This is a genomic window from Nonomuraea sp. JJY05 (genome assembly GCF_043496855.1).
Lineage (GTDB): Bacteria > Actinomycetota > Actinomycetes > Streptosporangiales > Streptosporangiaceae > Nonomuraea.
In genome coordinates this window covers 115,344-169,391 of the sequence record NZ_JBIEIS010000006.1, presented here as the reverse complement: position 1 = coordinate 169,391, position 54,048 = coordinate 115,344, and the positions used below count along the sequence as shown (strand labels likewise).

57 protein-coding genes (2 of these 57 running past the window's edge) are annotated in these 54,048 nt (G+C 71.9%); 25 read left to right on the top strand and 32 right to left on the bottom strand.

The genetic code is table 11. From position 1 onward, the window contains the following. The 4 genes in view from ACFKCF_RS10345 to ACFKCF_RS10330 are tightly spaced (at most 56 nt apart) and all read left to right on the top strand, a layout consistent with a single transcriptional unit that may run on beyond the window. Window positions 1–445: the 3' end of a cytochrome P450 gene (locus ACFKCF_RS10345; RefSeq protein WP_394492755.1), read on the top strand. It extends 746 nt beyond the left edge of the window; 445 of the gene's 1,191 nt are visible here — the last part of the coding sequence; its start codon lies beyond the left edge, outside the window; its stop codon occupies window positions 443–445. 56 nt (window positions 446–501) lie between these two features. Continuing rightward, window positions 502–984: an SDR family NAD(P)-dependent oxidoreductase gene (locus ACFKCF_RS10340; RefSeq protein WP_394492754.1), complete on the top strand. Its 483-nt coding sequence runs from the start codon at window positions 502–504 to the stop codon at window positions 982–984. Beyond that, entirely contained in the window at window positions 981–1,874 is an 894-nt protein-coding gene (locus ACFKCF_RS10335; protein ID WP_394492753.1) for an ATP-binding cassette domain-containing protein, read from the top strand. The genes ACFKCF_RS10340 and ACFKCF_RS10335 overlap by 4 nt, the downstream gene beginning before the upstream one ends. Beyond that, complete coding sequence (locus ACFKCF_RS10330) at window positions 1,871–3,493, top strand: ABC transporter permease (RefSeq protein WP_394492752.1); 1,623 nt, start codon at window positions 1,871–1,873, stop codon at window positions 3,491–3,493. Before ACFKCF_RS10335 ends, ACFKCF_RS10330 begins: the two co-directional genes overlap by 4 nt. A 55-nt stretch (window positions 3,494–3,548) precedes the next feature. On the opposite strand, the gene ACFKCF_RS10325 is transcribed toward ACFKCF_RS10330, so the two are convergent. Continuing rightward, the gene (locus ACFKCF_RS10325) at window positions 3,549–4,508 is read right to left on the bottom strand and encodes a zinc-binding alcohol dehydrogenase family protein (protein WP_394492751.1); all 960 of its coding nucleotides are present in this window, start codon (window positions 4,506–4,508) and stop codon (window positions 3,549–3,551) included. Window positions 4,509–4,604: 96 nt separating this feature from the next. Here ACFKCF_RS10325 and ACFKCF_RS10320 point away from each other — a divergent pair, with 96 nt between their 5' ends. Continuing rightward, window positions 4,605–5,477, top strand: coding sequence for a LysR family transcriptional regulator (locus tag ACFKCF_RS10320; RefSeq protein WP_394492750.1), 873 nt, complete (start codon window positions 4,605–4,607; stop codon window positions 5,475–5,477). A 104-nt stretch (window positions 5,478–5,581) separates the two neighbouring features. Beyond that, window positions 5,582–6,865 (top strand): ferritin-like protein, encoded by a 1,284-nt coding sequence (locus ACFKCF_RS10315; protein ID WP_394492749.1) that lies wholly within the window; start codon window positions 5,582–5,584, stop codon window positions 6,863–6,865. On the opposite strand, the gene ACFKCF_RS10310 is transcribed toward ACFKCF_RS10315, so the two are convergent. The 4 genes from ACFKCF_RS10310 to ACFKCF_RS10295 form a co-directional block, all read right to left on the bottom strand. Next, a complete protein-coding gene (locus ACFKCF_RS10310) occupies window positions 6,840–8,225 on the bottom strand; it encodes an MFS transporter (protein WP_394492748.1) in 1,386 nt (461 codons plus the stop codon). The genes ACFKCF_RS10315 and ACFKCF_RS10310 overlap by 26 nt on opposite strands. A 73-nt stretch (window positions 8,226–8,298) precedes the next feature. After that, a complete protein-coding gene (locus tag ACFKCF_RS10305; RefSeq protein WP_394492747.1) occupies window positions 8,299–8,421 on the bottom strand; it encodes a hypothetical protein in 123 nt (40 codons plus the stop codon). Window positions 8,422–8,497: 76 nt separating this feature from the next. Continuing rightward, the gene (locus tag ACFKCF_RS10300; protein ID WP_394492746.1) at window positions 8,498–9,508 is read right to left on the bottom strand and encodes a LacI family DNA-binding transcriptional regulator; all 1,011 of its coding nucleotides are present in this window, start codon (window positions 9,506–9,508) and stop codon (window positions 8,498–8,500) included. A 118-nt stretch (window positions 9,509–9,626) separates the two neighbouring features. Then, the gene (locus tag ACFKCF_RS10295) at window positions 9,627–10,115 is read right to left on the bottom strand and encodes a zinc ribbon domain-containing protein (RefSeq protein WP_394492745.1); all 489 of its coding nucleotides are present in this window, start codon (window positions 10,113–10,115) and stop codon (window positions 9,627–9,629) included. Between the two features lie 192 nt (window positions 10,116–10,307). On the opposite strand from ACFKCF_RS10295, the gene ACFKCF_RS10290 reads away from it, so the two are divergent. Both ACFKCF_RS10290 and ACFKCF_RS10285 read left to right on the top strand, forming a co-directional pair. Further along, complete coding sequence (locus ACFKCF_RS10290) at window positions 10,308–11,087, top strand: ThuA domain-containing protein (RefSeq protein ID WP_394492744.1); 780 nt, start codon at window positions 10,308–10,310, stop codon at window positions 11,085–11,087. After that, entirely contained in the window at window positions 11,084–12,190 is a 1,107-nt protein-coding gene (locus tag ACFKCF_RS10285; RefSeq protein ID WP_394492743.1) for a Gfo/Idh/MocA family protein, read from the top strand. The genes ACFKCF_RS10290 and ACFKCF_RS10285 overlap by 4 nt, the downstream gene beginning before the upstream one ends. On the opposite strand, the gene ACFKCF_RS10280 is transcribed toward ACFKCF_RS10285, so the two are convergent. Beyond that, complete coding sequence (locus ACFKCF_RS10280) at window positions 12,180–12,950, bottom strand: IclR family transcriptional regulator C-terminal domain-containing protein (RefSeq protein WP_394492742.1); 771 nt, start codon at window positions 12,948–12,950, stop codon at window positions 12,180–12,182. The genes ACFKCF_RS10285 and ACFKCF_RS10280 overlap by 11 nt on opposite strands. 152 nt (window positions 12,951–13,102) lie before the next feature. Between ACFKCF_RS10280 and ACFKCF_RS10275 the strand changes: the two genes are divergently transcribed. Further along, the gene (locus ACFKCF_RS10275; RefSeq protein ID WP_394492741.1) at window positions 13,103–14,179 is read left to right on the top strand and encodes a homoserine dehydrogenase; all 1,077 of its coding nucleotides are present in this window, start codon (window positions 13,103–13,105) and stop codon (window positions 14,177–14,179) included. Further along, complete coding sequence (locus ACFKCF_RS10270; protein ID WP_394492740.1) at window positions 14,172–15,584, top strand: aldehyde dehydrogenase family protein; 1,413 nt, start codon at window positions 14,172–14,174, stop codon at window positions 15,582–15,584. The genes ACFKCF_RS10275 and ACFKCF_RS10270 overlap by 8 nt, the downstream gene beginning before the upstream one ends. On the opposite strand, the gene ACFKCF_RS10265 is transcribed toward ACFKCF_RS10270, so the two are convergent. The 4 genes from ACFKCF_RS10265 to ACFKCF_RS10250 form a co-directional block, all read right to left on the bottom strand. Then, a complete protein-coding gene (locus ACFKCF_RS10265) occupies window positions 15,571–16,020 on the bottom strand; it encodes an Lrp/AsnC family transcriptional regulator (RefSeq protein ID WP_394492739.1) in 450 nt (149 codons plus the stop codon). The genes ACFKCF_RS10270 and ACFKCF_RS10265 overlap by 14 nt on opposite strands. A gap of 70 nt (window positions 16,021–16,090) precedes the next feature. Beyond that, window positions 16,091–16,840: a cyclase family protein gene (locus tag ACFKCF_RS10260; protein ID WP_394492738.1), complete on the bottom strand. Its 750-nt coding sequence runs from the start codon at window positions 16,838–16,840 to the stop codon at window positions 16,091–16,093. Window positions 16,841–16,844: 4 nt separating this feature from the next. Continuing rightward, window positions 16,845–18,290, bottom strand: a complete 1,446-nt coding sequence (locus tag ACFKCF_RS10255; RefSeq protein WP_394492737.1) for an amino acid permease — start codon at window positions 18,288–18,290, stop codon at window positions 16,845–16,847. A 45-nt stretch (window positions 18,291–18,335) separates the two neighbouring features. After that, on the bottom strand, window positions 18,336–18,794 hold the full coding sequence (locus ACFKCF_RS10250; RefSeq protein WP_394492736.1) for a hypothetical protein: 459 nt from the start codon (window positions 18,792–18,794) through the stop codon (window positions 18,336–18,338). Between the two features lie 146 nt (window positions 18,795–18,940). On the opposite strand from ACFKCF_RS10250, the gene ACFKCF_RS10245 reads away from it, so the two are divergent. Continuing rightward, the gene (locus tag ACFKCF_RS10245; protein WP_394492735.1) at window positions 18,941–19,708 is read left to right on the top strand and encodes an IclR family transcriptional regulator; all 768 of its coding nucleotides are present in this window, start codon (window positions 18,941–18,943) and stop codon (window positions 19,706–19,708) included. A 61-nt stretch (window positions 19,709–19,769) separates the two neighbouring features. On the opposite strand, the gene ACFKCF_RS10240 is transcribed toward ACFKCF_RS10245, so the two are convergent. After that, window positions 19,770–20,330, bottom strand: a complete 561-nt coding sequence (locus tag ACFKCF_RS10240) for a hypothetical protein (RefSeq protein WP_394492734.1) — start codon at window positions 20,328–20,330, stop codon at window positions 19,770–19,772. A gap of 75 nt (window positions 20,331–20,405) precedes the next feature. Here ACFKCF_RS10240 and ACFKCF_RS10235 point away from each other — a divergent pair, with 75 nt between their 5' ends. Then, window positions 20,406–21,161 carry a ZIP family metal transporter gene (locus tag ACFKCF_RS10235; RefSeq protein WP_394492733.1) on the top strand — a complete coding sequence of 252 codons (756 nt, stop codon included), beginning with the start codon at window positions 20,406–20,408 and terminating at the stop codon, window positions 21,159–21,161. A gap of 178 nt (window positions 21,162–21,339) precedes the next feature. Here the strand turns inward: ACFKCF_RS10235 and ACFKCF_RS10230 are convergent, their stop codons facing one another. The 5 genes from ACFKCF_RS10230 to ACFKCF_RS10210 all read right to left on the bottom strand — a co-directional run bounded on the left by ACFKCF_RS10230 (window position 21,340) and on the right by ACFKCF_RS10210 (window position 24,185). Beyond that, complete coding sequence (locus ACFKCF_RS10230) at window positions 21,340–21,858, bottom strand: EXLDI protein (RefSeq protein ID WP_394492732.1); 519 nt, start codon at window positions 21,856–21,858, stop codon at window positions 21,340–21,342. A 66-nt stretch (window positions 21,859–21,924) separates the two neighbouring features. After that, a complete protein-coding gene (locus ACFKCF_RS10225) occupies window positions 21,925–22,593 on the bottom strand; it encodes a PolC-type DNA polymerase III (RefSeq protein WP_394492731.1) in 669 nt (222 codons plus the stop codon). Further along, on the bottom strand, window positions 22,593–22,769 hold the full coding sequence (locus ACFKCF_RS10220) for a hypothetical protein (protein WP_394492730.1): 177 nt from the start codon (window positions 22,767–22,769) through the stop codon (window positions 22,593–22,595). Before ACFKCF_RS10220 ends, ACFKCF_RS10225 begins: the two co-directional genes overlap by 1 nt. 97 nt (window positions 22,770–22,866) lie before the next feature. Further along, entirely contained in the window at window positions 22,867–23,814 is a 948-nt protein-coding gene (locus tag ACFKCF_RS10215; protein ID WP_394492729.1) for a M56 family metallopeptidase, read from the bottom strand. Continuing rightward, window positions 23,811–24,185 (bottom strand): BlaI/MecI/CopY family transcriptional regulator, encoded by a 375-nt coding sequence (locus tag ACFKCF_RS10210; protein WP_387559214.1) that lies wholly within the window; start codon window positions 24,183–24,185, stop codon window positions 23,811–23,813. The genes ACFKCF_RS10215 and ACFKCF_RS10210 overlap by 4 nt, the downstream gene beginning before the upstream one ends. Window positions 24,186–24,294: 109 nt before the next feature. Here ACFKCF_RS10210 and ACFKCF_RS10205 point away from each other — a divergent pair, with 109 nt between their 5' ends. From ACFKCF_RS10205 to ACFKCF_RS10185, 5 genes are all read left to right on the top strand, one after another. Beyond that, entirely contained in the window at window positions 24,295–24,780 is a 486-nt protein-coding gene (locus ACFKCF_RS10205) for a 2Fe-2S iron-sulfur cluster-binding protein (RefSeq protein WP_394492728.1), read from the top strand. After that, the gene (locus ACFKCF_RS10200; RefSeq protein WP_394492727.1) at window positions 24,777–25,739 is read left to right on the top strand and encodes an FAD binding domain-containing protein; all 963 of its coding nucleotides are present in this window, start codon (window positions 24,777–24,779) and stop codon (window positions 25,737–25,739) included. The genes ACFKCF_RS10205 and ACFKCF_RS10200 overlap by 4 nt, the downstream gene beginning before the upstream one ends. Next, on the top strand, window positions 25,736–28,018 hold the full coding sequence (locus tag ACFKCF_RS10195) for a xanthine dehydrogenase family protein molybdopterin-binding subunit (RefSeq protein ID WP_394492726.1): 2,283 nt from the start codon (window positions 25,736–25,738) through the stop codon (window positions 28,016–28,018). Before ACFKCF_RS10200 ends, ACFKCF_RS10195 begins: the two co-directional genes overlap by 4 nt. Window positions 28,019–28,088: 70 nt before the next feature. Then, window positions 28,089–28,301, top strand: a complete 213-nt coding sequence (locus tag ACFKCF_RS10190; RefSeq protein ID WP_394492725.1) for a heavy-metal-associated domain-containing protein — start codon at window positions 28,089–28,091, stop codon at window positions 28,299–28,301. Window positions 28,302–28,347: 46 nt separating this feature from the next. Then, a complete protein-coding gene (locus ACFKCF_RS10185) occupies window positions 28,348–28,875 on the top strand; it encodes a carboxymuconolactone decarboxylase family protein (protein WP_394492724.1) in 528 nt (175 codons plus the stop codon). Here the strand turns inward: ACFKCF_RS10185 and ACFKCF_RS10180 are convergent. The 6 genes from ACFKCF_RS10180 to ACFKCF_RS10155 form a co-directional block, all read right to left on the bottom strand. Further along, complete coding sequence (locus ACFKCF_RS10180; RefSeq protein WP_394492723.1) at window positions 28,868–29,959, bottom strand: serine hydrolase domain-containing protein; 1,092 nt, start codon at window positions 29,957–29,959, stop codon at window positions 28,868–28,870. The two genes, ACFKCF_RS10185 and ACFKCF_RS10180, sit on opposite strands and share 8 nt — an antisense overlap. 126 nt (window positions 29,960–30,085) lie before the next feature. Further along, on the bottom strand, window positions 30,086–31,969 hold the full coding sequence (locus ACFKCF_RS10175; protein WP_394492722.1) for a glycoside hydrolase family 76 protein: 1,884 nt from the start codon (window positions 31,967–31,969) through the stop codon (window positions 30,086–30,088). Further along, window positions 31,966–33,237, bottom strand: a complete 1,272-nt coding sequence (locus tag ACFKCF_RS10170) for an ABC transporter substrate-binding protein (protein WP_394492721.1) — start codon at window positions 33,235–33,237, stop codon at window positions 31,966–31,968. Before ACFKCF_RS10170 ends, ACFKCF_RS10175 begins: the two co-directional genes overlap by 4 nt. A gap of 31 nt (window positions 33,238–33,268) precedes the next feature. Then, window positions 33,269–34,135 (bottom strand): carbohydrate ABC transporter permease, encoded by an 867-nt coding sequence (locus ACFKCF_RS10165; RefSeq protein WP_394492720.1) that lies wholly within the window; start codon window positions 34,133–34,135, stop codon window positions 33,269–33,271. Next, window positions 34,132–35,070, bottom strand: a complete 939-nt coding sequence (locus ACFKCF_RS10160; protein WP_394492719.1) for a carbohydrate ABC transporter permease — start codon at window positions 35,068–35,070, stop codon at window positions 34,132–34,134. The genes ACFKCF_RS10165 and ACFKCF_RS10160 overlap by 4 nt, the downstream gene beginning before the upstream one ends. Continuing rightward, on the bottom strand, window positions 35,067–36,329 hold the full coding sequence (locus ACFKCF_RS10155) for a glycoside hydrolase family 125 protein (protein WP_394492718.1): 1,263 nt from the start codon (window positions 36,327–36,329) through the stop codon (window positions 35,067–35,069). The genes ACFKCF_RS10160 and ACFKCF_RS10155 overlap by 4 nt, the downstream gene beginning before the upstream one ends. A 133-nt stretch (window positions 36,330–36,462) precedes the next feature. Between ACFKCF_RS10155 and ACFKCF_RS10150 the strand changes: the two genes are divergently transcribed. Together ACFKCF_RS10150 and ACFKCF_RS10145 are read left to right on the top strand one after the other, a co-directional pair. Next, on the top strand, window positions 36,463–37,563 hold the full coding sequence (locus tag ACFKCF_RS10150) for a GntR family transcriptional regulator (protein ID WP_394492717.1): 1,101 nt from the start codon (window positions 36,463–36,465) through the stop codon (window positions 37,561–37,563). Between the two features lie 23 nt (window positions 37,564–37,586). Next, a complete protein-coding gene (locus ACFKCF_RS10145) occupies window positions 37,587–38,672 on the top strand; it encodes a glycoside hydrolase family 76 protein (RefSeq protein WP_394492971.1) in 1,086 nt (361 codons plus the stop codon). A 142-nt stretch (window positions 38,673–38,814) separates the two neighbouring features. Here ACFKCF_RS10145 and ACFKCF_RS10140 read toward each other — a convergent pair whose 3' ends face one another. The 3 genes from ACFKCF_RS10140 to ACFKCF_RS10130 form a co-directional block, all read right to left on the bottom strand. After that, on the bottom strand, window positions 38,815–39,171 hold the full coding sequence (locus ACFKCF_RS10140; protein ID WP_394492716.1) for a DoxX family protein: 357 nt from the start codon (window positions 39,169–39,171) through the stop codon (window positions 38,815–38,817). A 93-nt stretch (window positions 39,172–39,264) separates the two neighbouring features. Beyond that, window positions 39,265–40,125 carry an RNA polymerase sigma-70 factor gene (locus ACFKCF_RS10135; protein ID WP_394492715.1) on the bottom strand — a complete coding sequence of 287 codons (861 nt, stop codon included), beginning with the start codon at window positions 40,123–40,125 and terminating at the stop codon, window positions 39,265–39,267. Between the two features lie 28 nt (window positions 40,126–40,153). After that, window positions 40,154–40,294 carry a hypothetical protein gene (locus ACFKCF_RS10130; protein ID WP_394492714.1) on the bottom strand — a complete coding sequence of 47 codons (141 nt, stop codon included), beginning with the start codon at window positions 40,292–40,294 and terminating at the stop codon, window positions 40,154–40,156. Between the two features lie 205 nt (window positions 40,295–40,499). On the opposite strand from ACFKCF_RS10130, the gene ACFKCF_RS10125 reads away from it, so the two are divergent. The 3 genes from ACFKCF_RS10125 (at window position 40,500) to ACFKCF_RS10115 (ending at window position 43,815) form a co-directional block, all read left to right on the top strand. After that, window positions 40,500–41,723, top strand: coding sequence for an alginate lyase family protein (locus ACFKCF_RS10125; RefSeq protein ID WP_394492713.1), 1,224 nt, complete (start codon window positions 40,500–40,502; stop codon window positions 41,721–41,723). A 141-nt stretch (window positions 41,724–41,864) separates the two neighbouring features. After that, window positions 41,865–42,722, top strand: coding sequence for a 3-hydroxyacyl-CoA dehydrogenase family protein (locus tag ACFKCF_RS10120; RefSeq protein ID WP_394492712.1), 858 nt, complete (start codon window positions 41,865–41,867; stop codon window positions 42,720–42,722). A gap of 79 nt (window positions 42,723–42,801) precedes the next feature. Next, a complete protein-coding gene (locus ACFKCF_RS10115) occupies window positions 42,802–43,815 on the top strand; it encodes a hypothetical protein (RefSeq protein ID WP_394492711.1) in 1,014 nt (337 codons plus the stop codon). Here ACFKCF_RS10115 and ACFKCF_RS10110 read toward each other — a convergent pair. Continuing rightward, complete coding sequence (locus ACFKCF_RS10110) at window positions 43,812–44,660, bottom strand: PaaX family transcriptional regulator C-terminal domain-containing protein (protein WP_394492710.1); 849 nt, start codon at window positions 44,658–44,660, stop codon at window positions 43,812–43,814. The genes ACFKCF_RS10115 and ACFKCF_RS10110 overlap by 4 nt on opposite strands. Before the next feature lie 159 nt (window positions 44,661–44,819). Here ACFKCF_RS10110 and boxC point away from each other — a divergent pair, with 159 nt between their 5' ends. Continuing rightward, the gene (gene boxC / locus ACFKCF_RS10105; protein WP_394492709.1) at window positions 44,820–46,469 is read left to right on the top strand and encodes a 2,3-epoxybenzoyl-CoA dihydrolase; all 1,650 of its coding nucleotides are present in this window, start codon (window positions 44,820–44,822) and stop codon (window positions 46,467–46,469) included. Window positions 46,470–46,840: 371 nt separating this feature from the next. Here boxC and ACFKCF_RS10100 read toward each other — a convergent pair whose 3' ends face one another. From ACFKCF_RS10100 to ACFKCF_RS10090, 3 genes are all read right to left on the bottom strand, one after another. Next, entirely contained in the window at window positions 46,841–47,242 is a 402-nt protein-coding gene (locus ACFKCF_RS10100) for an enoyl-CoA hydratase/isomerase family protein (RefSeq protein WP_394492708.1), read from the bottom strand. A 22-nt stretch (window positions 47,243–47,264) separates the two neighbouring features. Then, window positions 47,265–49,007 carry a CocE/NonD family hydrolase gene (locus ACFKCF_RS10095; RefSeq protein WP_394492707.1) on the bottom strand — a complete coding sequence of 581 codons (1,743 nt, stop codon included), beginning with the start codon at window positions 49,005–49,007 and terminating at the stop codon, window positions 47,265–47,267. Window positions 49,008–49,121: 114 nt separating this feature from the next. Next, window positions 49,122–49,469 carry a hypothetical protein gene (locus ACFKCF_RS10090; RefSeq protein ID WP_394492706.1) on the bottom strand — a complete coding sequence of 116 codons (348 nt, stop codon included), beginning with the start codon at window positions 49,467–49,469 and terminating at the stop codon, window positions 49,122–49,124. 297 nt (window positions 49,470–49,766) lie between these two features. Between ACFKCF_RS10090 and ACFKCF_RS10085 the strand changes: the two genes are divergently transcribed. Continuing rightward, complete coding sequence (locus tag ACFKCF_RS10085) at window positions 49,767–50,672, top strand: helix-turn-helix domain-containing protein (protein WP_394492970.1); 906 nt, start codon at window positions 49,767–49,769, stop codon at window positions 50,670–50,672. 4 nt (window positions 50,673–50,676) lie between these two features. Here the strand turns inward: ACFKCF_RS10085 and ACFKCF_RS10080 are convergent, their stop codons facing one another. From ACFKCF_RS10080 to ACFKCF_RS10070, 3 genes are read right to left on the bottom strand one after another with little or no spacing between them, the layout of a single operon-like run. Next, a complete protein-coding gene (locus ACFKCF_RS10080; protein ID WP_394492705.1) occupies window positions 50,677–51,462 on the bottom strand; it encodes an ABC transporter permease in 786 nt (261 codons plus the stop codon). Further along, window positions 51,459–52,208, bottom strand: coding sequence for an ABC transporter ATP-binding protein (locus tag ACFKCF_RS10075; protein WP_394492704.1), 750 nt, complete (start codon window positions 52,206–52,208; stop codon window positions 51,459–51,461). The genes ACFKCF_RS10080 and ACFKCF_RS10075 overlap by 4 nt, the downstream gene beginning before the upstream one ends. A 48-nt stretch (window positions 52,209–52,256) precedes the next feature. Beyond that, the gene (locus ACFKCF_RS10070) at window positions 52,257–53,456 is read right to left on the bottom strand and encodes a nitrate ABC transporter substrate-binding protein (RefSeq protein ID WP_394492703.1); all 1,200 of its coding nucleotides are present in this window, start codon (window positions 53,454–53,456) and stop codon (window positions 52,257–52,259) included. A 304-nt stretch (window positions 53,457–53,760) separates the two neighbouring features. Between ACFKCF_RS10070 and ACFKCF_RS10065 the strand changes: the two genes are divergently transcribed. Next, a protein-coding gene (locus ACFKCF_RS10065; protein ID WP_394492702.1) for an SAM-dependent methyltransferase crosses the window boundary here: on the top strand, window positions 53,761–54,048 show its beginning. It continues 519 nt past the right edge of the window; only the first 288 of its 807 coding nucleotides appear in the window; its start codon is at window positions 53,761–53,763; its stop codon lies beyond the right edge, outside the window.

Sequence of the window (54,048 nt, the reverse complement as noted above, 5' to 3'; positions counted from 1 at the left end):
GCTGCGGCACCCCGGCCAGCCGGCCGCCCTGCGGGCCGATCCCGGGATCGCCGAGCGCGCCGTCGAAGAGCTGCTGCGCTATCTGAGCATCGCCCCGTTCACCCTCCGAACGGCTCTGGAGGACGTGGAGCTGGCGGGCCGGCTGATCAGGGCGGGCGAGACGGTGACCGTCTCCCTCGCGGCGGCCAACCGCGATCCGCTGCACTTCGACGACCCCGACACGCTCGACGTGCTCCGCTCGGCCGGCGGGCACCTCACCTTCGGCCACGGCATCCACCAGTGTCTCGGCCAGCAACTGGCCCGCGTCGAGCTGCAGGTCGCGCTCCCCGCGCTGGTCCGGCGATTTCCGACCCTCCGCCTGGCCGTCCCGCTGGAGGACCTGGCGCTGCGCACCGACATGAGCGTTTACGGCGTCCACCGGCTCCCGGTCGCCTGGGACGCCTGAACGACGTCTCCATCGAATCCGAGGGGGACCCTGGCATGGTTGCCAAAGTATGCCTCGTGACCGGCGCCTCGTCCGGCATCGGCCACGCCACCGCGCTCGAGCTCCCGCACTCCGGCCACTTCGTGTACGGCGCGGCGCGGCGGGTGGGCAGGATGGCGGCGCTGCGCGACGCGGGAGGCCGCACGCTGCCGATGGACGTGACCGAGGAAGAAGACCTCAAACGGGTCGTCGACACCGTCCTGGACGAACACCGGCGGATCGACGTCCTGGTCAACAACGCGGGAACCGTCGTCCACGGCGCCGCCGAGGCCCCGGCGGGCCACCAGAACGACCAGGCCACCGCCCCCGCCGTCGTCGCGACGACGATCCGGGAGGCCGTCGAGTCGGACCGGCCGGAGACCCGCTACGTCGTGGGCCGGCAGGCCGAAGCCCTCCTGCGGCTCAAAGGTCCCTCCCGGACCGCGAGTTCGACGCGCGCATCACCGGCTCCCTCAGCTAGCTCCGGCTCCACGAGATCCGCAATTCGGAGAAACCCATGACCCCTGCCATCGCCATTTCCGGGCTCGTCAAGGCCTACGGGCCGGCGCGCGCCCTCGACGGGCTCGACCTCACCGTGAACCCCGGAGAGGTGCACGGCTATCTCGGCCCGAACGGAGCGGGCAAGAGCACCACCATCCGCATCCTGCTGGGCCTGATCCGGGCCACCTCCGGCCGCGTCAGGCTGCTGGGCGGCGACCCCTGGGCCGACGCCGTCGCGCTGCACCGGCGGCTGGCGTACGTTCCGGGCGACGTCGAGCTGTGGCCCAACCTCACCGGAGGCGAGGCCATCGACGTGCTCGGCCGGCTGCGCGGCGGGCTCGACGACCGCCGCAAGAAGGAGCTGATCGAGCGGTTCGAGCTCGACCCGAAGAAGAAGGCGCGGACCTACTCCAAGGGCAACCGCCAGAAGGTCGCCCTCGTCGCCGCCCTCTGCGCGGACGTGGACCTGCTGATCCTCGACGAGCCCACGAGCGGGCTGGACCCGCTGATGGAGGCGGTGTTCCAGCAGGTCGTCGCCGAGGCCAAGGCCGCCGGCCGGACCATCCTGCTGTCCAGCCACATCCTCGCCCAGGTCGAGACCCTCGCCGACCGGATCACCATCATCCGGGACGGGAAGGTCGTGGAGTCGGGGACACTGGCGCAGCTGCGGCACCTGACCCGGACGACGGTCGTGGCCGAGACCGCCACCCCGGTGACCGGCCTCGACCGGCTGCCCGGCGTACACGACGCGAGGACCGAGGGCGCGAGCGTGCGGTTCGGCGTGGACGCCGAGCACCTCGATGCCGCCATCCGGCACCTCACCACGTTCGGCATCGAAGCGCTGGTCAGCCACCCGCCGACGCTCGAGGAGCTCATGCTCCGGCACTACGCGCACAAGGAGGCGGCATGACCACCACGGTTACGCGGGCGCGCGGCCGTACCGGATCGGGAGCGGCGAGCAGCCACCTGACCGGCACCGGCGCGATGGTGCGGCTGGCGCTGCGCCGCGACCGGATCAAGCTCACCCTCTGGCTGGTCGCCATCACGGCCCTCGTCCCGCGCTTCTACTACGCCGCCGTCAACGCGGTCGTCCCGACGCCCGAGGCCCTGGCCGAGGCCTCGCAGATGATCCGCGTCTCCTTCATGAGGGTGCTCGGCGGGCCGCTGTTCGGCGAGGTCACCACGCAGAGCTACTTCCTGGCCGCCTACTGGGTCGAGTTCCTGCTGGCCGCCGCGATCATGAACATGATGCTGGTGACCCGGCACACCCGGGCGGAGGAGCAGACGGGCCGGGCCGAGCTCGTCCGGGCGGCCGTCGTGGGCCGGCACGCCCAGCTCACCGCGGCACTGATCGTCGCCGTGATCAGCAACGCCGCGCTCGCGGTCCTCACCACCGCCGCGGCGGTCAGCATCGGGTTCCCCGCCGGGAGCGCCCTGCTGTTCGGCGCCTCCCTGGCCGCGGCCGGGATGCTGTTCGCCGGGGTCACCGCCGTCACCGCCCAGGTCACCGAGCACCCGAGAGGCGCGAACGGGCTGGCGGGCATCGTGCTCTTCACGGCGTGGCTGCTGCGCGGCGCGGGGGCGCTGCAGAGCCAGGAGGGCGGTCCGCTGTTCTGGCTGTCGCCGATCGGCTGGTCACAGCAGACCCGGGTGCTGGGCGACGAGCGCTGGTGGCCGCTCGGCCTCTCGCTCCTTCTCGCCGGGCTGCTGGTCGCGGGCGCCTTCTCGCTGGCAGGCCGCAGGGACCTCGGCGCCTCCATGATGGCCCCGCGTCCCGGCCGGGCGTCGGCGCCTTCCTGGCTGCGCTCGCCGTTCACGCTCGCGCTGCGGCTCCAGCAGGCGGCCATCGTCGCGTGGGGAGCCGCGTTCCTCGCCGTCGGCCTCGTCCTGGGCGCCATGACCGGGGGCATGGCGGGCACCGACCTGCCCATCTTCTCCGGCGCGGACTTGGGGCGGGCCTGGATCAGCCTCATGGTGTTCACCGGGTCCCTCTACACCGGTGTCTTCGCGGTCCTGTCGGTCATCCGGCTGCGGGCGGAGGAGGTGCGCGGCCGGATCGCTCCCGTGCTGGCCGGGCCGACCGGCAGATCGACGTGGTACTGGTCGTCCCTGCTGGTCACCGCGCTCGCCGTGGTCGTCCTGCCGGTGGTGTACGGCGCCGCGCTCGGCGTCGGCGCCGCCCTGTCGACCGGCGAGCCCGGCCTCGTGGGAGAGGTCACGTGGGCGAGCCTGATCCGCGCCCCCGAGGTGCTGGTGCTGCTCGCCGTCCCCGCCGCGCTGCTCGGGACCGCCCCGCGGGCCGTGAACGCGGCCTGGGCGGTGCTCGTCTACAGCGGGTTCATGCAGGTACTGGGGTCCTACATGAACCTGCCGGGGTGGCTGGTGAACACGTCGGTGCTGTCCCACCTCCCCTGGCACCCGCTGGGGTCCTTCGCCCCGGTGGCCACGGTGGCGCTGACCGTGCTCGCCGCGGCGCTGGCGATCCTCGGCCTGTACGGCCTGCGCCGCCGCGACCTCGCCGCGGGCTGACGGGGGACGGATCAGCCGGCGAGCTCCCGATGGCCGACCAGGAGCGGGTTCGGGCCTAGCGCGCACCCCCACGCGTCGTCACCCGCAGGATGACCTTTCCGACGGTACGGCGGGCGGCCAGGTCCGCCAGTGCCTGACCGGCCTGCGCGAGCTCGTACTCGCCACCCGTCAGCGGGCGCAGCCGGCCGGCGGCGGTGAGCTCGATCAGCTCGGCCAGCGGCGCGGCGGCGGTGCTGCCCGGCCGGCGCAGGTGGGCGCCGAGCCAGTAGCCGCCCACCGAGATGTTGCGCCCGCTGAGGGAGCCGGGGTCGATCGGCTTGGGCGCCTCCCCCCCCGAGCTCCCGTACGTGATCAGACGTCCGAACGGGGCCAGCGCCAGGGGGGCCGCGTCGAACACCGGCCCGCCCACGGCGTCCAGCACCACGTCCACCGGGGCGCCGCCGTTGGCCTCGATCACCCGCTCGGCGTAGCCGTCCGCGGCGCCGTCGATCGCGGCGTCAGCGCCGAACCCCAGCACCAGCTCGCGCTTCTTCTCGGTGGACGCCGTGCCGATCACCCGCCCGGCGCCGAACTCCCTGGCCAGCTGCACCGTCAGATGGCCCACCCCGCCGGCCGCGGAGTTGACCACGACGCTCTCGCCGGGTGTGATCCGCGCCGCCGTACGCAGGAGATGCCACGCGGTCAGTCCCTGCACCAGCAGCGCCAGCGCGGCGCCCGGGGGCAGCTCCTCGGGGATCTCCACCGGCGCCCCGACCAGTGCTTGCGTCGCGAAGGCGCGTTCGGTGAAGGCGAGCACCCGGCGGCCGTCCGCGGCGCGGCCGACGACCTCGCTGCCCGGCACGAACGGCAGCTCGGGCGGCAGGTAGGACCCGTCGAGCCGCTTGACGTCGGCGAAGTTGAGCCCGGCGGCCTCGACGTCCACCAGGATCTCGCCCGGACCCGGCACCGGGTCGGGCACCTCGGCCAGGGTCAGCACCTCGGGGCCGCCAAGTCGTTCGGCACGCATCACTTTCATGCGCCCGACGCTAGGGGAGGCGCGTAAGGCCCGCCAGCGGGTGGTGTTTCTGGATCGCGCGGAATGTATGAAGGTCTTTCATACGTTGTGCCCGCCGTGAACGATCTGACCGCGGCCGAACTACGCGTGCTCGTCGCCGTGGACGGCGCGGGCAGCGTGTCGGCGGCGGGGGCGCGGCTCGGGCTGACCCAGTCGGCCGTCTCGCACGCCCTGCGCGCCGCCGAGCGGAAGATGGGCGCCGTGCTGTTCCACCGGGGGCGCGGCGGAGCCCAGGCCACCGCGGCGGGGGAGGCGGCGGTCGGCCACGCGCGGCAGATCCTGCGGCTCATGGACGTCATGAAGACCGACACACGAGCCGCCGCCCGCGGCGAGGCCGGCGGCACCATCCGGCTGGCCGCCTTCCGCAGCGCCGCCTTCCACCTGCTGCCGAGGGTGCTGGTGCGGTTCGGGCAGCGTCATCCCCGGGTCACCGTGGACGTGCGCATCGTGCCCGACCTGGGCTGGGGCATCGCCGGTGAGGTGGCCGACGGGCGCGCCGACGTGGGCGTCGTCTCGCTGCCGGTGTACGTGGAGGGCCTGGTCAGCGAGGAGCTGTACGCCGAGCCGTACGTGCTGGCCCATCCGGCGGGACACCCGGATCCGCGCTCGCTGCCCATGATCGACTGGCACGAGAACTGCTCGGGGGAGACCCGGCGCTGGCTGGCCGGGCAGGAGTGGATCCCGCCCGGTGACATCACGGTCGAGGACGACGGGGTGGTCATGTCGATGGTCGGCCATGGGCTCGGCGCGGCGATCGTGCCGCGGCTGTCGGCCGTGGGAGCGCCGCCCAAGGTGGCCACGACCGAGCTCGGCGACGGCGCCCCGCTGCGCCGCGTGGGCTACGTGACCACCAGGGAGCTGGCCGGGTCGGCGCTGATCCGCGACCTGCTCGGCGAACTGCGCACCCTCCGGACGCCCGCGCCCGCCTGACCGCCGCCGCAATGCCCCGCGAGCGCGTGATCACCGCATCGCCGCCGCGGGGCCCTTGCCGCGTAGGCCTGCCACAGGCGCGGCCCCTGTGTAATTCTGTAAGCATGACCGAGCCCCGCATCGTCATCGAGCACCGCGAGCACGTGTGGTACCTGCTCGTCCAGGCCTCGCAGCTCGAGCACATGATCATGTGCCAGTACCTCTTCGCCGAGTTCAGCCTCAAGACCGAGGGCCTCACCGGCGAGCAGCAGGCCGCGGTCGATCGCTGGCGCCAGGAGCTCCACGGCATCGCCGTACAGGAGATGCTCCATCTCGCCCTGGTGGCCAACCTCATGTCGGCCATCGGCGCCGCGCCCACCTTCGGCAGGCCGAACTTCCCGCAGTCCTGCGGCGCGTTCCCGCCCACGATCCAGATGCGGCTGCTGCCCTTCGGCGAGGCCGCCCTGGCCCACTTCCTCTACCTCGAACGGCCCGAGGGCATGCAGCGGCACGACGCCGCCGAATTCATCTCCTGCGATCCGCCGCCCGAGCCCATCGCGGCCGGCGAGATCTTCCCCCGCGCGCAGGAGTTCGCCACGGTCGGCCACCTCTACCGCGGCATCAAGGACGGCCTGACCGCGCTGGTCGCCAAGTACGGCGAGGAGCAGGTCTTCTGCGGCTCGCCCCGGGCCCAGGCCACGCCGGAGCTGTTCCGCTGGCCCGAGATGGTCGCGGTGACCGACCTCGCGTCGGCGTGCGCCGCCATCGAGGAGATCATCGAGCAGGGCGAAGGAGCACAGGGCTCCTGGCAGGACGCCCATTACGGCCGCTTCCTGAAGATCTGGGAGGAGTACCACGCGCTGCGGGCCGCCGACCCGGCCTTCGAACCCGCGCATCCCGCGCTCGGCGCCTTCACCCGCCAGCCCTTCGACGTGCGGGAGCCGCAGCCGCTGATCGGCGACCCGCGAACCCTGGCGCTGGCCGAGCTGTGCAACCTCGCCTACGAGGCGATCCTGTGGCTGCTCACCCGCTTCTTCACGCACACCGACGAGAGCGAGGAAGAGCTCGACGTGCTGATCGGCGCGGCGATCACGACGATGGCCGCCGTGCTGCGGCCGCTCGGCACCGAGCTGAGCCGGCGGCCCGCCGGCCCCGCCCATCCGGGACGCACGGCCGGGCCGGCCTTCGAGATGTACTACCTCATGGACAACGTGGTCCCCTGGCGCGAGGCCGCCTGGACGGTGCTGATCGAACGCCTGCGCCAGATCGCCGAGCGCTGCGCGTCCCACGCCGCCGCCGACCCGGTGATCGCGGTGGCCGCGGAGCAGGTCACGGCGGTGGCCGACTCGCTCGACGCCGCCCGCGCCAAGGCGGCCTCCCGGATCACGACCCCCGGCGGGCCGACATGACCCGCAGCGCGCAGGCCGTCCCGACCGCGAGGAGGGCGGCGACGGCGGCGACGACCCGCACGAGACCCTCGGCGGAGGAGGGGGCCGCGAAGTAGACCGTGCCGAGCCCGGCGACGGCCGTCACCCCGGTCAGCGTCGGGCCGGTGCTGTTGAGTGCCGAGATCGCCGAGGCGAGCCGCGGCTCCACCGCATGCGTGATCCGCGCGATGAGCGGGCTGTAGCCGGCGGCGTGCCCGGCCCCCGCCAGCAGCAGCAGCGGCACGGTGCCGGACGGATGCCACTGGTCGCGATGGAGCAGCACCAGCAGGCCCGCCCCGGCCGCGAACGCGATCGGCCCGGCCACCGGCAGCGCGTTCCGCAGCCACCGGGGGTAGCGGTCCCAGGTCAGGCTGAGCGTGCCGAACCCGACGGCGTACGGGACGAACGCGAGCCCCGCCTGGAGCGGCGAGAAGCGCAGCGCGGACTGCAGGTGCAGGGTCAGGGTCAGCAGGAAGACGGTGTAGCAGCCCATGACGATCCAGCAGGCCACCAGCCCCGGCTTCACGCCGCGCGGCCGCAGCGCCGCCAGGTCCAGCAGCGGGTGCCGGGCCCGGGTCTCGTAGCGGACGAACGCCACCAGCAGGGCGGCTCCGCAGGCGAGCGAGCCCCATGCCCAGGCGGGCCAGCCGTGGTCCCGGCCGAAGACGAGCGGCATGGTGAACGCGGCCATGGCGACGGTCAGGAGAGCGGTCCCGGCCGCGTCGAGGCGTACCCGCTCGTCCGGGCGGGAGCTCAGCAGGACGCGCGGGCCGACCGCCAGCAGCACCGCGCCGATCGGTACGTTGATGAGGAACACCGGACGCCAGGAGAGGCCGAACAGGTCGGCACTCGCGACCAGCCCGCCGATGACCTGCCCCAGCGCGACTCCCAGGGCGAGCACCAGGCTGTAGAGGCCGATCGCCCGGCGGCGGGCCGGCCCGTCCCAGTGCCGCTGGACGAGCGAGAAGACCTGCGGCATCAGCAGCGCCGCCCCCGCGGCCTGGGCGACGCGGGTCACCACCAGCAGGGGCGCGTTCGGGGCCAGCCCGCACAGCAGCGACGCCACGGTGAACCAGCCCAGCCCGACGAGGAACGCGCGCCGGTGCCCGACGATGTCGCCGATCCGCGCGCAGGTGACCAGGAGCACGCCGGTGGTCAGCAGGTAGCCCGACACGACCAGCTGGATCGCGGTGCTGCCGGCGTGCAGCCCGTCGCGGATGGTCTGCGCCGCCACCGACACGATCGATCCGTCCATGGACGCCATGGCCTGGCCGGTGAGCAGCACGGCCAGCATCGGGCCGCGGCGGGCGACGGTCACGGGAGGAGAAGCGAGGGCGATCATGCGGCCGAGTATCGGCCGGGCTCGCCCCGTCGGTCTTGAAGATATTTGCGCCCCGGACGCCGGCGCGGCCCGATCAGCCGCGAGCCTCCGGGATCCAGACGCGCATGGCCGACGGTCCGCGGCGAGCCCACGAGCGATAGGGGATCAGGGGCACGGCGCGGTCCTCGCCGGGCCGGTGGTGGCGGGCGGTGGCCACGACGGATCCGTGCTCCGCGCTGACGGTGTCCGGCAGCAGCGTCGCGTCCTCCAGCGCCCACGACGGCGGCCCGGTCTCAGGCCGGCGCGGGGCCGACCGACTGGCCCGGCACCAGCGTGCAGGGGATGAGGATGGTCGGAGGGGCGTCCTGCACCCCTTCGAGCTGGTCGATCAGCGCGTTCACGCCGAGGCGGCCGAGCTGGGTGGCCGGCGCGGTCATGACGGTCAGGGACGGCTCGATCATCTCGCCGAGCTCGGCGGTGGTGGCCGCGGAGATGATCGACAGGTCGTCCGGCACGCTACGGCCGAGCGCGCGCGATTCCTTGACCAGCCCCGCCGAGGCGCCCTCGTTCACCACGACGACGCCCGTCACCTCCGGGAAGTCCTCGCTGAGCCGGCGCGCCGCCTTCCGCCCCCCGGCCGAGGTGCCCTCCACGGTGATGACGGTGCTCGGCTCGCCGGCCGCCTCCATCGCGTCGAGGTAGGCGGACTTCACCCGCATGATCCAGCCGGGCTCGTTCCCGGTCGAGGCCCTCATGCGCAGGGTGACGAGCGCGATGCGCCGGTGGCCGAAGGAGCGCAGATGCTCGACGGCCTGGTTGATCGTCGTGGTGAAATCGATGTCGACGAACGGCAGGTCCTCGTCCTCGGTCCGGCCGATCAGCGCGAAGGGGAGCCCGGACGCGATCAGCCGGTCGAGCCGGGGGTCGCGGAGCTGGACCTCCATGAGCAGGGCGCCGTCGACGAGACCGCCGGCGAGCAGGTGGGACATCTGCTCGTCGTCGTTGACGGGCCACAGCACGAGGTCGTAGCCGCGCTCGCGAGCGCCGTGGGCGGCGCTCATGAGGAACTGGTTGGCCGTGGCGATCGGCCGGGCCTCGAGGTAGGGGTGCAACAGCGCGAGGATGCGCGTGCGCGAGCTGGCCAGCGCGCGGGCCACGACGTTGCGCCGGTAGTCCAGCTCCCGGATGGCCGCCTCGATGCGGGCCCGGGTCTCCGGAGCGACCCGCTTGGTGCCGTTGATGACGAAGGAGACCGTGGCGATCGAGACGTTGGCTCGCTCGGCGACATCGCGCATCGTGACCATGGATTGCTGCCTCCCGCCTCATGAGGGCGCGCGCGAAGAGCAGGATAACTCTATCGCGGGTCCTCGGTAAATCGCTTAACTAGTTATTGACATCACCGGGCGATAGGCGCAACATACTTTACAAGCAGGCGCGGTTAAGCGCTTTACTGACTGTTGTCCATGTCTTTGAGAGCGATGCATCCCGATCCCCTGGCTCTCTCCGTGACTCATCCGCCAGGGGGCTCGACGAACCAATCCCACCAAGGAGTAGCTCACAAGCCGGTGGCTTGCTCTCACGGTCCCGTCTGGCTGAAGGGAGGCCGGTAGCGTGTGGCTGGTTGACAGCAGCCCAGCCCGCGACGCCGCGTTGGGCGATGTTGCGGGCCGCGATGCGGTCGGCGTGCCCAGCGAGGCCGCATCGGGTGCAGGCGAAGCGGCCCCGTGCCGGCCGATTCGCCCTGCTGGTCCATCCGCATTCCGGGCAGGCCTGGCTGGTGTAGGTGGCCGCCTGGTTGCATACCCGCACCGCGGTGGCGAGGGCGTTGGCCTGGGCGGGCGTGGGGGCGAGCCGCAGTTGCACGACCGAGGGCCGGCCGTGCCGTTCGGCGGCCGAGCGGCGGATCGCCATCGCGCACCCCGGAAGTCCGGCCCATCACGCTCGGCATCTACGACTACATCAACGCCAACAGCGAGGATTGGGCGGCCGTGCCGGCCACCTCGGTGCTCGCCTCCGTCCCGGCGGGCCTGCTGCTGATCTTCGCCCAGCGCTACATCGCGTCCGGCGCCGTCAGCGGCGCGATCAAATGAGAAAGGAACATGCGTGAAGACTCACGTCACGGTATGGGGTGAGAACCGCCACGAGCAGCTCGAACCCCGGGTCGCCGAGATCTACCCGGACGGCATGCACAACGCCATCCGACGGGGGATCGAGGGCTGGCTGGGTGACAAGGCGACCGTCGCCACGGCCACGCTGGACGATCCCGAGCACGGCCTGACCGAGGAGGTGCTCGCCAACACCGACGTGCTCATCTGGTGGGGCCACGCCGCCCACGCCGAGGTGGCCGACGAGGTGGTGGAGCGGGTGCACCGGCACGTCCTGTCGGGCATGGGGCTGGTGGTGCTGCACTCCGGCCACTGGTCGAAGATCTTCACCAAGCTCATGGGCACCACGTGCACGCTGCGCTGGCGCAGCGAGAACGACCGCGAGCTGGTCTGGACGGTGAACCCGACCCACCCCATCGCCCGCGGCATCCCGCACCCCATCGAGATCCCCGCCCAGGAGATGTACGGCGAGCAGTTCGACATCCCCACGCCCGACGAGCTGATCTTCATCAGCTCCTTCAGCGGCGGCGAGGTCTTCCGCAGCGGCTGCACCTTCCGGCGCGGCAACGGCAAGATCTTCTACTTCAGCCCCGGCGACCAGGACTATCCGGTCTACCACCACCCGGACGTGCTGCACGTCATCGCCAACGGCGCCGAGTGGGCGGCCGGCGACCGGTCGCGGCGCGAGCTGCCGATCCTGCTCCGCTACGAGACGGGCGACTTCTTCAACGGGCACGGCTACCGCGGCGCCCTCCACAACAAGGAGCACGCCGAGTGAGCAGCTCCGGCGCGCGCCCGCTCCGCGTCGTGCAGGTCGGGGCGGGCGCGATGGGCGTCGCCTGGATGCGGACCCTGACCGCGTCCGGCGACGTCGAGCTGGTCGGGGTGGCCGACCTCGACACGGACCGGGCGGCCCAGGCCGTACGGTCCGTCGGCGTGGACGCCGAGGTCGGCGCCTCGCTCGGCGAGCTCCTGGTGACCGAGCCGGATGCCGTCGTGAACGTCACGATTCCTGAGGCCCACACCGCGGTGAACGTCGAGGCGCTGTTCGCCGGGCTGCCGGTGCTGTGCGAGAAGCCGGCCGCGCCGAACCTGGCCGAGGCGCTCGTCCAGGCCGCCGCCGCCGAGGCATCCGGGCGGTTGTTGATGATCAGCCAGTCGCGCCGGTACTTCGCCGCCCTGGAGGCGTACCGGAGCCGGATCGCCGAGCTCGGCCCGATCGGGCTGCTCACCACCGGGTTCTTCCGCGCCCCGCGCTTCGGCGGCTTCCGCGACGAGATGGAGCAGCCGCTGCTGGTCGACATGGCCATCCACGCCTTCGACGCCGCCCGCCACCTGCTCGGCGCGGAGCCGGTCTCGGTCGGCTGCGAGAGCTGGAACCCGCCCTGGAGCTGGTACCGGGGCGACGCGGCGGCGACGGCGACCTTCCTGTTCGAGGAGGGCACCCGCTACGTGTTCACCGGCAGCTGGTGCGCGGAGGGGGCGGAGACGTCCTGGAACGGGGAGTGGCTGGCAAGCGGCGCCAAGGGCAGCGCCACCTGGGACGGCGAGGACCGCGTCACGTCCAGCGCCGGCGGCGCCGCGGACGTGCCGCGGGGCGCCCACGAGCAGATCGAGGGGGCGCTCGCGGAGTTCGTGGCGGCGCTGCGCACGGGGGTGGAGCCGCCCGGGGCCATCGCGGGCAACGTCCGCAGCCTCGCGATGGTCGAGGCGGCGGTCCGCTCCGCGGAGTCCGGTCAGCGCGTCGAGATCGACGCGCTGCTGGAGCGGGCCTACCGCGAAGCGCTGTCCCACCCCGTACGCGAGGAGATCCGTACGCGGCTCGAGTCCTGGGGAACGGCGACGGCGGCGCTGCCGAGACAGCGGGCCGTCACGAGCTGACGAGCTCCTCCAGCGCGGCGGCAGCGGCGGCGAGGCCCGCGCGGATCTGCTCCGCGCGCGGCATCAGGTCGGGCTGCCGGCCGAGGAGCGCGACGGAGGCGCAGATCCGGCCGCCGCCGTCGCGGACGGGGACGGCGTACTCGGTGATGCCGTGCTCGAACTCGCCGTGGGCGGTGACCATGCCGTCCGGCCGGTCGCGGTCGTTGGCCGCGACCAGCTCCTCGGCCGAGTGGGCGGCGTTCGGTCCGCCCACCCCGATCAGCTCGTAGTCGGCGAGCAGGGCCGCGATCTCGTCGCGCGTGTGGTCGAGGAGCAGGGCGCGCCCGGCGCCGGTGCACCAGCAGGGGGTGACCAGGCTGGTCCGGGCGGGCCACTGCTCGGGCGCCGACTCCGCGCGCAGCAGCCGGACGAGCACGCCGTCGCGCACGGACAGGCGGGCGCTCGCGCCGTGCTCGATCGCCAGCCGGCGCAGGATCGGGCGGCTGCCGCCGAGCAGCCCGTGGTCGAGGGCCCGGGCCAGGGCGAAGAACTCGGCCGCGACGCGCAGCGTGGCATCCTCGCGGCGTTCGAGCAGGCCCCGGTCGCACAGCTCCTGGGTGATCCGGGAGGCCTTGCTGGGGTCGATGCCGACCTCGTGGGCGAGCCGGGCGACGTTGAACCCGGCCCGGCCGGAGGTCTCCCGCTCCAGGACCGTGTTGACGATGCGCAGGGCCGTGCGCAGCGAGGAGGCCGAGGCGTTCTGCGGCGGGTTCGCTGTCACATCCGCACTATAGCGAGGTGATCGCGGGCCGGCCGCAGGACAACCGCCCGCGCGGCGGTGCGGATCGGCAGCACCGCCGGTCGTTTCGGCATGGTCGCGGTGACGCCCGCGCGGGCGAGGCTGGGCGCGGTCACAACGCGAAGGAGAAGCCGATGACCCGATACGACCTCGCCCTGATCGGATTCGGTGGCGTCAACCGGGCGCTCGCCCAATTGATCGTCGAACGCGGCGACGAGCTGGCCACGGAGCTGGGATTCGCCCTGCGGGTGGTCGCCATCAGCGATCTGCGGGCCGGCTCGCTGGTGCGCGGCGACGGCATCGACCTCGCCCCGCTGCTCGCCGCGAAACCCGGCGAGCCGGGCTTCGCCGGGCTGCCGGGCGGCAGCGCCGATCCGCGTACCGAGCAGGTGATCAGCGGCGTGCCGTGCGACATCGTCGCCGAGGCCACGTTCACCAACCCCGCCGACGGCGAGCCGGCGCTCTCCCACGTGCGCTGGGCGCTGGAGGCCGGCAAGCACGTGTGCACCACCAACAAGGGCCCGGTGGCGCTGCACGGGCGCGCCCTGCGGCGGCTCGCCGCCGAGCACGGCGTCGGCTTCGAGTGCGAGGGCTCGGTGCTCAGCGGGACCCCGGTCCTGCGCACGGCGCGGCGGCTGCTCGCGGGCCTGCGGATCAGCGGCGTCGAGGGCATCATGAACGGCACCTCGAACTACATCCTGGGCCGGCTGGAAGACGGCGTGGACTTCCCCGAGGCCGTCAAGGAAGCCCAGGCCCTGGGCTACGCCGAGGCCGACCCCACCGCCGACGTCGAGGGCTTCGACGTCCAGCTCAAGGTCGTGATCCTCGCGAACGAGGTCCTGGGCGCCGGCCTGCGCCGCGACGACGTCTCCGTGCGGGGCATCGCCCGGCTCACCCCGGCGGACATGCGCGATGCCGCCGCGCGGGGCCTGCGGTGGAAGCTGGTGGGCTCGGCCGCCCTGCGCGAGGACGGCACCGTCGACGCGCGGGTGGCGCCGGTCGCGCTGCCGGTGGAACACCCGCTGGCCTGCGTCAGCGGCCCGGCGAACGCGGTGTCCTTCCACACCGACCTGCTCGGCGCCGTCACCGTCTCCGGGCCGGGCGCAGGGCGCGTCGAGACCGCCTACGCGCTGCTGTCCGACATCATCGCCATCCACCAGCGCCAGGCCGTCCCCGCCCGAGCGGTCCTCGAGGAGTCCCTCCATGGCTGACAGCGTCCTCACCGCTCCCCGCGCCGGCGCCGGCTTCATCGCCGTGCGCAACCCGTACACGGCGGAGATCATCGGGTCGGTCTGCAACACTCCCGCGGAGGCCGTCGGCGAGGTCATGGCCCGCGCCCGGCGCGGGCGGAGCACCGCCCAGGCCATGTCGCGGGCCGCCCGCGCCGCCGTGCTGGACGGCGCGGCCCGCCTGGTCGCCGAGCGGAGCGAGTCCTTCGCCCGGCTGATCGTGGCCGAGGCGGGCAAGACCGTCAGGCAGGCCAGGAAGGAGACCGCCCGCGCGGTGAACACCCTGGCGCTTTCGGCAGCCGAGGCCCGCCGCAACGCCGGGGAGGTGCTGCCCTTCGACTCCTTCGAGGGGTCCGAGGGCCGCCAGGGCTGGTTCACTCGCGAGCCCCTGGGCGTCATCGCCGCGATCACCCCGTACAACGATCCCCTCAACCTCGTCGCGCACAAGCTCGGCCCCGCCGTCGCCGGGGGGAACGCGGTCGTGCTCAAACCGTCCGAGCTGACCCCGCTGTCCGCGCTGCGGCTGGCCGACACCCTCGTGGAGGCGGGCCTGCCCGAGGAGGTGGTCACCGTCGTCAACGGCGACGCCGCCCTCGGCGCCGCGATCGTCGCCTCCCCTGAGGTGCGCATGGTCTCCTTCACCGGCGGTTTCGCCACCGGAGAGGCCATCGCGCGCTCGGCCGGGCTGAAGAAGCTCGCCATGGACCTCGGCGGCAACGCGCCCGTCCTGGTCCTGGCCGACGCCGACCTGCCGCGCGCGGTGGACGCCTGCGTCTCCGGCGCGTTCTGGGCCGCGGGCCAGAACTGCGTCGGCACCCAGCGCATCCTGGTCGCCCGCGAGGTGTACGCGGAGTTCCGCGCCGCGTTCATCGCCAGGACCGAACGGCTGGTCACGGGCGACCCCGGCGACGAGCGCACGGACGTCGGCCCCATGATCACTCCGGCGGCGGCACTGGCCGCCAGGGGCAAGGCCGAGGAGGCCGTCGCGCGGGGCGCGGTGCTGCTGTGCGGAAATGAGCTCGACGGCGGCCTCTACTGTCCGACGGTGCTGGAGAACGTCCCGGCCGGCAGCGCGCTCTGGCGGCAGGAGGCGTTCGCGCCGCTCGTGGTGCTGCAGCCGTTCGACTCCTTCGAGGAGGCGCTGGCGCGCGCCAACGAGATCGACTACAGCCTCCACGCCGGCGTCTTCACCGCCAGCCTCGACCACGCCATGACGGCGGCCCGGCTCCTGGAAGCGGGCGGGGTCATGGTCAACGACTCCTCCGACTACCGGCTCGACGCCATGCCGTTCGGCGGCTTCAAGTACGGCAGCATGGGCCGCGAGGGCGTGCGCTTCGCGTTCGAGGAGATGACACAACCGAAGGTCGTGTGCATCAGCGGCGGTTGACCACCTGCGACAGGGTGAGCGCCGTCACGGTGTCGCGTACGCCGGGCATCTGGGCGATCTGTTCCCAGATGCCCTTGACGCGTTCCAGCGTGGCGGCTTCGACGCGCACCATGAGGTCGAACTCCCCGCTGAGGACGTCGCAGATGACGACCTCCGGGATGCGCTTGAGCGCGGCCAGCACGTCGCCGCCGCGCATCCGGTCCTGCCGGTAGACCAGGACGAGGGCCGAGGCGACGTCCTCGTCGCCGTCGTCCCCGCGTACGAGCGTGTATCCGCGGATATGTCCCCGGCGCTCCAGCCGGTCGATCCGCTGCCGCACGGCGTTGCGTGACAGCAGGACCCGCTGCCCGAGCTCCGCGTGGGAGAGGCGGGCGTTGCGGGTGAGCTCGGCGATGATCTTCTCGTCGATCGCGTCGAGGGGGCCTGGCCGGTCCATCGCGGCATCCGTTTCCCACGTCACGACAGCCCCGGCGGACACGGGTCCGCCGGGGCCGTCACGCGCGCTGTCAGTCGGTCGGGCACAGGGCGAACACGCGGGCCGGGAACCCGGATCCGCCCTGGGGCTTGGGCCAGGTCGCCACGATCAGCGCGCCCGTCTCGGGCACCTGGTCGAGGTTGGCCATCAGCTCGATCTGCCACCGGTCCCGCGCCAGCACGTACAGCTCCAGGCCGAAGTCGCCCACGGACGTGGCCGACCCCGGGTCGGTGTCGGTCTGCTCATGGCCGATCGCGGTGACGCCGGCCTGCTCGAACAGGTACCGCAGCACCTCGGCCGACCAGCCGGGGGTGTGGCTGACCCCCGCCGCGTCCTTGTTGGCCATCGCGTCCCGGTCCGGCCAGCGCCGGCCCCAACCGGTACGCAGCGCCACGAACGCCCCCGCGGGGATCTTCCCGTTGCGCCGCTCCCACGCGGCGACGTCCTCCGTCGTCGGGGTGGCGTCCGGGTCGGCCTCCACCCGCGCGGTGATGTCGAGCACCACCAGCGGCAGCATCATCTCCTCCACCGGGATCTCGTCGACCGTCCGCGCCCCGGCCACGAAGTGCACGGGCGGGTCGACGTGCGTGCCCCACTGCCCGACGAGCGTGTACAGGTGGACGTTGAAGCCGTCCCCGCGATCCATGTCGAAGACCTTCTCGCGGCGCTCGTCCGGGAACGCGGCGAAGTGCGGCTGCCCCGGGTGGAAGGCATGGGTGAGGTCCACGCAGGTCGCCTTCGCGGTGAGCTCGCGATAGGCCGACCACAGAGGGGGTTCCATGAGCTCAGCTCTCCTTCGTCTGGATGGGGGCCGGACGCGTACGGCGGCCGTGTCGCAGGTGGTAATACAAGTAGCAGATCGCCACGAATGGGACGCCGAAGTACAGGGCGGCGACCTGGGCCGGGTCCAGGGCCACGCCGACCAGGGAGACCGCGCACAACCCGAACGCCAGGACCGGCACGACGGGATAGAAGGGCGTGCGGTAGGCGAGGGTCCGCACGTCGCCGCCGGCCTTGAGGAACTTGCGCCGGTGGAAGAACTGCGAGGCCGCGATGGACATCCACACCCCCACCACGGCGAAGCCCGCGATCGACACCAGCGCGAGATAGACGGTCTGGGCCGCGATCACGCTGGTGAGCAGGGAGGCGATGCCGCCCAGCATGCTGACCGCGAGCGCGGCCATGGGGATCCCGCGCTTGTTCAGGCGGCGCAGCGCCCGAGGGGCCTGGCCCTCCTCGGCGAGCGAGAACAGCATGCGGGCGCAGGAGTACAGCCCGCTGTTCCCGGCCGACAGCAGCGCGGTGATGATCACGAAGTTCATGACGTCGGGTGCGTAGGGGATGCCGATGGCGGAGAAGACGGTGACGAAGGGGCTCTGGTCGAGCCCGACCTGGTCGTACGGGATCATCGCGGCGATCACGGTGATCGAGCCGACGAAGAAGACCAGCAGCCGGAAGACCGTCACCCGCAGCGCCTTGGGGATCGCGGTCGCCGGGTCGTCCGTCTCCCCGGCGGCGACCCCGATGAGCTCGCAGCCGGAGAAGGCGTAGAAGGCGGCGAGGATGGTGACCAGGATGCCGGAGGCGGCGTGCGGGAACAGGCCCTGCGGCGTGTCGAAGTTCTGCAGCAGGGACGGGAACGCCTGGGATTCGTCCGCGAGCGGGTGGAACCCGGCCAGGGCGGCTCCGCCGAGCACGATGAGCGCGACCACCGCGATGATCTTGATGAGGGAGAACCAGTACTCGGTCTCGCCGAAGACGCGGGCGGAGACGGCGTTGACGGTGAAGACGACCGCGGCGAAGACGGCGCACCACACCCAGACGCTGACCGAGGGGAACCAGCGCTGCATCAGCAGCCCGCAGGCGGTGAACTCCGAGCCCAGGGCGACCGCCCACGTCAGCCAGTACAGCCAGGCGGTGGTGAAACCGGTCGCCGGGTTGATCGCGCGGGAGGCGTAGACGTGGAAGGCGCCCGAGACGGGGTGGGCGACGGCGAGCTCGCCCAGGCAGGTCATGACGAGGTAGACGACGAAGGCGCCGACCAGGTAGGCGAGCACCGCGCCGAGCGGGCCGGCCTGCGAGACGGTGTAGCCGGAGCTGAGGAACAGGCCGGAGCCGATGACGCCGCCCATCGCGATCATCACGAGGTGGCGGGTGGTCATCGAACGGCGCAGCGAGCCCTGGGCTCCGTGCTCGGCCGTGGGCTCCGAGGTGGGTGGTGATATGGCCATGACAGTCCTCAAGGTCCTCATGAAGGGAAGGGGGCGAGCCGCTGATCAGGCCCGGAGGACGAGATCCAGGGGTGCGGAGAGCTCGATGACCGGGACCTCCCAGGGATGGGCGTCCATGATGCGGGACAGGACCCACGACACCTCGTCGTCTGTGGCGGAGGCGTCGATGTAGGTGGTGAAGGTGAGCGTGGGGGACAGGGAGCGGGCTCCGATCGCGCCCAGGGTCGGCGTGGCGCCGTGGACCGCGGTGAACCCCTCGGCGCCGATGCCGACCTCGAACACGTCGGTGTAGAGCCCGAAGTCCCCGACCTCCGGCGAGGTCTCCAGGACGTGGAGCAGCTCGCCCAGGGACGGGTCAGCCTCCAGGGCCGCGACGTCTCCGGCGGCCATGGCGGCCAGCGTCTGACGCGAGACGGGCCAGTACACCTTTATCGCCCGGACCGGACGGCGCCGGGCCGCCGCGGAGGCCCGCTCGTGGGGTGTGGAGGTCATCGTCGTGGACATGGCTTTCGCCGTCCCTTCTCGCGTGGAGCCGTTGGAGAGATGCTAGACGTGCATATAGTGCATTGGAAGATGTAAATGATGCACAATTTGCGAAGGGTGCAGACGCAGTAAGGTGTCAGCGGGCGTGCGACGTGGCTGAGGGGTTCATGGAATCGAGCGTGGGCAAGGGCCTTGACGTTCTGAGGGCGCTCGCGCGCCGGACCGCCGAAGGGCGCCGCCGGACCTCGATCAGTGATCTGGCCCGCGACATGGGCCGCGAGCGCAGCCAGCTCTCACGGGGGCTGGCCGCCATGGGCGACGAGGAGTTCGTCCTGCGCAACGGGTCGCGGTCGACCGCCCTGCACTGGCGGCTCTACGCCGGAGCCCAGGAGCTCACCGCGCACCGCCTGCGCACCGACGGGCAGACCGTCCTGGAAGGCATGACCGCCGAGACCGGCGAGAGCTGCTATCTCGGCGTCCTCGTCGGCGACACGACCGTGACGATCGCCGAACGCGTCCCCCAGGGCAGCAAGCAGGTCGGCTCCTGGATCGGCCGCCCCTACCCGGCGTACTGCAGCGACTGCGGGCAGGTCCTGCTCAGCGACGCCGACGACGAGGAGGTCGCCGCGGTCTTCGCGCGCACCGACTTCGTCCGCCACGGCCCCAACACGCCCACCGGCGTCGACGACTTCCTGCGGCGGCTGGCCGTCACCCGCGAGCGCGGCTACTCGATCGTCGACGAGGAGGCCGAACCCGGCCTGTACTCGGTCGCCGCCCCGGTCCGCGACTTCCGCGGCGAGGTGGCGGCGGCGGTCCAGGTCGTCGGGCCGCGCGTCCGCCTGGCCGCCCGTACGGCCGAGCTCGCGGCCACCGCGCTGCGCTGGGCCCGACGGCTGGAGAACGCCCTGCGGGGAACCCCGGACCAGCCCCGGTAGCCGCTACGGAGTCCGGGCGGGCGCGTCACGGGTGGCGGATCCGGGTGGCTGGCCCGTCGAATCAGCCCGTACCGGCCAGGTCGGTGAGCGGGGCGGGCAGCCCCGCCCGGTCGGGCACCACGCGGGGGAGCTCGCGCAGCCAGGCGCGCAGGTCCGCGGGCCACCACCGTCCCGCCGTCAGCCGGCCCAGCTCCTCGGCGACCGCCGCCGCCGAGGAGCGCACCGGCACCACCCGTACGGGCGCGGCCCCGGCCAGCACCCCGAGCCACCAGTGCCGCCACGTCCCGGGCATCCCGTCGGGGTCTATGACCAGGTAGTAGTCGGGCAGCACCAGCCGGTCGGCGCGCAGCTCTTCGAGCGCGGCCTCGATGGCCACCTCCAGGGCGCCGACCACGCCCGTGCCGTCGAAGAACGCCGTCCATGCGGCGGCCACGTCGGCCAGCGGATCGGCGTCGTGCACGACGTACGTCGCCGCCGAGCGCCCCGCGATCTCCATCACCTCAGCCGGCCGGAGCTCTCCCCGTGGGATCGCCCGCACGTTGTGCAGTCTGTCGAGGCCCGCGACCAGCTCCGCGGCGCCGTCCCCCGCGACCACGACCACCGTACTGCTCAATCGCCGCATGCCGGGCAGTTTACTGCCGCCCCCTGCGGCCGGGAGCCCGCGGCGCGTACAGTCCTGCAGGTGGGAGGTGTGGTGATGCCCGAATGGCTGGAAGCGGGGATGTGGGGGCTGGTGGCCGGTGGGGCCCTGGTCCTGGGGGCCGCGATCGCCTGGTCGGTGAGAGTCCCGGCGCGCTGGATCGCCATGATCATGGCCTTCGGGGCCGGTGTCCTGATCTCGGCGCTGTCGTTCGAGCTGATGGACGAGGCTGAGCGCGCCGGCGGGCTCTTACCGGCCGCGGCCGGCTTCCTCGCCGGTGCCTGCGCCTACGTGGCGGCCAACGCGCTGCTGGCCCGGTACGGCGCGCGGCATCGCAAACGTTCGGGCGATCAGCAACCGAGCGAGGCCGACGTCCAGGGAAGCGGCGCGGCGATCGCCATCGGCGCCCTGCTCGACGGCGTGCCCGAGTCCGTGGTGCTCGGCCTGTCCCTCGTGGGCGAGGGCAAGATCGGGCCCGCCGTGCTCGCCGCGGTGTTCGTCTCGAACGTGCCCGAAGGGCTCTCCAGCGCCGCCGGGATGAAGCGCGCGGGCCGCGACGCCCGCTACGTCTTCGGCATCTGGGGCGGGATCGCGCTGGCCAGCGGCCTGGCGGCGCTGCTCGGCAATCTGACCATGCAGTCCGCCTCGCCCGCGTTCACCGCGGTGATCATGGGTGTGGCGGCGGGAGCGATCCTCGCCATGGTGGCCGACACGATGATCCCCGAGGCCTTCGAGCGCGCGCACACCCTCACGGGGCTCATCACCACCGTCGGGTTCCTGGCGGCCTTCGCCATCGAGCGCCTGGCCGAGTGAATCCTCACCGGCCGAGCCATCGGCGCGGAGCGCGAATCCGCACCCGGCCGTAGGGGAGCATCCCGGTGACCAGGACGTGCGGAGCGCCGACCCGGGAGCTCCGGCAGGTCGGCGCTCGCCGGCACCAGGTCGCCGTGGGAGGTGGCGGTGAGCGCGAGTTCGAGCTCGGCCGGGTGGCTCAGAGGTCGAGGTCCTCGAGGGCGGGGCGCTCGGCGATCCTGGCGATCCGGTCGTGGAACTCGCCGGGGATCTTGCCGCGCAGCTCCTCGATCGTGCCGACGGCCTCCACGGTGGCCTCGCCCGGCACGCGGCTCCAGCTCCTCTCGCCCAGGCCGAGGTGGCCGAGCCAGGTGGTCGCCCGGTCGCCGGGCTCCGAACCGCTCACCCAGTCGGGCGACCGATCGACGTGCAGGACGAACGTGCCTTCGCCGGAGCGGTACACCCGGAACGTCTCCACCCGCCCGCTGCGGCTGGTGCGGCCCCACTCGCCGAGCAGCACCCCCGAGAAGCGCCGCTCGTCCCCGGCGGCCTGGATGACGATCTCGTCGTAGCCCTGGCGGCGGCCCTCCTCCGCCTCGACGTAGCGCCGCAGCGCCTCGCTGATCGCCGTCGCCGGCGTGCCGCCGGTCAGGTCCTGCGCCCGCGCCAGCAGCGGCAGGTCCTCCTCCGCGATCTCGATCGTCGTGTCGCGCGCCATGGTCGCCCTCCTCTGTATATACGTATAAGCCTACGTATAAGAGGATCCAGTGGCAACAGGCAGAGGTCAGAACAGGCCCGGCTGCTCGCTCGGCCGGTGTGGTGGTCGTCTGGGCGCGAGGCCGCCGATGGCGTCGAGGTCGTACAGGGACCGCCAGCGCGTGCGTCCCCCCTCGGCCAGCAGGCGCCGCAGCAGTCGCACCGTCACCTCGGCGTCCGGCAGGGCCCGGTGGCGTCCGGCCGGGCGGGGGATGTCGAGGTGCGCGATCAGGGTGTCCAGGCTGTGGGAGGGCAACCGCGGATACAGGTGGCGGGCCAGCCGCACGGTGTCGAGCAGCGGGACGGCGGCCAGCCGCGGGCACCACGACCGCAGCCCGGCGATCAGGGCCGCCTCCGTCGCGGCATGATGGGCGACGAGCCGGTACGGCGGCGCCGTCAGGCGGTCGTCGAGGGCGGCGATGACCTGCTCGGGCGGCGGGGCGGTGGCGAGCATCGCCTCGGTGATGCCGGTCTGCCGCACGTCCCACGGGGTGACGTGCACGCCGGCCGGCGGCGCCATCAACGACTCGAACCGCCACACCTCGGCCAGGTCGCCGCCGCTCGCCTTGACGGCGCACACGCCCACCTCGACCGGCACCAGGGGGCGGCCCTGCGGCGTCAGCCCCTCGAAGTCGATGACGACCAGAGTGTGGCGGGCGAGGACGGCGTCGTCGTACAGCGTTCTCCGTTCCTCCATCAGCTGTTCCCGGATTGGGTGAATCCGCTGGCGCGGACATGCGCGGCGACTGCCTGGCCGGATCCGCCTACCTCATCGAGGGTCATCAGCGTTTCGGCGTCATGGGCACCGTCGGTGGCGTACGGGACATTCCGTACGGCGAGGAACAAGGTGATCCGAGCAGCGGGCGCGTCCACGCGGTGACGGTACCCCGTCGCCCGTTCGCACACCCGCGTAGAGGAATTCGCGCCTCAGCGCGAGTGACGAGGGTGAGGCGGTTCGGGCGTCGCGGGCTCAGAAGGTGAGGAGGGAATGGCAGTGGTGCGCCACGAGCGAGGCCAGGCCGGGCACCAGCGCCACCGCCGCGGGCCCGCTCAGCAGCAGGGCCACGCTCGCCACGCCGGTCAGGCGCTCCACGCGCTTGAGCGGGGAGGCGGGGTTGAGCATGCGGCGTACGCGCAGGAGCGCGGTGTCGCCGCCGGCGCCGAGCGCGAACGCGGGCGCCCGGCCGGTGGCCAGGCCGACCAGCGCGGCGGCGATCTGCACCCGGGGATGACGCCGCGCCGCGACGTCGTCGGCCAGCAGCTCGATCAGCCGGACGATCTCCGCCTTGGCCGCCCCGAACACGGGCACCTTCGGGAACGCCCTGGCCAGAGTGTGCGCCGCGGCGAGCGCCAGGTCGTGCCTGCCGCGCAGGTGGGCGCGCTCGTGCGCCAGGACGGCGGCGACCTGCTCGGGGGTGAGGCTGCGCAGGGCGCCGGTGGTGATGACGGTCTGGGCGCGCCTGCCCGGCAGGCAGTAGGCCAGCCGCTCGTCGTGGTCGAGCACGATCGCGTCGAGGTCGCGGTCGCGCCGGCCGAGCAGGCCGAGCATCGCCGCGTGCGCGCGCCGTTCCATGCCCGTCCTGGCCAGGACGGCCGCGCCGCACGAGAGCAGGCGCACCAGCACCGCGCCCGCGGCCAGGAGCGCGCCCGCGCCGGCCACGGTCAGGCCGTCGCCGTCCGACAGCATCGCCGCGCACATCTCGAACAGCCCGGCCAGCCCGTGCCCCACGACGTCGGCGGGCACGGCGAAGGCGAACGCGGCCAGGACGGCGGAGGCGACCACGGAGGCGCCGGCCGCCTGCCACATCGCGATCGCCAGCCGGGGCGCCCGGTCGGCCCAGCGCGCGGTCCGCATCAGCCGCGGCAGCCAGATCGCGGCGACCACCGTGTAGAGCGCCAGGACGGCGGCTGCGATCACGCCGACCCGCCCTTGGGCGGGAACACCTGCAGGGCCGCCTCCAGGGCGGTCGCCTCCTCGGGGGTGAGCCGTTCGAGGAAGTGCACCAGCGTGGCGGCCTGGTTGCCGCTGCCGGCCAGCGCGGCCCGCATCAGGTCGGCCGTGTAGGCCTCCTTGGAGGCGACCGGCTCGTAGATGTAGGCGCGGCGGACGGGCTCGCGCTTGAGCAGGCCCTTGGTGTGCAGCTTGTCCATCACCGTCATGACCGTCGTGTAGGCGATGGTGCGCTCCTGCTGCAGTTCTTCCAGCACGTCCCGGACGGAGGCAGGCTGCCGCCGGGCCCACATCCGCTCCATGATGGTGGACTCGAGCTCTCCTAGGCCGCGCATCATGCCACGAATGCTATCCGCGGTCGTAGTGCCGAGGATATGCCATACGGAGGAGGGGTATAGTCGGCTCGGTAAGCCGTACATAGATGTACGAGTTAGAGGGAGTCTTCGGATGCCATCCATACAGGTGCGGTTGTCGGTGAACGGCCGCCGGCACGAGCTGGAGCTCGACACCCGCGTCAGCCTGCTCGACTGCCTGCGCGAACACCTCGCCCTGACCGGGACGAAGAAGGGGTGCGACCAGGGCGCCTGCGGCGCCTGCACGCTGCTGGTGGACGGCGAGCGGGTCAACTCCTGCCTCGTGCTCGCCGCCCAGTGCCAGGACGCCGAGATCACGACCATCGAGGGGCTCGGCGAGGCGGGGCGGGCGATGCGGGAGGCGTTCGTGCGTCACGACGGCCTGCAGTGCGGCTACTGCACGCCGGGGCAGATCTGCTCGGCGGTCGCCATGCTCGCCGAGTACGACGCGGGGGTGCCGAGCGCCGTCGGGGCGGCGAGCCTGACGGACGCCGAGATCAGGGAGCGGCTGGCCGGGAACCTGTGCCGGTGCGGCGCGTACAACGGGATCTTGGCCGCCGTGAGAGAGGCCGGCCGGTGAACCCGTTCTCCTACGTCACCGCCACCGACCCGGCCTCGGCCCGCGCCCTCGCCGCCGAAGGGGCGAAATACCTGGCGGGCGGCACCAACCTCGTCGACCTGATGCGCGCGGGCATCGAGACGCCGCAGCGGCTGGTGGACATCGGCCGGCTGCCGCTGGCCGGGATCGAGGACCTGCCCGACGGCGGGCTGCGGATCGGCGCCCTGGCCGGCAACACGCGCGTGGCCGCCGACCGGCGGGTCCGCGACCGCTACCCGCTGCTGTCCCAGGCCATCGTGAACGGCGCCTCGCCCCAGCTGCGCAACCGGGCGACGGTGGGCGGCAACCTCCTGCAGCGCACCCGCTGCGGCTACTTCTACGACCGCCACTCGGCCTGCGGCAAGCGCGAGCCGGGCGCCGGCTGCGACGCCCTCGACGGCTTCAACCGCACGCACGCCGTCCTCGGCGCGGGCGAGAAGTGCATCGCCGTGCACCCGTCGGACATGTGCGTGGCCCTGGCCGCCCTCGACGCCGTGGTCAACATCGCCGGCCGCGACCCCGTGCCGCTGGTGGACTTCCACCTCCTCCCCGGGGACACCCCGCACCTGGAGACGGTGCTCCGGCCGGGCGAGCTGGTCACGTCGATCGACCTGCCGCCCGTCCCCGCCGGCCGCTCGGTCTACCTGAAGGTCCGCGATCGGGCCAGCTACGCCTTCGCGCTGGTGAGCGTGGCCGCGTTCACCCACCTGGAGGACGGGCGGGCGAGCCGGGTGCGCATCGCGCTGGGCGGGGTCGCGCCCAAGCCGTGGCGCGCGTACGAGGCCGAACAACTCCTGACCGGCACCTCGCTCGACGATCACCTCATCGACCAGGCCGCCGAGCGGGCCCTGGCGGACGCGCGGCCGCGCGAGCACAACGCGTTCAAGCCCGAGCTGGCCAGGCGCCTGATCCGCCGAGCCCTGAAGGGAGCCCGGTCATGACCCTCGCATCCCGCGGCTTCACCCTGGCGAGCAAGGCGATGACCAGGCTGGCCAGGCTCCTCCCCGACGGGAGGCCCGACCCCCTGGCTCGCCGGCGCGCCGAACTGGGCCGGCCCGCCGACAGGCTGGACGGCCATGCCAAGGCCGCCGGCGCCGTCCGCTACACGGCCGAGCACCGGCTCCCCGGCCTCGTCCACGCCGCCGTGGTGGGCAGCACCGTCGCCAGAGGCCGCATCATCACCGTCCACATCCCTCCGGCGCCCGGCGTGCTGCTGGTGATGACCCACCACAACGCGCCCGCGATGAGGCGCACCGGCGCCTACGCCACCCTCCGCGGCCCGCTGGGCGCCGCCGCGATGAGCCTGCCCGTGCTCAACACCGACGAGATCTTCTGGTACGGCCAGCCCATCGCGGTGGTCGTCGCCGAGTCCCCGGAGCAGGCCGGGCACGCGGCCTCGCTGATCCACGCCGACTACGAGCGATGGCCCGCCGTCCTGTCGATGACCGGGCAGCGGCCCTTCACGCCCGCGCACGCCGTACTGGAAGAACCGGTGACCAGGATCGGTAACCCCCGCGCCGCCCGGGCGGCGGTCACCGTCGAGGCCGAGTACGCCACGCCGCTCGAATACCACAACGCGATGGAGCCGCACGCCACCGTGGCCCACTGGGAGGGCGACCGGCTCACCGTCCACGACACCTCGCAGTACCCCTACGGGGTCAAGGAGATGCTGGCCAAAAAGTTCTCCCTGCCCGAGGAGAACGTGCGCGTGCTCGCGCCGTTCATCGGCGGCGGCTTCGGCGGCAAGAGCGTGGCCTGGCCGCACGTCTGGCTCACCGTGGCGGCGGCCAGGCTCTCCGGCCGCCCGGTCAGGCTCGTCCTGTCGCGCGCCGACCTGTTCGCCATGACCGGTGGCCGGGCCCCGACCCGCAGCCGCGTCTCGCTCGGCGCCGACGCCTCCGGGCGGCTCACCGCGCTGGAACACCACGGCCTGTCGTCGTGCAGCGCCGACGAGTTCGCCGAGGCCGCGGTCATCGCCTCCCGGCACCTGTACGCCTGCCCCAATCTCCACAGCGCCCAGCAGGTGGTACGCCTGGACCGCATCCAGAACGCCTTCTTCCGCGGCCCGGGCGTCGCACCGGGCTCCTTCGCCCTGGAGTCGGCCATGGACGAACTGGCCTGCAGGCTCGGCCTCGATCCGCTCGAACTCCGCCTGCGCAACGAGCCGGACCATGACCCGGCCGGCGGCAACCGGTTCACCAGCCGCCACCTGCGCGAGGCGTACACCCTCGGCGCCGACGCGTTCGGCTGGTCGCGGCGCCCGCCCGAGCCCCGCGCCATGCGGGACGGCCGCTGGCTCATCGGGTACGGCATGGCCGCCGCGATCAACCCCGACGCCGTGCTCATCGCCGGAGTCAAGCTCCGCCTGTCCGCCGGCGGCACGGTCACCGTCCGCAGCAGCACCAACGAGCTGGGCGCCGGCACCTCGACCGCGCAGAGCCAGGCCACCGCCGACCGGCTCGGCCTGCCCCTCGACCGGATCCGCTTCGAACAGGGCGACTCCGACGTGGCCAGGACCCGCATCCCCGGCGCCTCGGCCGCCACCACCACGCTCGCCTCCGCCATCTGGTCGGCCCGCGACAACCTCGTCCGCGAGCTGCTGAAACTGGCGCGGGGCACCGGTTCGCCGCTGGCCGGGCTGTCGCCCGGCGAGGTGGAGACCCGCGACGGCGGCCTGTTCGGCCCCCGGGGAGGCGAGACCTATGAGCGCATCCTGACCAGGGCCGGGCTGGACGCGGTGGAGGTGGAGGGGAAGTCGGCGCCGCCTTACCAGACGATCAAGCGCGGCACCTACTCCTACGGCGCGCACTTCTGCGAGGTGCGGGTGGACGAGGACACCGGCGAGACGCGCGTCACGCGCTGGGCCGGGGCGTTCGACGGCGGCCGGATCGTCAACCCCAAGCAGGCCGCCGGCCAGATGCGCGGCGGGATCATCATGGGCATCGGCATGGCGCTGACCGAGGAGGCGCTGCTCGACGAGCGCACGGGCCTGATCGTCAACCAGAGCCTGGCCGACTATCACGTGCCCACGCACGCCGACGTGCCCGACATCGACATCCGCTTCGTCGACCGGCCGGACCCGCAGACCCCGCTGGGCGCCAAGGGCATCGGCGAGCTCGGCATCGTGGGCGTGGCGGCCGCCGTCGCCAACGCCGTCCACCACGCGACCGGCAAGCGCGTCCGATCCCTGCCCATCACCCCGGACAAGCTCATGCTTTGAATACGGTAGGGGGGTATGGTACGTTGCGGGAACCGGAAGGGGCAGACATCACCGGAGAGGGTTGATCGACATGGCTACCGCTACCTACACCGTCAAGGGCATGACCTGCGGCCACTGCGTGAGCTCGGTGAAGGAGGAGGTCGGTGAGGTGTCCGGGGTGACCTCGGTGGAGGTTGACCTGGCCAGCGGCCTGCTGACCGTGGAGAGCGAGAGCCCCGTGGACGCGGCGGAGATCGTCGCGGCCGTGGAGGAAGCGGGCTACGAGGTGGCGGCTCCGGCATGAACCGCCCGCGCCGTCCTTGACGATGACTGACCTGAGGAGAGACCACATGCGACGGCTCGCCGCCCTCGACCCGGCCGAAGCCCCGGAGAAGTCCCGGGAGTTGCTGAACGACATCATCGGCCGCACGGGCTCGGCCGGTGAGATGATCTCCACCATGGCGCACTCGCCGGCGATGCTCCAGGGCTACCTGGACCTGTCGCGGGCCATGAAGCGCAGCAAGCTGCCCCGCGCCCTCAGCGAGAAGATCTCGCTCGCCCTGCAGGAGTGGATCGGCTGCGGCCTCTGCCTCGACGCGCACGCGGCGGGCGCCCGGGCGGCCGGGCTGAGCGAGGCCGACATCGCCCTGGCCCGCCAGGGCACCTCCACCGATGCCCGGGAGGCGGCGCTCATCGCGGTGGCCACCCGCGTGCTGGCCGAACCGTCGTCACTGACGGACGAGGACGTGGCCGAGTTGAGGGCTCATGGCTGGAGCGAGCGGATCATCGCGGAGCTCCCCGGCCTGGTCGCCCTCAACCTGCTCACCGGCTCCTTCAACCTGCTGGCCGGTCTGGAGCCGGCCGGGAGGGCTACCTGAGCGGGCCGGCCTTCGGGCAGAATCGGGTCTCGAAGAGCGTGGTGAAGGTCTCGACGAAGTCGTCCCAGTCGCCGTTCAGGTTGGCGACGAGCATGTGGGTGCCCTGGCGGTCGCCCATCACGTACGTCATCGAGCCCTGGATGAAGCCGCCGCCGCCCCAGAGCGTGACCCCGCACGGAAGCGTCTGGGAGTAGACGCCGAGGCCGTACCTGGTGTTCGGGACCCAGCCCGCGCCCTCCGTCGAGACGGTGGTGAACATCTCCTTCTGCTGCGCGGGCGCGAGCAGGCGGCCGCGCAGCAGGGCGCGCAGGAACCGGTGCAGGTCGGAGGTGGTCGAGACCATGCCCCCGGCGGCCCCGGCCCAGCTCAGGTCCGCGTGGGTCACGTCGCGGACCTCCGCGGGCCCGCCGGCCTCGTCGGACTTCGAGTAGTGCCGGGCGTGCGGGTCGCGGATCGTGTTGTCGGCGCCGGGCAGGTACGTGCCCGTCAGGCGCAGCGGGCGGGCGACGCGGCGGTCGATCTCGTCCGCGATGGTCGAACCCGTCGCCTGCTCGACGATCATCCCCGCCAGGTTGTAGTTGACCTTGGAGTAGATGAAGCGCTTGCCGGGCTCCTCGGGGCGCGGGGTCTCCTGGCCGGGGAAGGCGTCGGGGAGCCCGCTGGTGTGGTTGAGCAGCTGCCTGATCGTGATCTTGGTGCCGTCCCCGCCGAGGTGCTCCTCCACCACGCCGGGCAGCCACTTCGCCACCGTGTCGTCCAGGCTCAGCTTGCCGTCGGCCACCACCTGCAGGACCACCGTGCCCACGAACGCCTTGGTGAAGCTCCCGATGCGGAAGTGCTCGCCCGGCCGGCGGTGGCGTCCGGTCTTCAGGTCGGCCACTCCCGCCGTCCCGAACCACGGGGCCGCGTCGCCGTCCCTGAGCTCGGCGACGATGCCGGGGCCGCCGCCGTCGGCCACGACCTGGTCGAGCGCGCGCTGAAGCCTGGCGTGGCCCCGGTCGGCCGCGGAGGCGGCGGGGATCGTCATCGCGGTGGCCGTCGCGGTCAGGGCGGCGACGAGCAGGCCGGTACGGAGCACGGACATGGTGCCTCCATGGAGGTCGGAGAGGGCGTGGTCGATCCGCCGGGCGGAGGTGCCGGCGCAATAAGCAACGCTAGTTGACTAATCTGGACTTAGTCAACACGGGTTGCTTGGGCGCCCTCTCCGGTCTCACGAAGGGCCGCTGACGTACCGGAGGGTCAGCTCGTCGAGATTGAGCCAGTTCGCGCTTCCCTTGGACGCGTTGAAGATGACGGAGACGGTGTTGGCCCCTTCCCGGAGCACGACGTTCGGCACGGTCACCGTGTTCCACGTGCTCCACGAGCCCGTGGAGGGGAACCGGAGGGCGTCCACGGCTGCGCCGCCGTTGACGAAGAGGTGGCGGACGGCGTCGCCCGCGGCGGCCGCGTAGCGGAAGGTGAGCTCGTACGTGCCCGCCCGGCTGACGTCGGGCCGCAGGTCCACCCACTGGCCGTCGGCGTTCCAGCCGGCCACGTAGCCGGTGCCCGTGAAGCCGGGATGGGTGGACTCGGTGCCGACGCCGTGCAGGGTGCCCGACTCGGCCTGGTGCTGGGCGGAGACGTCGAGGCGGTCGAGGTTGAGGTAGTTGCCCGAGCCCAGCTCGACGCGGATGGTGTTGTGGCCCCGGGCGAGCGTGACACCGTTGAGCACGGCCGTGTTCCAGGTGCCCCAGCCGCCGGTGGACGGGAACGACAGGTCGGACTGGGCGCCGTTCGCGATGATCCGGCGGGAGGCGTCCCCGGCGCCGGCGGCGTACCGGAAGCGCAGCTCGTAGGGCCCGGCGGAGGGCACGTTGACGTGGAAGGTCAGGGTCTGGCCGGAGGTGTTCCAGCCGGCGAGGTAGCCCCGGCCGCTGAAGCCGGCCTGGGTGCTCTCCGCGCCGATGCCCGACGACAGCGCGTTCTCGGCCTCGTGCCGGCCGTTCTCCGGCTGGAGCCCGGTGTTGCCGTCGTGCTGGACGAGCTGGAGCGCGCTGACGGCGGCGGCCGCGGTGAGGCTCTGCAGGTACGTGGCGGGGGCGGGCGCGGACCAGTCGGGGCCGGCGAGGTCGTCGCCGGTGCGGCGGTGGCGCCAGGCCTGGGTGGCGTTGCGCTGGAGGAAGGGCAGGTACTGGGTCTGGCCGTGCTCGGTGACGAGGGTGTTGAGCGAGCGGAACAGCAGCGACTTGAAGCCCCCGGCGTCGTCGGAGCCCTCGTGCATCATCGTGCCGCCGTTGGTGAGGTAGGTGGTGGCCCAGTCCGCCGCCGCGCGGGCGTCGGTCAGGTAGGAGGCGGTGCCGGTCGCGCGGTGGAGCGCGGCGGCGGCGCCGATGTAGGTGCCGAAGTTGTAGCTGAAGTCCCACTTCACGAGGGTGCCCGAGCCCTCGATGTGGTCGTAGACGTGCCCGGACTGCTGCAGACCGGCCTTGATCCAGGCGAACAGGCTCTGCGCCCGCGCCAGGTAGGTGGCATCGCCGGTCGCGGCGTACAACTTGGTGGCGGTGATCACCGCCGGGGCGTTGGTGGCCACGTTCTTCTGCGTGTGCACGCTCCTGCGCCACCAGATGCCGCCGCCGAACGTGGAGTCCTGCTCGGCCCAGATCTGGTCGAACAGGGCACGCGACCGGTTCAGGTACGTGGCGTCACGCGTGATCTCGTACGCCCGCGCGCAGGCCAGCGCCCACCAGCCCAGGTCGTCGTTGAAGTCGTTGGCGAAGGTGGGGTAGGAGGCGACGAAACCGGCGTAGACGTCGTCGATCAGCTGCCGGTAGGCGGCAGTGCCAGTGCGCTGGTAGGCGTCCATCACCAGCTCCCACAGCTGGGCCTCCCACCAGAAGTCGGTGTACAGGCCGCCTTCCGGGCCGTGGGCGTGCTCGGCGTGGATCTGGTGGTCGCTGTTGGTGTAGAAGTACTTCTTCGCCGGATCCCAGAAGGCGGACACGAAGGCCGACATCGCCGCGTCGGCGTCGGTGGCCACGGTGGCGTGCGCGGGAGCGGGGGCGAAGGTGAGAGCCGCGGCCAGCAGGAGGCCGGCGGCCGCCGCGCGCGCCCTCACTGGTTGTTCTCCGTCAGCACCCGGTCACCCTGCTCCTGGGCTTTGGCCAGGGCCTGCTGGGCGGTGCTCTTGCCCTCCATGAGGAGCTGGAGGTTCGGGATGAGGGCCTCCTCCTCCATCGGCGCGTAGCCCGCGCAGGCGGGGCGGATCTTGGCGTACTGCAGCGTGTCCAGGATCGGCTTCCAGAACGGGTCGCCGGAGAAGAAGGGGTCCTGCGCCGCCTGCACGTTGCCGGGGATGTTCAGGCTCGTCCTGGCCCACAGCAGCGCGTTGTCCTTCTCGGCCGTCCACCACTTGACGAACTCCCAGGCCGCGTCCTTGTGCTTGGCCGCCTTCGGGATCACCAGGCCGAAGCCTCCCATGAGGCTGGCACTGCCGCCCTGCGGCCCGGTCGGCGGCGGCACGATGCCGAAGTCGAGGTCCTTGCCGTACTTCTTGTACGTGGTGATGTTCCAGGGCCCCGTCAGGATCATGGAGACCTTGCCGGTCGCGAAGGCGTCGGTGCCCTCGCCGAGCCCCTTCTCGAAGCCGCTCTGGTAGACGCCCGCCTTGATCATGCGGCTCCACAGGTCGAGGACCTGCAGGCCCTGCGGGCCGTTGAAGGTCGTGCGCGAGCAGTCGTCGCCGACCATCTGGCCGCCGGCCTGGCGCAGGTACATGCTGAACAGGCCGGTGTCGTCCATCGACAGGCCGGCGCGCACGAGCTTGCCGCCCTCGCGCCTGGTCAGCTTCACCGCCGCCTGCTCCAGCTCGGCCCAGGTGCGCGGCGGCTCGATCCCGGCCTCCTTCAGGTGGGCCTTGTTGTAGAACAGGGCCCGCGCGTCGACCGTGAGCGGCAGCCCGTACAGCTTGCCGCCGTGGGTGAGCTCGCGCAGCGCCTCGCCGTAGAAGCGCTCGCGCTCGATGCCGTCCTTCTTCAGCAGGTCGTCGATCGGGGTGAGGACGCCCTTCGGCGCGTAGCTCGCCGTCCGCCAGCGGTCCCAGAACATGACGTCGGGGGCCTGCCCGGACGTCGAGGCGGTGAGGAACTTCGTGAGCATGTCCTCCTGGACGACGTAATCGACCTGGATCTTGGGGTGCGTCTTGTTGAAGGCGGCGGTCATGGTCCTGAACTGCTGTTCGCCCTCGCCCGACCAGTCGCCCCAGAACTTCAGCCGCACCACCCCTCCCGCCGAGGAGGGGGCGTCGGACGAGGCGCAGCCGGTCGTGATCGTCGCGAGTACGGCGAGGGCGGTGGCGGCCAGCCGCTTGACCAGGGTCGAGTGCATCGGCGGCGCGCTCCTTTCTGAGAGGGGGGTGTCACTGGAGGCCGGAGCCGGTGAAGGCCAGGCCTCGAGTCAGGTAGCGCTGCCCGAAGGCGAACAGCAGCAGGGTGGGCAGCATGGCGACGATCGATCCGGCCATGAGCGGCCCGTAGTCGGTCTGCCGGTTGAAGGAGAAGGCGGCCAGGCTCATCTGGATCGTGCTCATGTCGGGGTCGTTGAGCACGATCAGCGGCCAGAGGAAGCCGTTCCAGCCCGCCACGAAGGTGAAGACCGCCAAGGTGGCCAGGGCGGGACGGCACAGCGGCAGATAGATCCGCCAGAAGATGCGGAACTCGGGGCAGCCGTCGACGCGTGCGGCCTCGCCCAGCTCCCTGGGCAACGCGAGGAAGAACTGCCGCATCATGAACACCGCGAACGCCCCGACGGCACCCGGCAGGATGACCGCCCAGTACGTGTTGAGCAGGCCGAAGCCGCCCTGGCCGGCGAGATCGTTGCCCCCCGCCAGCGGCAGGTTCTTGACGATGAGGAACGACGGCACCAGGGTCACCACGGACGGCACCATCATCGACGCGAGCAGCAGCCGGAACAGCGCCCGGCTGCCGCGGAACGGCAGCCGCGCGAACGCGTAGCCGGCCAGCGACCCGAGCAGCAGGTTGGTGGCGACGCCGGCCACGGCGAGCAGCAGCGAGTTGGCGAAGTGCCGGGCGAAGGGGACGGTGCTGAACGCCGCCCCGTAGTGCTCGAAGGTGATCGTGGTGGGCAGCCACTTGATGGGCAGGGAGATGATCTCGTCGTCCGGCTTGAGCGACGTGCTCAGCGACCACAGGAACGGCAGCAGCATGAACAGCCCGACGACGGTGAGCACGGCGTAGAACAGCGTGATTCTGATCGTCCGGATCATGTCTCGTCGCTCCGGTTGATCCGCATGTTGATCACGGTGACGGCCACGATGACGAGGAAGAGCGTGAACGCCTGCGCCGAGGCGTAGCCCATCTGCAGCCGGTTGAAGCCGGTCTCGTAGATCTGGTAGACGGGCGTCAGGGTCGAGTTGCCCGGACCGCCCTTGGTCATCACGTACGCCTGGTCGAAGAGCTGGAACGCGCCGATCAGCGACATCGTCGTGACGAACATCGTCGTGGTGCGCAGCTGCGGCCACGTGATGTGGGCGAACGCCGCCCAGCGGCCCGCCCCGTCCAGGGCGGCGGCCTCGTACAGGTGGCCGGGGATGTTCTGCAGCCCGGCGAGGTAGATCAGCATGTTGGAGCCGACTCCCTGCCACAGGGTGACCAGCACGATCGAGAGCATGGCGGTGCTGCTGTCGCCCACCCACGCCGGGCCGGGGACGCCCAGGAAGCCGAGGATCTCGTTGACCGGCCCGTAGTGGCTGTTGAGCATCCAGGTCCACACGGTCGCGGCGGCCACGGGGGAGGTGACCACGGGGATGTAGTAGACCGTGCGGAAGACGCCCATCGCCGGGAGCCTGCTGTTGAGCGCCACCGCGAGCAGCAGCGAGACGGCGATCATCGCGGGCACGAACATCGCGCAGTACAGCAGGATGTTCTTCAGCGTGAGGGCGAAGGTGGCGTCCTCGATCAGCCTGGCGTAGTTCGCGAGACCGGCCCAGGCCGGCGGGGTCAGCACGTCGTAGGAGGTGAAGCTGAGGCCGAGGGCGCCGATGACGGGCAGCACGGTGAAGACGAGGAACAGCACCATCGGCGGCGCGGCGAACAGCGCCCCGGCCCGCGCCTGGTGCCGGCTCAGCAGGGAGCCCCCCGGCCGGGCGCGGCCCGGGGAGGCGCGGCCGGCCGCGGACCGGCCGGCGAGCGTCTGGGTCATGTGAGTGCCACCTCCATGGCGAACTGCGCGAACAGGCTGTTGGCCCAGCCGAACCAGGGGCGGGTGAAGACGCCGGGATCGTCGGGGTCGAAGCTCTCGTGGACGTATCCGGTGCCGGCCGTCGTGGCGGCGAGCACGGCCAGCAGCTCGTCCCGCTCCGAGGCGTCGGCGGACGTCAGGCCCTGCATGATCAGTGACAAGGGCCAGACATGTCCGGACTTGGTATGCGGGCTGCCCACGCCCCGCGCGTACCGCCCTTCGGCGTAGTGCGGGTTGCCGGGGCTGAGCACGAAGGCGCGCGTGCTGCGGTACGCCGGGTCGGACGCCGGCCGGTATCCCAGGTAGGGGATGGAGAGCAGGCTGGGGATGTTGGCGTCGTCCATCAGCAGGTGGTTGCCGAGGCCGTCGGTCTCGTAGGCGTAGATCTCGCCGTGGACGGGGTGGCGGACGACGGCGTGCCGCCGGATGCCCTCGTCGATCTCTTCACGCAGCCGTACGGCGTCCTCGGCCAGGTGGGCGTCCGCGTAGACCTCCCGCGCGAACCTCGCCAGGTATCCCAGGACGACGACGGCGAACATGTTGGCCGGGACGAGGAAGCCGTACGTGCACGCGTCGTCGCTCGGCCGGAACGCCGAGCGCACCATGCCCGTGTACCCGCAGGCCGGGCCGCGCCCCTCGTCGACCAGCGTGTCGGTGGGCAGCCCGGGATCCGGCCGGACGAAGCGGTACGGCGAACGCTCGGGCCGCTGCTCGGCGCGCATCGTGCCGACGGCGGAGACCAGCATGCGGTACACGGACTCGTCGAACACCGAGGCGTCACCGGTCGCCTCCCAGTAGAGGTGCAGCAGCCGGATCGGATGGCACAGGGAGTCCAGCTCCCACTTGCGCTCCCAGACCCACGGCCCCGCGCGCGGCACGTCGTCGTGGTGGCCCTGGCCGTTGGGGCTCTCGTTGAACGCGTTGGCGTACGGGTCGATCGCGACGTACCTGGCCTGCCGGTGGATCACCCCGCGCACCATGCGGCGGACCTCGTCGTCGGCGGCCGCGTGCCGCACGTACGGCTCGACCTGGGCGGCCGAGTCGCGCAGCCACATCGCCGGGATGTCGCCGGTGAGCACGAACGTCGTCCCGTCCGGCAGCGGCTTGACCGTGCTCTCCAGCGTGTTGAGCAGGCACTGCCGTAACATCGCGGCGGCCGCGGGGTGCCGCCGCGCGAGTAGGGGCTCGACCTTGTCGGCGAGGTCATGTACGGCTTTCACACGGTTCCCTTCGGTGTCGCTTGAGGGAAACGTAGAAATCAAGTTGTCATAAGTCAATATGTCTGAAACATAGAGCTATAAGATGATATATATCTGGATGAGTTGACATACCAAGTGAACGGGCGAGGGAAGAGTGGCTGAGAGAGGCCCGCTGCTGTACGAGCGGATCGTCGACTACCTGCTGGACGAGGTCAGGCGAGGCGCCCTGGCCCCGGGCGACCGCGTGCCCTCGGAGATGGAGCTCGCCGAGCGGTTCGAGGTCAGCCGCATCACCTCCAAGAAGGCGCTCGAGCTCCTCCGGGAGGCCGGCGTCGTCCATCGGATCCGCGGCAAGGGCTCGTTCGTGGCCGCGGCCCTTCCCGACCTCGACCGGCTCACGCCCGCCGCGCGCCCCGCCGAGGGCGAACGCGTCCCCGGGGCCATCGCGATGATCTATCCGGACGCGTCGGAGGCGTACGGGCTGGAGCTGCTGTGCGCGGTGGAGGAGCGCTGCGCCGAGCGGGGCATCACCCTGGTGATCAAGCGCACCCGCGGTAGCCAGGAAGAGGAGGAGAAGGCGATCGAGTCGATGGTGGACGCGGGGCTCGCCGACGGCCTGATCGTGTTCCCCGTCCACGGCGAGTACTACAACGCCGGCCTGCTGCGGACCATCCTCGACGGCCACCCGCTGGTCCTCGTCGACCGCTACCTGGCCGGGATCCAGGTGTGCGCCGTGCACACGGACAACGTGGCCGCCGCCCGCGCGCTGACCGAGCGTCTGCTCGACCAGGGGCACCGGCACGTCGCCTTCGCCTCGCCCCCGCCGGACAACACCTCCAGCATCGAGGAGCGGCTGGAGGGCTTCCGCGCCGCCTGCGCCGCCCGCGGCCTGCCGCTCGATCACCAGCATCACCTGACCGAGCTGTCCAGCACCCTGCCTGGCGCCTTCACCCCGGACAACGTGCTGGCCGACATCGAGCGCGTCCGCGCCTTCCAGGCCCGCGAACCCCAGGTCACCGCGTTCGTGGTCTGCGAGTACAACCTGGCGCGGGTGCTGGACCGCGCGATCGACGGCCCGGTCATCGCGTGCTTCGACTCGCCGCTCGACCCCATCGCGGGGCCTGCCTTCCTCCACGTACGGCAGGACCAGCGCGAGATGGGCAGACGCGCGGTGGACCTGCTGCTCGCCCAGACCCGCGGCGAGCCCGTCCCCGCCCGCTCCATCGTGCCCTTCACCATCGTCGAACCCGTTTGATGGACGGAGACCCCTTGCCCGACGTGTGGAAGCCCGACGTGTGGCAGCCCGACGTGTGGAACCACCGCGCCGACCTGGCCCAGCGCAGCCTCGACCACTACTTCGCCGCCCCGGGCGAGCAGCTGTTCAACAACTGGTATCCGCTGGAGCCCGGCGACAACGACGTCTTCAACTACTGGTGGCTCGCCCACGCCGTCGACGTCCGGATCGACGCGTACCTGCGGACCTCGGACCCGGCACGTCTGGAGCAGGCCAGACGCATCCACGACGGGATCCTGCGGCGCAACGGGGGCGCGCTCTTCAACGACTACTTCGACGACATGCTCTGGCTCGCCCTGGCGACCCTGCGCCTGGCCGAGGCGACCGGGGAGAGCGCGCTGTACGGCGAGGCCGTCGAGCTCTGGCAGCACGTCCTCGACCACGGCTGGAACGACCACGAGGGCGGCGGCATCGCGTGGCGCGTCTCCCAGCCGTACTACAAGAACACCCCCGCCAACGCCCCGTTCGTCATCCTCTCGGCGCGGCTGCACCGGCACACGGGCGACGGGCGCTACCTGGAGCAGGCCCGGCGGGCCATGGACTGGCTGGAGGCGACGCTCGTACGACCGGACGGGTTCGTGCACGACGGCGTCAACCGCCAGGAGGACCACGCCATCGACGAGGACTGGCGCTTCACGTACAACCAGGGTCTGTACGTCGGCGCGTGCGTCGAGCTCGCCCGCACTCCGGGCGAGGAGGGCCGCCTCTCCCGTGCCGCCCGGACCGCCCGGACGGCCATCGCGGAGCTCGGCGTGGACGGCGTGTTCGCCGCCGAAGGGGCGGGCGGCGACGAGGGACTGTTCAAGGGCGTCTACTACCGCTACGCCCGCGAGCTCATCGAGGCCGCCGAGGTGCCCGAGGTCAGGGCCTTCGTGCTCGGCAGCACCGAACACCTGTGGCAGGCGTGCGGCCGCGACGGGCTCGTCCTCGCGAGCGACCAGTGGAACCGCCCGCCCGGGGCCAAGGTCCCCCTGTCGGCCCAGCTGAGCGCGGCCATGGCCACGGAGATGTGCGCCGCCCTGACGTCGTCACACGTGCCTCCGCCCGGGCAGCCCGAAGGCAGCCGCTGACGCTCCCGCCGCGCCGACGGCGCCGGCACAGCAGGGCGGCGCCGTCGGCGCGGGGGACCGCCGGCCGAACCGGGGGTAGGCCGTCACGAGGGCACCCGGCCGGCCACCCCGGCCTCGACGGTGACGGGCCGTCCGAAGGCGGTCACCAGAGACCCCGATGGGCCAGGTTCACGGCCAGGGCTGCCACCGCCAGGGAGAAGAACACGGCCCAGGGGCCGAAGTGGTGGTCGCGGGCCCGCAGGTGGGCGGCGAACGCCCCGAGGAAGTACAGCACCAGGCCGGCGGCGGCGAGGGTGCCCAGCGCCGGCACCGCGAATCCGGCCAGCAGCCCCAGCGCGCCCGCCCCCAGCAGCAGGCCCAACGGGAGCATCCAGGAGTGGGGGACGCCCATGATGTCCGCCTGGCGCTTGGGGTAGTCGTGGCCGATGAGGTTGGCGACGGCGGCCAAGCCGTTGATCGCCGAGGCGAGGACGGTGATGACGAGGTAGATGGTGAACACGAAGGTCTCTCCTTCTCCGTGAGGACGGCCGGTCGGTCGCCTCACGGACGGGGCGGCGCCCCGGGGAGTGACAGCGTGCTCATGTGACATAGGTCATGGCGCCACGCCGGCGAGCTTCTCCGGATTGCTGACCACGTGCACCGTCTTGATCGCTCCATCGAGCAGGTGCAAGGTGATCGCCAGTACCGGCGTGCCTCCCGAGCGGACGACGATCCCCGGGCCGCCGTTGACCTGGAGCACCTGGGCGCGCGAGTCGGCGGGCATGCGCTTGGAGAGGATGACGACCGCGCGGGCCACGTACTCATGCCCGTGGATCGGCTTGCGGGGCGCGCCGGTGAGGCCGCCGCCGTCGCTCACCATCGTCACGTCCGGTGCCAGCACCTCCATCAGGGCCTTCAGATCGCCGCCGAGGCAGGCGGCCAGGAACCGCTCGGTGGCCTGCTGCCTGGTCGCCGGATCGGTGTCGTAGCGGCGGCGGCGCTCCTCGACCGCCTTCCTGGCGCGGTGCGCGATCTGCCGCACCGCCGCGTGGCTGCGCCCGACGAACCGCGCTGTCTCGGCGTGGCTGTAGCCGAAGGCCTCGCTCAGCACGAACACCGCACGTTCCGTCGGCGACAGGACCTCCAGCACGAGCAGCATCGCGGTCGACACCGAGTCGGCGAGCACCACGTCCTCGGCGACGTCCGGGAGAGTGAGCATCGGCTCGGGCAGCCACGGCCCGACGTAGGACTCCCGCCGCACGCGCGCGCTGCGCAGCCGGTCGATCGCCAGCCGGATGGCCACCCGCACCAGATAGCCTTCGGCGTCCGCGACGGCGGCCACGTCGACGCGGCTCCAGCGCAGCCAGGCGTCCTGCACCACGTCCTCGGCCTCGGTGACGCTGCCCAGCACCCGGTACGCCACGGCATGCAGCAGACCGCGGTGCTCGGTGAACTTCCGCTCGGCCTCAGACATGCGCAGTCCCTCCATCCATACGAAGGGGTTACCAGATGAGCCCATGGACCCGCTCCGGCAGGCAGCCGGACGGCGGCTCCACGGGCGGGGCGAGCAGGTCCTCGGCGACCACCAGCGCCTCGGGCAGCGCGAGGAGCCCGAACCCCAGCGCGGCGACGCGCAGGGGCACGCGGGCACCGTCGTGCCGCCGCGGCTCGGATCGCGGCCCTGCACGGTGCCGGCTCGGCGCGGCGGATCACCTGGGCCGGTGGCGCACGGTACGGCAACGCTCTCGGGGGCGGCCACAAGCGGGCCGTATCACTTGTCAAGGCGAGGTGTCAGGGCTACGATCGCACCGATCTTTAGGAAACTTTCCTAAATAAGGAGTGGGGTCCGTGGTCCGTCCCCGTCGTCGCGGGATCCTGTCGTCACTCGCCATCGCCCTGGCGATCCCCCTGATCACCGTCGCCCTGTCCCCGCCCGCCGCGGCCCGGACGGCGCCCACCGCCGCGGCCCGGACGGCGCCGGCCGCCTTCGCGCATCCCGGCGTGCTCGTCAGCAAGGCCCAGCTCGACTTCGTCCGCGCCAAGGTCAACGCCGGGGCCCAGCCGTGGAAGGGCGCCTACGACCAGATGATCGCGAGCCCGCTCGCGTCGCTGTCGCGGACCCCGAAACCGCGGGCGGTCGTGGAGTGCGGCCCGTACTCCAACCCCAACAACGGCTGCACGGACGAGCGCCAGGACGCGCTGGCCGCCTACACCGACGCGCTGGCCTGGTACATCTCGGGCGACAGCCGGTACGCGCAGAAGGCGATCCAGATCATGGACGCCTGGTCCGCCGTGATCACCGACCACACCAACAGCAACGCGCCGCTCCAGACCGGCTGGGCGGGATCGTCCTGGCCCAGGGCGGCCGAGATCGTCCGCTACACCTACACCGGGTGGTCAGCCGCGGGCGTCAACCGCTTCGCGACCATGCTCCGTGACGTCTACCTGCCCGAGATCATCAACGGCAGCGCCCGCACGAACGGCAACTGGGAGCTGACGATGATGGACGCGACGATCGGGATCGCGGTGTTCCTGCAGGACAAGGCCGCCTACGACAAGGCCGTGAGCACGTTCCGGGCGCGCGTGCCCGCCTACATCTACCTCACCTCCGACGGCGCCTACCCCAAGGGGCCGACGGGCAGCGGCATCGACACGCGGGCCGAGGTCGTCGACTACTGGCAGGGCCAGGACACCTTCGTCGACGGGCTCTCCCAGGAGACGTGCCGCGACTTCACCCACACCGGGTACGGCCTGGCGTCGATCGCGCACATCGCCGAGACGGCCCGCATCCAGGGGCAGGACCTCTACCCCGAGATCGCCGACCGGCTGCGGCACGCGCTCGGCCTGCACGCCAGGTACCAGCTCGGCGCGGCCGTACCCGCGTGGCTGTGCGGCGGGAGCCTCACCCTCGGCCTCGGGCCGGTCACCGAGGTCGGCTTCAACGCCCTGCACAACCGCATGGGCATCGCGATGAGCAACACGCAGGCCCTCACCGAGCAGCAGCGACCGGCGGGCACCAACAACCTCTTCGTCGCCTGGGAGACCCTCACCCACGCCGGCAATCCCCACTAGGCCGGACTCTGACCACACCATAAATACGCTACACAAGTATTTCGCAGCTCCATGAAACTGTGGCAAGTTGAGTACCTGTGAGCGTAGGGGGCATGACCGCGTCGGCCCCCGCGCCCACGAGCTCGCCACAGGAGGACTGCGATGACCCAGACGTTGCCGGAGCGCTGCGGGGTGGTGGGCGGCGGGCGCATGGGCGCCGGCATCGCCCACGCCCTGCTCCTCGCGGGCTGCCACGTCACGCTGGTGGAGCGCGACGGCGAGGCCGCGGCCGCCGCGCGGGACCGGGTGGCGCGGGCGGTCGATGGCAGCGCGAAGCGCGGCCTGATCGAGGACGCCGGCGAGCCGATGGCCCGCCTCATCACGGCGACGGACCCCGCCGGGCTGGCCGGGGCCGGGCTGGTGATCGAGGCGGTGCCCGAGGATGTCGACCTCAAGCTCGTCACGCTGCGCGCCGCCGAGGACGCGGTCGGGCCGCAGGCCGTGATCGCCTCCAACACCAGCAGCATCTCGCTCGGCACGCTCGCCCAGGCGCTCGCCCGCCCCGAACGCCTCCTCGGGCTGCACTTCTTCAACCCCGTCCCGGCCAGCAGGCTCGTCGAGGTGGTCATCGCGACCGCCACCGACCCGGCCCTGCGGGAACGGGCCGTGGCGTGGGTCGAGGCGATCGGCAAGACGGCCGTGGTCGTCCGCGACTCGCCCGGCTTCGCCAGCAGCAGGCTCGGCGTCGCCCTCGGGCTGGAGGCGATCCGCATGGTCGAGTCCGGCGTCGCCTCGGCCGAGGACATCGACGCCGCGATGACGCTCGGCTACGGCCACCCGACCGGGCCGCTGCGCCTGACCGACCTCGTCGGCCTGGACGTCCGGCTGGGCATCGCCCGCTACCTCGAGCGCGAGCTCGGCCCCCGCTTCACCCCTCCCGCCCTGCTCGTCCGGCTCGTCGAGCAGGGCCACCTGGGGCGCAAGACCGGCAAGGGCTTCTACGACTGGAGCCAGTCGTGAGCACGCCGGAGAGCTACCTCGAAGGGCGCCTGGCACGCCGGAGCAGGGGAAGGCGTGCCGGTCGCCGACGCCGTGACCGGTGAGCTCGTCACCCGGGTCAGCGGCGAGGGGCTCGACCTCGCCGCCGCCGTGGCGGGTCTACCTGCTGCACGCCTACTTCGGCAGGGAGGGCCGCGAGGAGGCCGAGCAGCTGCTCAAGCGCAACTCCGGCGACCTGGACGCGCCCCGCATCCTGGGCGCGTTCAACGAGGAGACGACCGACTGGCTGCAGTTCTTCATGTTCACGTACTTCACCGACCGCGACGGCAAGTACCAGCTCGGCACGCTGAAGGAGTCGGCGTTCGACCCGCTGGCGCGCACCTGCGAGTTCATGCTCAAGGAGGAGGCCCATCACATGTTCGTGGGCACCACGGGCGTGCAGCGGGTCCTGGAGCGCACGGCCGAGCTGATGAGGGAGCACGGCAGCGCCGACGTCCTGCCGCACGGCGGCATCCCGCTGGACATCATCCAGAAGTACCTGAACTTCCAGTTCGCGGTCTCGATGGACCTGTTCGGCTCCGAGCAGTCGACCAATGCCGGCAACTACTTCACCTCCGGGCTGAAGGGCCGCTGGATGGAGACCCGGCGCAAGGACGACCACGTGCTGCTGGAGGACACCCGCGAGCTGCGCTACGTCGAGGACGGCGAGATCAAGTCCAGGACCGTGCCGATGCTCAGCGCGCTCAACCTCGACCTGCGCGACGAGTACGTGGCCGACTGCACCAACGGCGTGCGCCGCTGGAACCAGGCGCTGAAGGACGCCGGGCTGGACGAGCGGCTGTACCTGCCGCACGAGGGCTTCAACCGCAAGGTCGGCGTCTACGCCGGCCATCACGTCACCCCGCACGGCGAGGTCCTCGACGAGGCCGCCTGGCAGGCCCGCGCCCAGGAGTGGCTGCCCACCCCCGAGGACCGCGAGAACGTCGCCTCCCTCATGGTTCCCGAGTACGAGTACGGCAAGTTCGCCGGCTGGATCGCCCCGCCGAAGACCGGCATCAACGACCAGCCCGTGGAGTTCGACTACGTGCACCTGGCCGACGAAGGACTCCTCTAGTGCCGGGCGGCGGCCTCTTCGTCCATGAGGTCCCATTCGGCCTGCGCCCGCCGGTGCCAGCGGTTGTGCAGGTCGTGGAAGACGGCCGCCGCCCGGGGCCCCGGCCAGGCGTGGTCGAGCAGCTCGGCCGGCAGGTCGGGGTCGAGGAACGGGAACCGGCGCCACTCCTGGATGAGCAGCACCTGGTTGACGAACGCCTCCCGGTCGGAGGCGACCGCGCGGCCCTCGAACTGCTCGATGAAGCTCACGTAGCGCTTCTCCACGTCGTCGAGGTCCCACGCGGCCGAGATCAGCTTGGCGGTGTCGCCGATGTCCGCCGACGGCCCGGTCCAGGCGTAGGCCCGGTCGGCCAGGTCCAGCTCGCGGATGACCTCGCGTACCGCGGCCTCCTTGGCGGCGTCGGGGATCACCCAGAGCGCGGGGGAGGGGGAGCCGAGCCCGAGCCAGGTCAGCTTGGTGCGCAGCCGGTGGCGGAGCTGGCGCTGGGTCTCGGGCACGCCGGCGGTGAGCACGAGCCAGCGGCCGTCCCACTGGTGGGGGGCGCGCATGAAGCCGTAGATGCGCTCGGTGCCCTCGCGCAGCAGCCGGTCGCCGGCCTCGGTCAGCCTCCAGCGCACCTTGCGGCCGTGCCGTTCGGACTCCAGCAGCTCCTCGGCGGCGGTGCGGGCCAGGGCCTGGCGCGCGGACTTCTCCTCCACGCCGAGCGCGCCGAGCGCGGCCACCAGCGTGCCCGTCCACACCTCGCCTCCGCGCGGCAGGACGAACTCGCCCAGGACCGTCAGCAGCGTCGACCGCGCGCTGGCGGACGCCTTCTCGCGCGGGCGCTCCGCGGACTCGGCCGGCACGGTTGCCCTCCTGTCGTTCGACACGCTCGTGACGCGCATTCTGCCAGGTCGGGCACCCCGCGAATGCGCAGGCCAGCAGAAGCACTACAAACACTTGACGCTACTCATGATAAACGTCGAATATTGGGACAAAGGTCCCACGCCCTCCCGGAGCACGCATTGACTGTCACCTTCGCGACCTCCCCAGACCGCTACCGCCACTGGACTCTCGCGGTGGACGGGGCGGTGGCCACCGTCACGCTGCGCGTGGACGAGCACGGCGGTCTCGTCCCCGGCTACGAGCTGAAGATGAACTCCTACGACCTCGGCGTCGACATCGAGCTGTACGACGTCGTCCAGCGCCTGCGCTTCGAGCACCCCGAGGTCAAGGCGGTCGTGCTCACCGGCGGCCTGGACCGGATGTTCTGCGCCGGAGCCAACATCCGGATGCTGGCGCAGTCCACGCACGCGTGGAAGGTCAACTTCTGCAAGTTCACCAACGAGACCCGCAACGGCATCGAGGACGCCACCGAGCACTCCGGCCAGACCTGGATCGCCGCGCTCAACGGCACCGCCGCCGGCGGCGGCTACGAGCTCGCGCTGGCCTGCGACCAGATCGTCCTGGTCGACGACGGCTCCTCGGCCGTCTCCCTGCCCGAGGTGCCGCTGCTCGGCGTGCTGCCGGGCACCGGCGGCCTGACCCGCGTGGTGGACAAGCGGCACGTGCGCAAGGACCGCGCCGACCTGTTCGCGACCAAGGCCGAGGGCTTCCGCGGCCGCACGGCCATGGAGTGGGGTCTGGTGGACGCCGCCGTGCCGCGCCACTCGTTCGAGGAGGAGGTGACCAGGCGGACGGCCGCGGCGGTGGCGGCCTCCGCCCGGCCCTCGGACGCCACGGGCGTGGCCCTGACGCCGCTCGACCGCAAGGACGACGGCGACGCCGTCACGTACCCGTACGTGACCGCCCGGATCGACCGGGCCGGCCGCCGGGTCGACGTCACCGTCGAAGGCCCGCACGGTGCCCCGCCCGCCGAGCCCGCGGCACAGGGTGCCGGCTACTGGCCGCTCGCCGTGACCCGCGCGCTGGACGACCTGATCCTGCACCTGCGCACCAACGAGCCGGAGCTCGGCATCTGGGTGCTGCGCGCGGCCGGCGACCCCGAACGGGTGCTGGCCTACGACGCTCAGCTCCGCGAGCAGGCCGGGCACTGGTTCGCCGACGAGGTGCGCCACTACTACAAACGCACGCTCAAACGCCTCGACGTCACCAGCCGCAGCCTCATCGCCGTCATCGAGCCGGGCACGGCCTTCGCCGGCCTGCTGGCCGAGCTGGCCCTGGCCGCCGACCGGCAGTACATGCTGGAGGGCGTCTACGAGGACCGCGACGAGGCCGCCGTCCCCGCCACCCTCGTCCTGACCCCGTCCAACGACGGCCTCTTCCCGATGGGCAACGGCCTGTCCCGCCTGCGCTCCCGCTTCTGGGGCAACGAGCAGGACCTGGAGGCCGCCCGCGCCCGGTTCGGCGAGCCGCTCGACGCGGCCGCCGCGCTGGAGCTCGGCCTGGTCACCCTCGCCCTGGACGACATCGACTTCGAGGACGAGCTGCGCATCGTGCTGGAGGAACGCGCCTCGCTCTCGCCCGACGCGCTGACCGGCATGGAGGCCAACCACCGCTTCGCCGGCCCGGAGACGCTGGAGACCAAGATCTTCGGCCGCCTCACCGCCTGGCAGAACTGGATCTTCGTCCGGCCCAACGCCTCCGGCCCCGACGGCGCGCTGCGTCGCTACGGCACCGGCCGCAAGGGCGACTACGACCTCAAGAGGGTCTGACCATGACCGCGATCAACGCCGGAGAGTTCAACGCCGGGGACTGGCTCGTCCACCGCCATGTCCGGGAGGGGCACGGGGACCGGGTGGCGGTCCGCGGCGGCGCCACGCTCACGTACGCGGAGCTCTCCGACCTCGTCGCGACCGCCACCGCCGGCCCGGCGTCCCCGGCACCGCCGCCAACGCCCGGGCCGTCGCGGGCCTCCTGCCCGCCGAGGTGGCCAGGGCCGTGCTCGCCGGGAACGCGACGAAGGTGTACGCCGGCCTGCGCACGGGGGAGTGAGCCATGCCCCTCTACGCCCTCGGCGACCAGGTGCCCAAGATCCACCCGGACGCCTACGTCCACCCCGACGCCGCCGTCATCGGCAGCGTGGTCATCGGCGCCGAGTCGTCGATCTGTCCGTCCGCCGTGCTGCGCGCCGACTTCGGCAGGCGTAGGCCAGCTCGGCGCCGCCGCCCAGGGCGGGGCCGTCGACGGCGGCGATCGTGGGCACCGGCAGCCGGGCGATCCGGTCGAACAGGCCGCTGTTGACGCCCGCCGGCGCGTCCACGCGGCGGCGCTCGCGCAGCGCGCGGATGTCCGCGCCGGCGGCGAAGATCCCGTCGGAGCCGGTGAGCACGAGGATGCGCGGCCGCCGCTCCGGCTCGGCGCAGACCGCGTGCGGGTCCGCCACCATCGCCGCGTCGATCGCGTTGCGCGCCTGCGGCCGATCCAGCCGGACCAGCATCCGGTCGGTCCCGTCCTCGACCTTCACCGTGTCGTTCAGCGGAAGCACCGCGACCTCTTTCCTCGTCGTCTCAGCGGTGGATCACGGGCAGGATCAGGCGGCTGGGGTGCCCGGGACCGTGGAGCACGCTGTTGGTCGCGACGACGACCTGGCCGGCGGTGTCCTCGGCGATGGTCGCGCCGGTGTTGGTGTTGCGGTCGTAGCGGGGGAAGTCGCTGGAGGAGACCTCCAGGCGGATCCGGTGCCCGGGCAGGAACACGTTGGAGGTCACCGACAGGTCCAGCGTGACCTCGTAGACCTGGCCGGGGGTGAGCGGCTCCGGCTCGGCCAGGGAGTCGCGGTAGCGGGCGCGCAGGATGCCGTCGGTGAGGTAGATCGCCCGTCCGTCGGGGAAGACGTCGACGAGCTTGCCCGTGAAGTCGGTGTCGCGCGCCGACGAGGTGACGTGGAGGACGAGCGAGACGTGGCCGGTGACCTCGACCGGCTCCTCCAGCGCGGGGGTGGTGAAGCAGAGCACGTCGTCGCGGGCCTCGACCGGGCGCTGGTCGACCGGGCCGGCCCCGTTGACGGTGGCAGGCATCATGATCCGGCCGCCGCGGGTGGGGACCGGGTCGGCCGGGTCGTAGGTGTAGGTGTCGCTCGCCTCCGCCGTGGGCGGCCGAAGGCTGAGGACGCCGTCGCCGCCGGCGGTGTTGGCCCGGCCGGCGCCGTCCAGGAAGTAGTCGGTGTACCGCGTGCCGGGCAGCGGCCAGTCCTGCTCGTCGCGCCACTGATCGATGCCCATGACGAAGATGCGCACGGGCGCGGTGCCGTCCAGCGCGTCGGTGCGGCCGCGCAGCCAGCGGTCGAAGAAGCGGATGTGCGCCCCGGTCAGGTCGGCCGCCATGCCGCCGGCGCTCATCCCGAACCGCCGGTCGTGGTAGACCCCCTCCTGGTACAGGTGGTCCCAGGGGCCGATGATCAGCCGCTGCCCGTCGCGGGCCTCGGCGCTGCCGCCCTCGGCGCGCATGCGGGTGAAGGTACGGACGGTGCTGTCGACGAACAGGTCGAACCAGCCGCCGACGTTCAGCGCGGGCACGGTCACCTGGCCGAACCGCTCGGCGACCGCGAGGTCCTGCCAGAACCGGTCGCGGGCGGGGTGCCGCAGCCACTCGGCCCACCAGGGCGACTGCTTGTCGAGCAGCGGCTGGTCGCGGATCGGCAGGGTGTTCAGGTGCGTTTGCGGATCGGCCGCCATGCCGGCCGCCTCCATGAGAACGCCCGGGTCGCCGGTGCCGGCGGCGAGCGCGGTCTGCGCCGCCGTCAGCGTCATCATCGTGGTCCACGTCCAGGTCGTGTGCCACGACAGCGCGCCTCCCGCGGAGTACCAGGGCGCGTGGTAGTAGTCGGTGCTGGTCACCGTCGGGGCGATCGCCTTGAGCCCGGCGGGGGCCTGCGACGCACCGGCCCACTGCACGAAGCCGAGGTAGGAGGCGCCGTAGCTGCCGATGTTGCCGTCGCACCAGGGCTGCTCCAGCAGCCAGGCGATGGTGTCGACGCCGTCGTGCGGGTCGTCCGCATGGGGGGTGAACTCGCCGTTCGAGCGGAACCTGCCGCGCGTGTCCTGCCAGACGACCGCGTATCCGGCTTCGAGCAGGGCCTGCAGGTTGGGGGTGAGGGGAGACCCGCCGAGGCCCGGCAGGGCGTCCTTGCCGTAGGGGACCCGCACCAGTAGCGTCGGCGCGGGCGGCCCCTCGGGGATCCAGAGGTCGGTGGCGAGGGTAACCCCGTCGCGCATCGGCACCATGACGTCCTTCTCGACCGAGAAACGCATCCTAATCTCCTACGCCAGCCCGCATCGCCGTCAGGATTATGTAGCATTTTGCGTCCGCCTCTTTCTAGCGCACATCCTGACCGATCGGAAGGCCCCGGTGGCGAGGCCTGTGCGTCAGGGGCGCTCGTCGGGTCGTGGCCAGCGGGCCTTCAGCTCGAGCTCGGCCTGGGCCATGGCGGCCTGCAGCTGGTCGGGGCTGCCCGCCTCGAGGACGGTGCAGCGGAGGGGATCGCGGCACTCGAAGGCGGTGTAGGCCTGCCGCCAGGCTCCCCAGGTGATGACCCAGCCCGGCCACCGTGCCTGCAGGGCGTCCAGGTCGCGATCGATGGCGGCCGATGAGGCCGGGGTGCCGGCGTCCTGCCGCGGGGATGGCTGAGCGGGCCCGCCGCGCGAGCGGCGATGGCGGGGTCGCGGTGATTTCTCGGTGGGGTCTTCCCGGTCAGGCGGCATGGGTGCTGGCATCAGGATCTCCATCGAGGGGGTAGATCGTGGTGCGTGCGGACGCTTATCCTTCCCACTCGGCATTCCCCGATGCAAGTACGTCTGCACATGCATTCCAAGAAAATTGCATATGCACGTGCACCGGCTGCGCACTGAAAGGGGGAAAGGGATGGAAGGTCCCATTTACAATTGCATGTCGGCTTCTGTGTTGTCTGAGGTGAAGTGTGCGGCGCGAATATCGGTGCATGGTCTGGAGGGTCATGAAACAGTAGGTAACGTAAGGAACAATGAGTGCCTCGCCCGGCAAAAGGATCGATGATGATCGTTGCAGAGCCTGACGGAGACGGCGTCCCCGCCGGCGTCGTACGTGGTACCCGAAGCGGGCCGACCGCGTTGCGGATCATGGTGGGTACGCAGCTGCGCCGGCTGCGCGAGGCCAAGGGCATCACCGGCGAGCAGGCCGCGGACGCCATCCGGGCCAGCCACTCCAAGATCAGCCGGATGGAGCTGGGCCGCAGCCCCTTCAAGCAGCGCGACGTGGCCGATCTGCTCACCCTCTACGGCATCACCGCCCCTGACGAGCGGGAGAAGGTGCTGGAGCTGGCCCGCCAGGCCGGCGCTCCGGGGTGGTGGCACCAATACAGCGACGTGCTCCCCGACTGGCTCGAGCCCTACCTGGGACTGGAGCAGGCGGCCCGCACGATCCGCAACTACGAGGTGCAGTTCGTGCACGGCCTGCTGCAGTGCGAGCCGTACGCGCGGGCCGTCATCGGCATCCGGCACGGCGACGCGGGCCCCGACGGCCTCGAACGCCAGGTGGCGATGCGGATGCGCCGCCAGGACCTGCTCGCCGACAGCGACGCGCCCACCCTGTGGGCGATCATGGACGAGGCGGTGCTGACCCGGCCGATCGGCGGCCGGGACGTGCAGCGGGCCCAGCTGGAGCACCTGCTCGCGGTCTGCGACCTGCCGAACGTCACCCTGCAGATCGTGCCCTTCCACATCGGCGGGCACGCGGCGGTGGGCGGCCCGTTCACGCTCTTACGCTTCGACGCCCCCGACCTGCCCGACGTGGTCTATCTGGAGCACCTCACCAGCGCGATCTACCTGGACAAGCCCACCGACATCGACGACTACAGCAAGGTGATGAACACCTTGACCATCCAGGCCGCTCCGAAGGAGGCGACCCCGGCGCTGCTCAAGGGCATGCTCGAAGAGCTCTGAGCGGTTAGCGTGACACGTCGCGGGCGGCGGTGTGCCAGCTCGTCGCCCTGCGTGCCAGAGCGCCGAAGCCGAGGAAGACGGCGAGCCCGAGCAGCGACGCCAGAGCGACCGCCGCGAACAGCTGCTCGGACTGCAACCGGGACCGATAGAGGTCGATGAGCGTGCCGATGCCCGGCTCGCCCTGCCGGAAGAAGAAGTCCCCGACCACCGCGCCGATGACCGACAGGCCGGCGGAGATGCGCAGGCCGGTGAGGAGGTGGGGCAGCGCCGCGGGCAGTTGGAGCTTCCACAGCCGGGCCGCCCACCCGGCCCGCGCCAGCGTGAACAGGTCGTGGTGGGTCTCCTCCACCGACCGCAGCCCGAACAGCGTGTTGGTCACGATCGGGAAGAGCGCGATCAGAGCGCAGACCAGGACGCGGGTGAAGAACCCGAACCCGAACCAGAACCCGAACAGCGGCACCAGCGCCAGGATCGGAATCGTCTGCAGGATCACGAGGTAGGGATGCAGCGACCGCTCCAGCCAGCTCGCCCGGGCCATGGCGATCGCGCACCCGACGCCGACCACGCCCGCGATCGCCAGCCCGAGCAGCGCGACCTGGCCGGACAGCAGCAGGCCGCCGAGCAGCTCGGCCCGGTTGACGGGGTCGAGGAGCCCCACCCGCAGCACGGCGTCCGGCGGGGGCAGCAGGAAACGCCGGTCCGGGGTCAGCAGCACGTACGTGACCGCGTACCACAGGGCGATCACGAGGGCGAAGACGATCAGCGGCGGGACCCACCGCAGCCACCTCATGCGGCCGTCCCCCGCAGCCAGGCCGACACCTGGGCCGCGATCCGCGCGAAGTCAGGGCTGAAGCGCAGCTCGGGCGGGCGGGGGTAGGGGAACGGCACGTCGCAGGTGCCGACGATCCGCCCCGGCCGTTCCGACAGCACGACGACCTTCGTGGCCAGGAAGACGGCTTCGCCGACGGAGTGGGTGACGAACACCGCGGCGAACCGGCGTAGGCCGAACAGCCGCAGCAGCTCCGACTGCAGCCGCTCGCGCGTGATCTCGTCCAGCGTGCCGAACGGCTCGTCGAGCAGGAGCAGGTCCGGCTGCAGGGCGAGCGCGCGGGCCAGCGACGCCCTCATCCGCATCCCGCCCGACAGGGTCCGGGGGCGGTGGTGCGCGAAGTCGGTCAGGCCCACCAGGCCGATCGCCTCGTCCGCGCGCCGCCGCCGCTCCGCCCTGGACAGCCCGCCCAGCTCGCCGAGCAGCTCCACGTTGGCGCGGACGGTGCGCCACGGCAGCAAAGCGTGGTCCTGGAAGACGTAGCCGACGGACGTGGTCTCCCGGCGCACCGAGCCCTCGGTGGTGCCGGTCAGCCCCGCGGCCAGGCGCAGGAGCGTGCTCTTGCCGCACCCGGAGGGGCCGACCACCGTGACGAACTGGCCGGGTGCGACGGTCAGATCGACCTTGTCCAGCGCCCGCGTGCCGTCGTCGTAGCGCTTGCCCGCGGCGGAGAACGACAGCGCGGAGGTGGCGGCCTGACCGAGCACCCGGCCACTAGACCACATCGGGAAGGACACGGGCAACACGCCGATCGGTCAGCCGGCGCGGTAGCCGATCTTCGGGTCGATGAAGTCGTTGGTGACCACGTCGGAGGGCCGCAGGCCGTCCTTCACCGGCTTGTTCTGCTCGGCGAAGATCGGCCCGGTGATGTCGATCAGCCGCTGCACGCGGGCGGTGTCGAAGTTGCCGACGGTGTCGTCGGGACCGTTGCCGGCGAGCTTGAGCGACTTCATCTGCTGGACCGAGAACTCCGAGCTCGGCTTGGTGTACTGGGTCGCGACCTTGTACGCCTGGTTGAGCCGCAGGGTGAGATCGATCGTGGGGCCCGGCTGGGCGAGCACGTCGACCTGCGCCTGCTGGAAGATGGGAATGAGCTTGCGCAGGCACGGCGCGAGCTTCTGCCTGTCAGCCGGGCGGATCACCAGCGGGGGCCCGTAGTTGGGGTAGCCCGCGTCGTAGACCAGCTGATATTTCACCGGCTTGCCCCACTGGGGCACGTCCTTTTCGTAGATGTACGGCTCGGCGTTGGCATAGCCGGCCACCGCGGCCTTGCCCCCGGCGGCCACGAAATGGGACGGGGACCCGTCGTAGGATCCGTCCACCTGGCTGCGCTTCAGCAGCCCCGCCCCCACCAGATACTCCATGTAGGTGTTGCCGCCGAAGTAGAGCACCTTCGTGTCCGTCCGGCCGATGTCCTTGATCGTGTGGAAGGTGGGGTACGTGGCCGGGTCCCACAGGATGATCTGCGGGTGGATCTCCAGCAGTGCCATGACCGCGAGGGTCGGCTGGGTGGCCGACATCTGGATGCCCTCGTCCATGCCGCCCAGGACCCCGAGGGTGATCTCGGAGTCGGTGTACAGCTGCGCCGACGACTGGGTGAAGCCGATCGCCGGCCCGCCCGCCCGCAGCTCCAGCGTGACCCCGGTGTCCTTGCCCCGGACCACCAGCGGCGCGCTCACCCGCTTCCTGCCGGCGTCGATGGCGGGGTTGGCGCCGAGGAGGTGGTACATCCCGCCCTCGACGGTGATGTGCGGCGTCCACTGGGTCTGCACCACGATGGTGGCCGGGCAGACGCCGCGCAGGTCGGTGGGGTCGTCGGCATTCCCCGACGCCGCCGCTTTCGGCTGGGGCGGCTGTTGCGTGCCGGTGCACGCCGCGAGCAGGAGGAACAGCCCGAGTATTGCTGAGGCCTTGGCCGTGTTATGTCCCGCATGCCGTGGCCGGCGCACGCGCATGGTGCCATCCTTCCGATGTGCGGCGATTGAATATTCGCGGCAGAAACCGGGGCGAGCGCTGATCCGATATTCCTGGTCCTGCGCGAGCGGAAGATAATTCCCGGAACTTACCATGCTTTGTCGAGCGCTTGGCATTTCGGGTGAGCACCTATGGGCGAAACACCCTCCGTGGGTGTTTTGTCCAGTCGTGTGAGATTCGGATTCGGGAGAAGTGCACTAATAGCCCCTCCGTGGCAAATAGGTATGATCACCTCGCGGGTGCGTCGCCGCCGGGGAACTTTCGCTCAAGCCTGGAGACCTCTGAATGACAACAGACAACTCGACCACGGACCGGTGGCCGCCGGAGATCGACACGACCGTGGCGCACTCGGCGCGGGTCTGGAACTACTGGCTGGGCGGCAAGGATCACTACGCGGTGGACCGGGAGGTCGGCGACCGGTTGAGCCGGATAAATCCGGACATCGCCTTGACGGCCCGCGCCGACCGCGCCTTCCTCCACCGCTCCGTGCGCCATCTGGTGGCCGAGGCGGGGGTACGGCAGTTCCTGGACATCGGCACCGGTCTGCCCACGGCGGGCAACACGCACGAGATC

Excerpts from the sequence above, each read along its gene's own strand:
- ACFKCF_RS10335 (WP_394492753.1), top strand. The coding sequence starts at position 981 with ATGACCCCTGCCATCGCCATTTCCGGGCTCGTCAAGGCCTACGGGCCG.
- ACFKCF_RS10330 (WP_394492752.1), top strand. The coding sequence starts at position 1,871 with ATGACCACCACGGTTACGCGGGCGCGCGGCCGTACCGGATCGGGAGCG.
- ACFKCF_RS10325 (WP_394492751.1), bottom strand. The coding sequence starts at position 4,508 with ATGAAAGTGATGCGTGCCGAACGACTTGGCGGCCCCGAGGTGCTGACC.
- ACFKCF_RS10315 (WP_394492749.1), top strand. The coding sequence starts at position 5,582 with ATGACCGAGCCCCGCATCGTCATCGAGCACCGCGAGCACGTGTGGTAC.
- ACFKCF_RS10310 (WP_394492748.1), bottom strand. The coding sequence starts at position 8,225 with ATGATCGCCCTCGCTTCTCCTCCCGTGACCGTCGCCCGCCGCGGCCCG.
- ACFKCF_RS10300 (WP_394492746.1), bottom strand. The coding sequence starts at position 9,508 with ATGGTCACGATGCGCGATGTCGCCGAGCGAGCCAACGTCTCGATCGCC.
- ACFKCF_RS10295 (WP_394492745.1), bottom strand. The coding sequence starts at position 10,115 with ATGGCGATCCGCCGCTCGGCCGCCGAACGGCACGGCCGGCCCTCGGTC.
- ACFKCF_RS10275 (WP_394492741.1), top strand. The coding sequence starts at position 13,103 with ATGACCCGATACGACCTCGCCCTGATCGGATTCGGTGGCGTCAACCGG.
- ACFKCF_RS10270 (WP_394492740.1), top strand. The coding sequence starts at position 14,172 with ATGGCTGACAGCGTCCTCACCGCTCCCCGCGCCGGCGCCGGCTTCATC.
- ACFKCF_RS10265 (WP_394492739.1), bottom strand. The coding sequence starts at position 16,020 with ATGGACCGGCCAGGCCCCCTCGACGCGATCGACGAGAAGATCATCGCC.
- ACFKCF_RS10260 (WP_394492738.1), bottom strand. The coding sequence starts at position 16,840 with ATGGAACCCCCTCTGTGGTCGGCCTATCGCGAGCTCACCGCGAAGGCG.
- ACFKCF_RS10255 (WP_394492737.1), bottom strand. The coding sequence starts at position 18,290 with ATGGCCATATCACCACCCACCTCGGAGCCCACGGCCGAGCACGGAGCC.
- ACFKCF_RS10250 (WP_394492736.1), bottom strand. The coding sequence starts at position 18,794 with ATGTCCACGACGATGACCTCCACACCCCACGAGCGGGCCTCCGCGGCG.
- ACFKCF_RS10245 (WP_394492735.1), top strand. The coding sequence starts at position 18,941 with ATGGAATCGAGCGTGGGCAAGGGCCTTGACGTTCTGAGGGCGCTCGCG.
- ACFKCF_RS10240 (WP_394492734.1), bottom strand. The coding sequence starts at position 20,330 with ATGCGGCGATTGAGCAGTACGGTGGTCGTGGTCGCGGGGGACGGCGCC.
- ACFKCF_RS10235 (WP_394492733.1), top strand. The coding sequence starts at position 20,406 with ATGCCCGAATGGCTGGAAGCGGGGATGTGGGGGCTGGTGGCCGGTGGG.
- ACFKCF_RS10230 (WP_394492732.1), bottom strand. The coding sequence starts at position 21,858 with ATGGCGCGCGACACGACGATCGAGATCGCGGAGGAGGACCTGCCGCTG.
- ACFKCF_RS10225 (WP_394492731.1), bottom strand. The coding sequence starts at position 22,593 with ATGGAGGAACGGAGAACGCTGTACGACGACGCCGTCCTCGCCCGCCAC.
- ACFKCF_RS10210 (WP_387559214.1), bottom strand. The coding sequence starts at position 24,185 with ATGATGCGCGGCCTAGGAGAGCTCGAGTCCACCATCATGGAGCGGATG.
- ACFKCF_RS10205 (WP_394492728.1), top strand. The coding sequence starts at position 24,295 with ATGCCATCCATACAGGTGCGGTTGTCGGTGAACGGCCGCCGGCACGAG.
- ACFKCF_RS10195 (WP_394492726.1), top strand. The coding sequence starts at position 25,736 with ATGACCCTCGCATCCCGCGGCTTCACCCTGGCGAGCAAGGCGATGACC.
- ACFKCF_RS10190 (WP_394492725.1), top strand. The coding sequence starts at position 28,089 with ATGGCTACCGCTACCTACACCGTCAAGGGCATGACCTGCGGCCACTGC.
- ACFKCF_RS10185 (WP_394492724.1), top strand. The coding sequence starts at position 28,348 with ATGCGACGGCTCGCCGCCCTCGACCCGGCCGAAGCCCCGGAGAAGTCC.
- ACFKCF_RS10180 (WP_394492723.1), bottom strand. The coding sequence starts at position 29,959 with ATGTCCGTGCTCCGTACCGGCCTGCTCGTCGCCGCCCTGACCGCGACG.
- ACFKCF_RS10170 (WP_394492721.1), bottom strand. The coding sequence starts at position 33,237 with ATGCACTCGACCCTGGTCAAGCGGCTGGCCGCCACCGCCCTCGCCGTA.
- ACFKCF_RS10165 (WP_394492720.1), bottom strand. The coding sequence starts at position 34,135 with ATGATCCGGACGATCAGAATCACGCTGTTCTACGCCGTGCTCACCGTC.
- ACFKCF_RS10160 (WP_394492719.1), bottom strand. The coding sequence starts at position 35,070 with ATGACCCAGACGCTCGCCGGCCGGTCCGCGGCCGGCCGCGCCTCCCCG.
- ACFKCF_RS10135 (WP_394492715.1), bottom strand. The coding sequence starts at position 40,125 with ATGTCTGAGGCCGAGCGGAAGTTCACCGAGCACCGCGGTCTGCTGCAT.
- ACFKCF_RS10120 (WP_394492712.1), top strand. The coding sequence starts at position 41,865 with ATGACCCAGACGTTGCCGGAGCGCTGCGGGGTGGTGGGCGGCGGGCGC.
- ACFKCF_RS10095 (WP_394492707.1), bottom strand. The coding sequence starts at position 49,007 with ATGCGTTTCTCGGTCGAGAAGGACGTCATGGTGCCGATGCGCGACGGG.
- ACFKCF_RS10090 (WP_394492706.1), bottom strand. The coding sequence starts at position 49,469 with ATGCCAGCACCCATGCCGCCTGACCGGGAAGACCCCACCGAGAAATCA.
- ACFKCF_RS10085 (WP_394492970.1), top strand. The coding sequence starts at position 49,767 with ATGATCGTTGCAGAGCCTGACGGAGACGGCGTCCCCGCCGGCGTCGTA.
- ACFKCF_RS10080 (WP_394492705.1), bottom strand. The coding sequence starts at position 51,462 with ATGAGGTGGCTGCGGTGGGTCCCGCCGCTGATCGTCTTCGCCCTCGTG.
- ACFKCF_RS10070 (WP_394492703.1), bottom strand. The coding sequence starts at position 53,456 with ATGCGCGTGCGCCGGCCACGGCATGCGGGACATAACACGGCCAAGGCC.